Origin of the sequence: Martinezella lusitana (genome assembly GCF_014207095.1) — a bacterium.
Lineage (GTDB): Bacteria > Pseudomonadota > Alphaproteobacteria > Rhizobiales > Rhizobiaceae > Rhizobium > Rhizobium lusitanum_B.
The window spans coordinates 114333-172003 of sequence record NZ_JACHBG010000010.1; the positions used below are offsets into that span (position 1 = coordinate 114333).

52 protein-coding genes and 1 pseudogene (2 of these 53 cut by a window edge) are annotated in these 57671 nt (G+C 58.7%); 19 read left to right on the plus strand and 34 right to left on the minus strand.

What is annotated here, in order from left to right; translation table 11 throughout:
• Positions 1-453 carry the final stretch of an epoxide hydrolase family protein gene (locus tag GGD46_RS20490; protein WP_184707257.1) on the plus strand. It extends 759 nt beyond the left edge of the window, so 453 of the gene's 1212 nt are visible here — the last part of the coding sequence; its start codon lies beyond the left edge, outside the window; the stop codon is at positions 451-453.
• A gap of 26 nt (positions 454-479) precedes the next feature.
• Here GGD46_RS20490 and GGD46_RS20495 read toward each other — a convergent pair whose 3' ends face one another.
• The 3 genes from GGD46_RS20495 to GGD46_RS20505 form a co-directional block, all read right to left on the minus strand.
• A complete protein-coding gene (locus tag GGD46_RS20495) occupies positions 480-1154 on the minus strand; it encodes an AraC family transcriptional regulator (protein ID WP_184707259.1) in 675 nt (224 codons plus the stop codon).
• 77 nt (positions 1155-1231) lie between these two features.
• Positions 1232-1390, minus strand: coding sequence for a hypothetical protein (locus GGD46_RS20500; RefSeq protein ID WP_184707261.1), 159 nt, complete (start codon positions 1388-1390; stop codon positions 1232-1234).
• Between the two features lie 45 nt (positions 1391-1435).
• Positions 1436-2380 (minus strand): GlxA family transcriptional regulator, encoded by a 945-nt coding sequence (locus tag GGD46_RS20505; protein ID WP_184707263.1) that lies wholly within the window; start codon positions 2378-2380, stop codon positions 1436-1438.
• 130 nt (positions 2381-2510) lie between these two features.
• On the opposite strand from GGD46_RS20505, the gene GGD46_RS20510 reads away from it, so the two are divergent.
• Together GGD46_RS20510 and GGD46_RS20515 are read left to right on the plus strand one after the other, a co-directional pair.
• A complete protein-coding gene (locus GGD46_RS20510) occupies positions 2511-3308 on the plus strand; it encodes an SDR family NAD(P)-dependent oxidoreductase (protein WP_184707265.1) in 798 nt (265 codons plus the stop codon).
• Positions 3309-3877: 569 nt separating this feature from the next.
• Positions 3878-4486 carry a DUF2026 family protein gene (locus tag GGD46_RS20515; protein WP_184707267.1) on the plus strand — a complete coding sequence of 203 codons (609 nt, stop codon included), beginning with the start codon at positions 3878-3880 and terminating at the stop codon, positions 4484-4486.
• A 63-nt stretch (positions 4487-4549) separates the two neighbouring features.
• Here the strand turns inward: GGD46_RS20515 and GGD46_RS20520 are convergent, their stop codons facing one another.
• The gene (locus tag GGD46_RS20520) at positions 4550-5020 is read right to left on the minus strand and encodes an Lrp/AsnC family transcriptional regulator (protein ID WP_184707269.1); all 471 of its coding nucleotides are present in this window, start codon (positions 5018-5020) and stop codon (positions 4550-4552) included.
• Positions 5021-5147: 127 nt separating this feature from the next.
• Here GGD46_RS20520 and GGD46_RS20525 point away from each other — a divergent pair, with 127 nt between their 5' ends.
• Complete coding sequence (locus tag GGD46_RS20525; RefSeq protein ID WP_184707271.1) at positions 5148-6377, plus strand: argininosuccinate synthase; 1230 nt, start codon at positions 5148-5150, stop codon at positions 6375-6377.
• Positions 6378-6447: 70 nt separating this feature from the next.
• Here GGD46_RS20525 and GGD46_RS20530 read toward each other — a convergent pair whose 3' ends face one another.
• The 7 genes from GGD46_RS20530 to GGD46_RS20560 form a co-directional block, all read right to left on the minus strand.
• Positions 6448-7593: a C39 family peptidase gene (locus GGD46_RS20530; RefSeq protein WP_184707273.1), complete on the minus strand. Its 1146-nt coding sequence runs from the start codon at positions 7591-7593 to the stop codon at positions 6448-6450.
• 184 nt (positions 7594-7777) lie between these two features.
• The gene (locus tag GGD46_RS20535) at positions 7778-9280 is read right to left on the minus strand and encodes a leucyl aminopeptidase (RefSeq protein WP_184707275.1); all 1503 of its coding nucleotides are present in this window, start codon (positions 9278-9280) and stop codon (positions 7778-7780) included.
• 47 nt (positions 9281-9327) lie between these two features.
• A complete protein-coding gene (locus GGD46_RS20540; RefSeq protein WP_184707277.1) occupies positions 9328-10341 on the minus strand; it encodes an ABC transporter ATP-binding protein in 1014 nt (337 codons plus the stop codon).
• Complete coding sequence (locus tag GGD46_RS20545; RefSeq protein WP_184707279.1) at positions 10338-11354, minus strand: ABC transporter ATP-binding protein; 1017 nt, start codon at positions 11352-11354, stop codon at positions 10338-10340. The genes GGD46_RS20540 and GGD46_RS20545 overlap by 4 nt, the downstream gene beginning before the upstream one ends.
• A 1-nt stretch (position 11355) precedes the next feature.
• The gene (locus GGD46_RS20550; protein WP_184707280.1) at positions 11356-12327 is read right to left on the minus strand and encodes an ABC transporter permease; all 972 of its coding nucleotides are present in this window, start codon (positions 12325-12327) and stop codon (positions 11356-11358) included.
• 7 nt (positions 12328-12334) lie between these two features.
• Positions 12335-13432: an ABC transporter permease gene (locus GGD46_RS20555; protein WP_246806404.1), complete on the minus strand. Its 1098-nt coding sequence runs from the start codon at positions 13430-13432 to the stop codon at positions 12335-12337.
• Between the two features lie 19 nt (positions 13433-13451).
• Positions 13452-15140, minus strand: a complete 1689-nt coding sequence (locus GGD46_RS20560) for an ABC transporter substrate-binding protein (protein WP_246806405.1) — start codon at positions 15138-15140, stop codon at positions 13452-13454.
• A gap of 172 nt (positions 15141-15312) precedes the next feature.
• On the opposite strand from GGD46_RS20560, the gene GGD46_RS20565 reads away from it, so the two are divergent.
• Positions 15313-16224, plus strand: coding sequence for a LysR family transcriptional regulator (locus tag GGD46_RS20565; RefSeq protein ID WP_184707283.1), 912 nt, complete (start codon positions 15313-15315; stop codon positions 16222-16224).
• A 73-nt stretch (positions 16225-16297) separates the two neighbouring features.
• Here GGD46_RS20565 and GGD46_RS20570 read toward each other — a convergent pair whose 3' ends face one another.
• Both GGD46_RS20570 and GGD46_RS20575 read right to left on the minus strand, forming a co-directional pair.
• Positions 16298-16576: a WGR domain-containing protein gene (locus GGD46_RS20570; RefSeq protein ID WP_246806406.1), complete on the minus strand. Its 279-nt coding sequence runs from the start codon at positions 16574-16576 to the stop codon at positions 16298-16300.
• Positions 16577-16835: 259 nt separating this feature from the next.
• On the minus strand, positions 16836-17831 hold the full coding sequence (locus GGD46_RS20575) for a LacI family DNA-binding transcriptional regulator (RefSeq protein ID WP_184707285.1): 996 nt from the start codon (positions 17829-17831) through the stop codon (positions 16836-16838).
• A gap of 179 nt (positions 17832-18010) precedes the next feature.
• Here GGD46_RS20575 and GGD46_RS20580 point away from each other — a divergent pair, with 179 nt between their 5' ends.
• The 5 genes from GGD46_RS20580 (at position 18011) to GGD46_RS20600 (ending at position 25068) form a co-directional block, all read left to right on the plus strand.
• Entirely contained in the window at positions 18011-20752 is a 2742-nt protein-coding gene (locus GGD46_RS20580) for a glycoside hydrolase family 2 protein (protein ID WP_184707287.1), read from the plus strand.
• A gap of 48 nt (positions 20753-20800) precedes the next feature.
• Positions 20801-21895 (plus strand): ABC transporter ATP-binding protein, encoded by a 1095-nt coding sequence (locus tag GGD46_RS20585; RefSeq protein ID WP_184707289.1) that lies wholly within the window; start codon positions 20801-20803, stop codon positions 21893-21895.
• A 76-nt stretch (positions 21896-21971) separates the two neighbouring features.
• Positions 21972-23231: an extracellular solute-binding protein gene (locus tag GGD46_RS20590; protein WP_184707291.1), complete on the plus strand. Its 1260-nt coding sequence runs from the start codon at positions 21972-21974 to the stop codon at positions 23229-23231.
• Positions 23232-23296: 65 nt separating this feature from the next.
• Positions 23297-24190 carry a carbohydrate ABC transporter permease gene (locus tag GGD46_RS20595; protein WP_184707293.1) on the plus strand — a complete coding sequence of 298 codons (894 nt, stop codon included), beginning with the start codon at positions 23297-23299 and terminating at the stop codon, positions 24188-24190.
• Positions 24187-25068, plus strand: a complete 882-nt coding sequence (locus tag GGD46_RS20600) for a carbohydrate ABC transporter permease (protein ID WP_246806407.1) — start codon at positions 24187-24189, stop codon at positions 25066-25068. The genes GGD46_RS20595 and GGD46_RS20600 overlap by 4 nt, the downstream gene beginning before the upstream one ends.
• 117 nt (positions 25069-25185) lie before the next feature.
• Here GGD46_RS20600 and GGD46_RS20605 read toward each other — a convergent pair whose 3' ends face one another.
• On the minus strand, positions 25186-25608 hold the full coding sequence (locus GGD46_RS20605; RefSeq protein ID WP_184707421.1) for a DUF4168 domain-containing protein: 423 nt from the start codon (positions 25606-25608) through the stop codon (positions 25186-25188).
• A gap of 203 nt (positions 25609-25811) precedes the next feature.
• Here GGD46_RS20605 and GGD46_RS34265 point away from each other — a divergent pair, with 203 nt between their 5' ends.
• A complete protein-coding gene (locus GGD46_RS34265) occupies positions 25812-25943 on the plus strand; it encodes a hypothetical protein (RefSeq protein ID WP_281414694.1) in 132 nt (43 codons plus the stop codon).
• 14 nt (positions 25944-25957) lie between these two features.
• Here the strand turns inward: GGD46_RS34265 and GGD46_RS20610 are convergent, their stop codons facing one another.
• The 6 genes from GGD46_RS20610 to GGD46_RS20635 form a co-directional block, all read right to left on the minus strand.
• Positions 25958-26272 carry an EthD family reductase gene (locus tag GGD46_RS20610; protein ID WP_184707295.1) on the minus strand — a complete coding sequence of 105 codons (315 nt, stop codon included), beginning with the start codon at positions 26270-26272 and terminating at the stop codon, positions 25958-25960.
• 489 nt (positions 26273-26761) lie between these two features.
• Complete coding sequence (locus GGD46_RS20615) at positions 26762-28768, minus strand: CocE/NonD family hydrolase (RefSeq protein ID WP_184707297.1); 2007 nt, start codon at positions 28766-28768, stop codon at positions 26762-26764.
• A 62-nt stretch (positions 28769-28830) separates the two neighbouring features.
• Positions 28831-30438: an ABC transporter ATP-binding protein gene (locus tag GGD46_RS20620; RefSeq protein ID WP_184707299.1), complete on the minus strand. Its 1608-nt coding sequence runs from the start codon at positions 30436-30438 to the stop codon at positions 28831-28833.
• Positions 30435-31253 carry an ABC transporter permease gene (locus GGD46_RS20625; RefSeq protein WP_184707302.1) on the minus strand — a complete coding sequence of 273 codons (819 nt, stop codon included), beginning with the start codon at positions 31251-31253 and terminating at the stop codon, positions 30435-30437. The genes GGD46_RS20620 and GGD46_RS20625 overlap by 4 nt, the downstream gene beginning before the upstream one ends.
• A gap of 4 nt (positions 31254-31257) precedes the next feature.
• The gene (locus tag GGD46_RS20630; protein ID WP_184707304.1) at positions 31258-32205 is read right to left on the minus strand and encodes an ABC transporter permease; all 948 of its coding nucleotides are present in this window, start codon (positions 32203-32205) and stop codon (positions 31258-31260) included.
• Complete coding sequence (locus GGD46_RS20635) at positions 32206-33783, minus strand: ABC transporter substrate-binding protein (RefSeq protein ID WP_184707306.1); 1578 nt, start codon at positions 33781-33783, stop codon at positions 32206-32208.
• A gap of 134 nt (positions 33784-33917) precedes the next feature.
• Between GGD46_RS20635 and GGD46_RS20640 the strand changes: the two genes are divergently transcribed.
• Entirely contained in the window at positions 33918-34289 is a 372-nt protein-coding gene (locus GGD46_RS20640) for a CBU_0592 family membrane protein (protein WP_246806408.1), read from the plus strand.
• A gap of 54 nt (positions 34290-34343) precedes the next feature.
• Here GGD46_RS20640 and GGD46_RS20645 read toward each other — a convergent pair whose 3' ends face one another.
• The 6 genes from GGD46_RS20645 to GGD46_RS20670 form a co-directional block, all read right to left on the minus strand.
• Positions 34344-35231 (minus strand): LysR family transcriptional regulator, encoded by an 888-nt coding sequence (locus GGD46_RS20645; RefSeq protein ID WP_184707308.1) that lies wholly within the window; start codon positions 35229-35231, stop codon positions 34344-34346.
• Between the two features lie 245 nt (positions 35232-35476).
• A complete protein-coding gene (locus GGD46_RS20650; protein ID WP_184707310.1) occupies positions 35477-36181 on the minus strand; it encodes an ABC transporter ATP-binding protein in 705 nt (234 codons plus the stop codon).
• On the minus strand, positions 36178-37002 hold the full coding sequence (locus tag GGD46_RS20655) for an ABC transporter ATP-binding protein (protein ID WP_184707313.1): 825 nt from the start codon (positions 37000-37002) through the stop codon (positions 36178-36180). The genes GGD46_RS20650 and GGD46_RS20655 overlap by 4 nt, the downstream gene beginning before the upstream one ends.
• Entirely contained in the window at positions 36995-37852 is an 858-nt protein-coding gene (locus GGD46_RS20660) for an ABC transporter permease (RefSeq protein ID WP_184707315.1), read from the minus strand. Before GGD46_RS20660 ends, GGD46_RS20655 begins: the two co-directional genes overlap by 8 nt.
• The gene (locus tag GGD46_RS20665) at positions 37849-38898 is read right to left on the minus strand and encodes an ABC transporter permease (RefSeq protein ID WP_184707425.1); all 1050 of its coding nucleotides are present in this window, start codon (positions 38896-38898) and stop codon (positions 37849-37851) included. Before GGD46_RS20665 ends, GGD46_RS20660 begins: the two co-directional genes overlap by 4 nt.
• A 33-nt stretch (positions 38899-38931) precedes the next feature.
• Positions 38932-40518, minus strand: coding sequence for an ABC transporter substrate-binding protein (locus tag GGD46_RS20670; RefSeq protein ID WP_184707317.1), 1587 nt, complete (start codon positions 40516-40518; stop codon positions 38932-38934).
• A gap of 689 nt (positions 40519-41207) precedes the next feature.
• Between GGD46_RS20670 and repA (GGD46_RS20675) the strand changes: the two genes are divergently transcribed.
• The 4 genes from repA (GGD46_RS20675) (at position 41208) to GGD46_RS20690 (ending at position 45772) form a co-directional block, all read left to right on the plus strand.
• The gene (repA, locus tag GGD46_RS20675) at positions 41208-42419 is read left to right on the plus strand and encodes a plasmid partitioning protein RepA (RefSeq protein WP_184707319.1); all 1212 of its coding nucleotides are present in this window, start codon (positions 41208-41210) and stop codon (positions 42417-42419) included.
• Entirely contained in the window at positions 42419-43462 is a 1044-nt protein-coding gene (gene repB / locus GGD46_RS20680) for a plasmid partitioning protein RepB (RefSeq protein WP_184707321.1), read from the plus strand. Before repA (GGD46_RS20675) ends, repB (GGD46_RS20680) begins: the two co-directional genes overlap by 1 nt.
• 234 nt (positions 43463-43696) lie before the next feature.
• On the plus strand, positions 43697-44956 hold the full coding sequence (gene repC, locus GGD46_RS20685; RefSeq protein ID WP_184707323.1) for a plasmid replication protein RepC: 1260 nt from the start codon (positions 43697-43699) through the stop codon (positions 44954-44956).
• Between the two features lie 102 nt (positions 44957-45058).
• Entirely contained in the window at positions 45059-45772 is a 714-nt protein-coding gene (locus GGD46_RS20690; RefSeq protein WP_184707325.1) for an HAD hydrolase-like protein, read from the plus strand.
• 1434 nt (positions 45773-47206) lie between these two features.
• Here the strand turns inward: GGD46_RS20690 and GGD46_RS20695 are convergent.
• From GGD46_RS20695 to GGD46_RS20705, 3 genes are all read right to left on the minus strand, one after another.
• Positions 47207-47590 (minus strand): cytochrome c, encoded by a 384-nt coding sequence (locus GGD46_RS20695; protein WP_184707327.1) that lies wholly within the window; start codon positions 47588-47590, stop codon positions 47207-47209.
• A 55-nt stretch (positions 47591-47645) separates the two neighbouring features.
• Positions 47646-48002 carry a hypothetical protein gene (locus GGD46_RS20700; RefSeq protein WP_184707329.1) on the minus strand — a complete coding sequence of 119 codons (357 nt, stop codon included), beginning with the start codon at positions 48000-48002 and terminating at the stop codon, positions 47646-47648.
• A 1174-nt stretch (positions 48003-49176) separates the two neighbouring features.
• Positions 49177-49866 carry a YafY family protein gene (locus GGD46_RS20705; protein ID WP_184707331.1) on the minus strand — a complete coding sequence of 230 codons (690 nt, stop codon included), beginning with the start codon at positions 49864-49866 and terminating at the stop codon, positions 49177-49179.
• A gap of 71 nt (positions 49867-49937) precedes the next feature.
• Between GGD46_RS20705 and GGD46_RS20710 the strand changes: the two genes are divergently transcribed.
• Together GGD46_RS20710 and GGD46_RS20715 are read left to right on the plus strand one after the other, a co-directional pair.
• Positions 49938-50357 (plus strand): VOC family protein, encoded by a 420-nt coding sequence (locus GGD46_RS20710; protein ID WP_184707333.1) that lies wholly within the window; start codon positions 49938-49940, stop codon positions 50355-50357.
• A 207-nt stretch (positions 50358-50564) separates the two neighbouring features.
• Positions 50565-50915, plus strand: coding sequence for a YdeI/OmpD-associated family protein (locus GGD46_RS20715; protein ID WP_184707335.1), 351 nt, complete (start codon positions 50565-50567; stop codon positions 50913-50915).
• 154 nt (positions 50916-51069) lie between these two features.
• Here the strand turns inward: GGD46_RS20715 and GGD46_RS33845 are convergent.
• Positions 51070-51465: pseudogene (locus GGD46_RS33845) on the minus strand (recombinase family protein); the annotation flags it as partial.
• 577 nt (positions 51466-52042) lie between these two features.
• The gene (locus tag GGD46_RS20725; protein ID WP_184707340.1) at positions 52043-53500 is read right to left on the minus strand and encodes a sensor histidine kinase; all 1458 of its coding nucleotides are present in this window, start codon (positions 53498-53500) and stop codon (positions 52043-52045) included.
• 468 nt (positions 53501-53968) lie between these two features.
• Here GGD46_RS20725 and GGD46_RS20730 point away from each other — a divergent pair, with 468 nt between their 5' ends.
• Complete coding sequence (locus GGD46_RS20730) at positions 53969-54469, plus strand: HIT family protein (RefSeq protein ID WP_184707342.1); 501 nt, start codon at positions 53969-53971, stop codon at positions 54467-54469.
• A 248-nt stretch (positions 54470-54717) separates the two neighbouring features.
• On the opposite strand, the gene repC (GGD46_RS20735) is transcribed toward GGD46_RS20730, so the two are convergent.
• From repC (GGD46_RS20735) to repA (GGD46_RS20745), 3 genes are all read right to left on the minus strand, one after another.
• Positions 54718-55953: a plasmid replication protein RepC gene (gene repC, locus GGD46_RS20735; RefSeq protein WP_184707344.1), complete on the minus strand. Its 1236-nt coding sequence runs from the start codon at positions 55951-55953 to the stop codon at positions 54718-54720.
• A 168-nt stretch (positions 55954-56121) separates the two neighbouring features.
• The gene (repB, locus tag GGD46_RS20740) at positions 56122-57129 is read right to left on the minus strand and encodes a plasmid partitioning protein RepB (RefSeq protein ID WP_184707346.1); all 1008 of its coding nucleotides are present in this window, start codon (positions 57127-57129) and stop codon (positions 56122-56124) included.
• Between the two features lie 103 nt (positions 57130-57232).
• Positions 57233-57671 carry the 3' end of a plasmid partitioning protein RepA gene (gene repA, locus GGD46_RS20745; protein WP_184707348.1) on the minus strand. It continues 770 nt past the right edge of the window, so the window shows 439 of its 1209 coding nt (coding positions 771-1209); the start codon falls outside the window, past its right edge; its stop codon occupies positions 57233-57235.

The following is a 57671-nucleotide window of genomic DNA, read 5'->3' on the forward strand; positions in this document are numbered from 1 at the left end:
GCCTTTAACCTGGTGCATGCGACCAAGCCGCAGAGTCTGGCTTTCGCCATGAACGACTCGCCGGTCGGCCTTGCGGCGTGGATCATGAGCTTCATGGCCGGCATGGGCGTCGGCGACGAAGCAGACCAGCGGTTCGGCCATGACGAGCTGATCACCAATATCATGATCTACTGGCTGACCGAGACGGCGGCTTCATCCTTCCGGATCTATGCCGCCAACGCGATGCAGCCGCCGACCATCAAGGGCACGAATACCGGCGTTCCGGTTGCTGTGGCGACGGAAGTGCCGATCCCTGGTGGCGTACGCCTACCGCGCGAATGGGCCGATCGCCAGACTGAGGGCAACGTGATCCAGTTCCACGATATGGAAAAGGCCGGGCACTTCGCGGCATGGGAGGATCCGGAGTTTTTCGCCCGCGACCTGCGCGAGTTCGCCTCGCTTCTAGCGGGCTGATGGCGTCGGGGTCCTCCGCCCGGCGCTTAAAGCTTGTGGACCAGCTCAAGGTTCGACGGCAGGTGACCCATGATCGTTTTGATGGATTTGATCATGTGCGACTGGTCGGTATAGCCGAGTTCGGCGGCCACTCCGGCCGGCGCCTCACCCCGTTTCAGTCGCCGCACTGCTTCCTGCGCGCGCCGGATCATTTGAAAATCCTTCTGGGTGATGCCGGTGGTGCGCTTGAAATGCTGCTGAACCGAGCGCTGGGATGCGGCCTTGGGACTGTCCGAAAATGCCCTCGCGACCAGATCATCCGATTTTAACAGCCCCGCCCGGATCATCTGGTCAACCAGGTCCTCAGCGTCCTCGAAGGTCGGCAGCGGTAGATCTGTCCCGTCGAGCTCAAAGCGCTCGCCGGTGACCGAAAGCCAACGGACTTCCGCGCCGGTCCGCACTTTATCCTCGGTAGCGAGGTATACATGCGCCGCGAAGGAAATCACCACCGAGTGCTCGCCAGCGAGATAGGGCACGTCAACTGGCTCGGTTGCCTGTCCGGTGAGAAAGACAACCGCGTCATCATCAGGCGAAACGCCGAGGATCAGATCCCAAGCCCCATCGGGCGTCGCCTTGTAGACCCCGTCTTCGAGGCAAACGGTCTGCCAGACAGTATCGATCCAAGGGTGGGACGAAGCGCGTCGCGTGTGTTTCTGGGTCATCAGCTCAATCAAGGGAGAATGCAGCAGTAACAAGAGGGAACGGAGTACTAAGGAGAGCCGCGTCCTGACCGCAGCTTCTATTGCAGTTTCGGCCAGTCGATGAGGAGTTGCAAGACTTCGACCGGCGGATTGCGTGCGAGTTTGGCGGTCATAGTGGTCATGTCCATGCCCCCCAGGCCGCATCCGGCAAGGGCAAGCTCTTCATTGGTTTGCCTGGCAAGCTGGATAGCCTGCAACTGCGTTCCAAGATCGGAGTGAGGGGTTACGCGTTGATGGATTCATCACGTCCGTTCCTCCAGCTGCGCCAAACGGCGAATGGCTTGCGGTGGTTGACCGAAGGCGCGCACGAAGGCGCGGCGCATGCGTTCCCGATCAGCAAAACCGGTTTCCCGCGCGACGACATCGATTGGATGGCGGCCCTGCTCCATCATCAGGCGCGCGGCCTCCAGGCGCAGGTTCTCGACCGCTTTGGCCGGCGATTGGCCCGTCTCGGCTCTGAATGCGCGGCTGAACTGGCGTGGACTGAGATGCGCTACATCCGCAAGCTCCTCCACCGACAACGTTGATTTGAGATTGCTGCGCGCATGGGCAAGCGCGCTCTGGATGCGGTCGGATTTCGGCTCTAGTTCCAGCAATGTAGAAAACTGCGACTGCCCTCCGGCGCGCCGGTGATAGACGACGAGTTTGCGGGCAACGGCACGGGCGATCTCTTGCCCATGATCCTTTTCGACCATCGCCAACGCCAGGTCGACGCCGGCCGTCATACCCGCTGATGTCCAGACGGGACCGTCGATAATGTATATGCGATCTTCCTCGGTTTTGACCCGCGGATAGCGGTTGCGAAGCTCGCGGGCGAGATACCAATGGGTCGTAGCGCGCCGACCGTCGAGAATGCCGGCTTCAGCCAGAAGGAAGGCGCCTGTGCAGATCGAGGCGAGACGACGTGTTGCCGGAAGAGCTGCGCGGATGAAATCCGCCTCCCCTTTGGTTGGCAGTTTGATGTCAACTGCCCCTGCGACGATCAGCGTGTCGAAATCGGGCGTGCCGATTATCTCCGTATCGATGATCATCCCGAGCGAGTTGGCGATCGGCCCGCCTGTCTCCGAGAGGAAATGAATGTCGTAGACTTTCTCGTTGAGCTCGAGATTGGCAAACTCAAAGGCCGAGACCGCTGCAAGACTCATGATTTGGAAGCCGGGAAAGAGCAGGAAAGCGACTTGCTGCATCGTGTCGACTCCTTTGAAAGCAATATGTCCTAAAAGGTTGTATATTCGACATTCAGGCCATCCGCAAGCGGGTGTAAAACTCTCTGCAAGCGCAAGGCATCGGGCCGGCGCGCAAATTGGAGAAGCGACCATGACACAGGAACATAAGGGTACGGCGGTGGTAACGGGCGCATCGTCGGGCATAGGCGCGATCTACGCGCACCGGCTGGCAAATGAGGGCTATGACCTAATACTGGTGGCCCGTAATGGCGAGCGGCTGAGGGCTCTGGCGAGCCGGCTCACCGATGAAACCGGCCGTACCGTCGAAACTCTTTCCGCCGATCTGGGCAGCAAGGATGATCTTGCCAGGGTCGAGAAGGTGCTGAGAGAAGACCAGAGCATTACCGTCCTGGTCAACAATGCGGGCTTTGGCGGCACCGCGCCACTCATCGCATCCGACGCAGACAAGATGCAGGATATGATCGATCTCAACGTGACGGCTGTGATGCGGCTCACCTATGCCGCCGTACCGGGCTTCGTTGCCCGCGGGCATGGGACCATCGTCAACATCGCCTCGATCGTGGCGATTGCGCCGGAGCTCTTGAATGGCGTCTACGGAGGAACGAAGGCTTTTGTCCTTGCCTTCAGCCAGTCGCTGAAGCACGAGCTTGCCGACAAGAATATCCGGATTCAGGTGGTGCTGCCGGGAGCGACCGCAACAGAGTTCTGGGGTATTGCCGGCACGCCGGTCGAGCACTTGCCGGGAGAGATCGTGATGTCGGCGGAAAGCATGGTCGATGCTTCGCTGGCAGGCCTCGCCGACGGTGAGTTTGCCACCATCCCGGCGCTTGAGGATGCCGGATTGCTTCAGGCCTATGAGGGAGCCCGCCAGGCGCTGATGCCAAACCTGTCGCGTTCAGTGCCGGCTAGGCGCTACAAACTCGCTTAAGGTTCAAAAAGACGTGAAGTTCTGCGGCAAGTGCATGAAGCTCGGGCTTTGGCCATACGGCCGGCTCGAGCGCATCCGCCTCTACTGAAGCAGCTTCACGATCTGCGCTTTTGCCGGTGCCGGGCTGTCATGGCGCGCGGAGGTAACCCCGGTAACAATCGCAACGGCTGCAACCACTATGTAAATAATGGTCCCTTTCGGCTTTCGGTCCGCTACGCAATGCCTTGTCGACTCCAGCGAGCGCGAATGTTCAGACATCATGATCCTTTGACGTTTAAAGTTGCTTAACTAATCGATCAGCCTTGCCTTAAGAATGCCTAGAATCGCGTATCTCCCCTGCAAAAGGTGAATAGCTGAGTCTTCGGGTCGACGCTACCCTGCTCCATCGCATACGGGAAATTACTCTCAAGAGATACTATCCCTCTGCATGCGCAACCCCGGTTAAACCGTCATTGTTCTGTGAGCGCGATTCGCGGAGCTGATGGTATTACGATGAGATCCGTTGTTTACACGGGCAATGCCATCCCTTACGGAACGCTGCAAAATGACGGGTTTGGGATTGGACCAACATGCTGATCAAGCAAAGCGACTATCACCGGATCTATAAGGTCATCAACAGCCTGCTGATCAACGAGAATGCCGGATCTGATGCGGCTTCCATGTATTTCAGCACATTCGGTGCCTTCATCCTCGAACACCACTTTAAGCTGAAGGCGAAACCCAAAGGCGGCCTTGCCGCCTACAATCTTGAAGGAAAGCACATCCTTTTCGCTGATCATCGCGAGGACGGATACGTGTCCGGCGCCGGAGAAAACTTTCACTGCTGGATCGAAGCCGACGGCTGGGTGCTCGACTTCATGGCTCCGGCATTTCACGAAAATGCTGGGGATCTGCAGCTGCCCTCGAAAATGTTCCAACGCCCGCTCTCGTCGATGGCTTCGTCAATCAATGATCTCGAAAAATCAGGCGACTTCTTCTATCGTCCCGAACCTGAGGCGATGAGCCGGCGATTTGCCGATTGGCGCAGGCGTCCGATGATCGGGGATCTTGCCACCGTTGCCACCAACTGGTTCCGCAAATCTCCCAAGCAAATGCAATCGTCAATCACCCTCCGCGATCAGCACGGAAACAATAAGACAATACCTCTCCTCGGCAATGCGCTCATAGGTGCCTGGTAGAGCTCGAAGTTTCACCCGATCCGGACGGCTGGCGGGTTCGCCAAAGCCGAGACGCAACAAGCGTCAGGATGCCAGGGGTAGCTCGAAGCTGCGCTTCAGCGTTTCCATCGGCACGTCGGTCTTGACGTTCAGCACGCTTGGAATGCGGGTCAGGTGATCCGCCTGGAACCGCCAGTAGCTATGGAGGTCGGCCGTGACGATACGCAGGATCGCATCGCACTCCCCTGTCGTCAGGTAGCACTCCATGACCTCAGGCAAGCGTCTGATGGCCTCGGCAAACTGCAGCGTCACCTCGGCATCCTGCGTCTTGAACCAGACGCGGGCAAAGACCGTGAGGCCCGCACCCACCTTGGCAGGATCGAGGACTGCGACATAACGATCGATGATGCCCGCATCTTCCAGCAATCGCACCCGTCGCAGGCATGGTGAAGGCGACAATCCGACCTCGCTTGCCAGATCGACATTGGAAATGCGTCCGTCGCGCTGAAGCACCTTGAGAATGCGCCGGTCAATCTCGTCCAAAGCCATTGACATAATATATCTCTATATTTCCTAATACTGGCACAATCTGCCAAATTCTCTCCCATTCATGAACTCTTTGCAAGCTCATTGCGCGCTGGTTGGCCTATCGTTTCACTTGATTGATATGGAGACGAAGGTGATGACGAAAAAGATCGGGAAAGTCGTGCTGTCCTATTCCGGCGGCCTGGACACATCTATCATCCTCAAGTGGCTGCAGGAGACCTATCGATGCGAGGTCGTGACCTTCACGGCCGATCTCGGCCAGGACGAGGAGTTGGGCCCGGCGCGCGAAAAGGCCGAGACACTCGGCGTCAAAGACATCCGCATTGTCGACGTCCGCGAGGAATTCGTGCGGGATTTCGTCTTTCCGATGTTCCGGGCCAATGCGCTCTACGAGGGACACTATCTCCTTGGCTCATCCATTGCCCGCCCGCTGATCGCCAAACATCTCGTGAGCATAGCAAGAGAGGTTGGCGCGGATGCCATTGCCCATGGCGCCACCGGCAAAGGAAATGATCAGGTCCGCTTCGAACTTGCGGCCAACGCCCTTGATCCATCGATCGAGATCATTGCGCCCTGGCGGGTGTGGGATATTCAATCGCGCACCCAATTGATCGATTACGCCGAAAAACATCGGATCGCCATCCCCAAAGATAAGCGCGGAGAAGCTCCTTTCTCGATCGACGCGAACCTTCTCCATACCTCGACGGAAGGAAAGGTGCTGGAGGACCCGTCTGAAACTGCTCCTTCCTATGTCTATCAGCGGACCGTCGACCCGCTGCACGCGCCAAACGAGCCGGAAACCATCATCGTCGGCTTTGACAGAGGCGACGCTGTTTCCTTGAACGGCACCGCCCTGACACCTGCAGCGCTTCTGAGCGAACTCAACAGATTGGGCGGTAGGCACGGGATCGGACGGGTCGATCTGGTCGAGAACCGGTTCGTCGGGATGAAGTCGCGCGGGATCTACGAGACGCCGGGCGGCACGATCCTGCTTGCAGCTCATCGTGGCGTCGAGTCCATCACGCTTGACCGTGCTGCCGCACATTTGAAGGACGAGATCATGCCGCGCTACGCCGCACTGATCTATGATGGCTTCTGGTTTTCTCCGGAGCGGGAGATGCTACAGGCCCTGATCGACCAGAGCCAAGCCTATGTCAGCGGCGAGGTGACGCTCCGGCTCTATAAGGGCGCTGTCAGCGTCGTCGCCCGGACGTCCCCCTATTCCCTGTACTCGTTGGACCTCGTGACCTTCGAGGAAGGTTCCGGCGCCTATGACCATCATGATGCAGAGGGCTTCATCCGGCTGAACGGCTTGCGGCTCAAGAGCTGGGCAAGCCGCAATGCTCAGGCGGCCTCCCCTCGATAAGGGCGCGCGAAGGCGATTTCCCCTATTATCAGACGAAGCAAACGGCACATAGACTACGATATCGCCCGGACTATGGGGCGGTATCCGGGACGGCGCGATAGACCGCAATCTGGTCGGACCGGATCTTTTCCTTCACGATGTAGGTCGATCCCGCCTGGATATTGATCGTCCATGTCCTGTCCGCTTTCGCCGCGCTGGCGTTGAAACCCGAGCTGGGGACCGACTGGAAGCTGCTATAGCGATAGAGCTTGTACGAAAGCCCCGGCGTCAGCCCGGAAACCATAACCGTCAAAGTCAGATCCTCAGCCTGCGGACGCGTATTCGATCCCTCGCGCATCGCCGGCTTCTCGAACTTTCGATCAGTGGAGAGACGAACCGGCAACGTTTTGCCGTCGTGGTCGATGATCCCGGTGATCGCCACGCCGTAATTGCTGCCTTCACGCGGCAAGGAATAGATGGGATGGGTTTCCGAATTCGCCTCCTTCCGGTTCGCCTGGAAGGCACCGGAAGCATAGCGATAGACATAGGCCGGCTGGCCTGTCGGAGACCAAAGGCCGTTGTCGCTAAGGGTCATGACATCATCGGCGTCATAGACCGAAGGCTTGCTCAAGGGATGCTTCGATGAGATGCCGGTAACCTGCACGATATGGTCGTATTCGGCATCTCCGGCATTTTCGTCGTTGGATCCATCGAAGGAATGGCGATTCTCAAAGACGCTGATGATGACCGGATAGCCCGACGCGACGTTTTCCTTCACCCAGGCCAGGAAATTCTTCGGGTCCGCCGTCGAGGTGCTTTTCCATTGGACGGCATTCAAATGCATTTGCGATGCTGCATAGGCGTCGTTTACGCCAAGCAGAAGCTGGCTGCCTTCCTTGGACTGGTCGGCATTCTTGCTTGCGATGGAACGGGCATCATATTGGGAGACATATTGGCCATAGTAGAGGCCGGCGCTTATGAACGAGACCTCACCGCAATAACCGAAATTCGCCGTCCATTGCAGCCGCGGCGGGATGTCGTTGGCCTTGTCGAACGTCCCGCCCGTGCTTTTCGGGGCCTTGTCGTCACCGCTTGCGGACCAGACGCTTGAAAGCGGGGCGCACACCACCAGAGTGCTGCTGAGGAGCAAAGCGCCAAGGCGAGCCGTGGCATTGCTGAGGCGCAGACGAGACGCCTCGGAATGTGCGGCCGGCGCTTGCTTGATTATGCTCTGCATGTGTCTGCTGGAACCAACCATACGATGTCCTTTCCTTGGAGATATTCCGCGCCGGGTCGGTTCGGATTACGGCGATTGTCGAGCCGCTTGTCGGGTGACGGAGCGCTGCGGTTCCCCGTGCAGAGAAGGACAACGGCCCTGCCCTTCCCTACAAAGGTTCGAAATCTGTTGGTTCAAGGCTTCGTCAGCGAACCCGACGTTGGGGTTCGAGGTCGCGCGTCAGGCGGTCGAGAAGCCGCACGCCCCAGCCCGTACCCCAACTCGGGCTTATGGCGCTCTTTGGCAGGTCGTAGGCCGGCCCGGCAATGTCGAGGTGAATCCAGGGCACGCCATTGACGAAACGCTGAATAAAGTTCGCCGCCGTGCACGCCCCGCCAGACGGCGAGTCGATATTGCGGACGTCGGCGATTTTGGAATCCATTTCCTCGTCGAAATTCGGTCCCATCGGCATACGCCAGACGAGTTCGCCGGTCGCGGAGGAGGCTTTTTCCAGGGACGCGGCGAGCTCATCATTGTTGGAAAACAGGCCGGCGCGCTCGCGGCCGATGCCTGTGACGATATCGTGAGTAAGTGTTGCCAGATCGATCATGAAACGGGGTTGGAATGTCGACTGCACATGCCACAGCAAATCGGCGAGAACCAGGCGGCCCTCATAGTCGGTGTCGATGATCTCGATGGTCTGGCCGGACAGCGAGCGAACAATGTCTCCCGGGCGTTGCGCCTTGCCGCCAGGCATGTTCTCCACGAGGCCGATGGCACCGAGGGCATTGACGGGAGCCTTGCGACGGGCAAGCCCCAGCATCAGGCCCGTCACGCAGGCGGCACCTGCCATGTCACCCTTCATCTCGGCCAAATCGGTCGCGGATTTGATCGAAATGCCGCCGCTGTCGAAGCAGACACCCTTGCCGATAAAGCCAAGCGGCGGCGCATCGGGGTCGGCGGCGCCCTGCCAACGAAGGATGGCGACATGGCTCTCTTCGCTCGACCCCTGCCCGACGCCGAGAAGGGCGCGGAAACCCATGCGTGCGAGTTCGGCCTCTCCGAGGATTTGCACCTCGACCCCAGCTTTTTCGAGTACGTGCAGGCGCCGTGTAAATTCGGAAGGCGTCAGAATGTTGGCCGGTTCGTTGATGAGCGAACGGGCGAGCTCCACGCCTTCGGCAATCGCGGTTTCGCGCGCATGCGCGACTTGAGCCTCTTCCGGTGAGGAGGTCATTATCAAGACATGCCGCTCGGCGGGGAGCTGCGGCTCGGGCCTGCGGGTCCGGTAGGTGTTGAAGCGATAGCTTGCAAGGCGAAAGCCGAGCGCCAGTTCTGCGGTGGCTTGCGGGGAAAGATCAGCATCTCCCGGTAGATCTCCGGCGATGACGATCTTTGCGGCATAGCCTGCAGCGGCGGCCGCCCGGCCACCGAGATCGATGGGAGCGGCACGACCGGTTCCCATGCCCACGAAGACAATGCGGCGATGGCCTGCAAACAGGGTCATAGTGTCGTCGGTCTTGCCGCGAAAGCCGGCATCGGAAGCGGCACGCGCAAACAGTTGCCAATCCAGACCGGCAAGCAGCTCCGCCGTGCCCGCACCAACCTTCAGATCTTCGCCGACGAAGACGACTACGGTCGCCTCGGGCTGCTTTGCGAGGTCGGACGGCGAGAGGGGAGAGAAGGAGAAGGTGAGCGTTTCGGTCATGATGCCTATCAGTGGTTGGATTTGTGACTGGCGAGCCAAGGCCTCACCTATGAACGAAAGGGAAAGTGGCAGGCGACCTGCCGGCCATCGACCAGCGTTGTCAGTGTCGGGCGTTCGGTCCTGCAACGCGCCTGCACCGCTGGACAACGTGGGTGAAACCTGCAGCCGGATGGTGGGTTGGCGGGGCTTGGTATCTCGCCCTTGAGCAGGATGCGCTCGCGTTTCCTGGCCCCTCCGATGCGGGGCACGGGGATGGCTGACAACAGAGCCTGGGTGTAGGGATGGGCAGGCCTTTGAAACAGAAGATCGGTCGGACCGATCTCCACGATCGAACCGAGATACATCACCGCCGTGCGATCCGAGACCTGGCGCACGACGCTCAGATCATGGGCGATGAAAAGGATGGTCAGTTGCAGCCGTTTGCGCAGATCGGCAAAGAGGTTGACGATCTGCGCTTGCACCGAGACGTCGAGCGCGGAGACGGGTTCGTCGGCGATAATCAGCTTCGGCTCGAGAGCAAGAGCCCGCGCGATGCCGATGCGCTGGCGCTGGCCGCCTGAAAACTCGTGCGGATAGCGATCGAGAAACGAGGCGGGCAGACTGACGATCTCCATCAGCTCCCGCAATCGCTCAGCGATCCCGGCTCGATCGGCAACCTTGTGCACCCGCAAGGGCTCGGCCAGCAGATCGCCGACACGCCGGCGCGGGTTGAGGGACGCCGCCGGGTCCTGGAAAATCATCTGCATATGTTGTCGATAGGGGCGTAATTGCCGCGTCGATAGTGGCGCGATATCGGTTCCTTCAAGCAGGACCCGGCCGGAGCTCACTTCGTAAAGACGGACCAAGCAGCGGCCGAGGGTCGACTTGCCGCAACCGGATTCTCCGACCAGGCCCAGCGTTTCTCCGGGAAAGACGTCAAAGGAAACGGCGTCCACCGCGTGAATGGGTTGTCCGCTACCGGGAATGAAGGTCCTGCCAACGACAAAGGTCTTGGAAAGACGGTCGACGCTGAGAAGCGGTGCAGCTCCTGGGAACGATGAAGAGGCAAATGTTGCCGTCATGCTGGCTGGTCCATATTGCTGGAAATCCGTGATCTCGCCGCCGGCCGGCCGGCTGAATCGACAAAGCACAGTGCTTCGCGCCCATGGGCGATCTGCCGTGGTGGCAAATCGGAGCAGGCCGGCAACCGTGCGCGGCAACGCGGGCCGAAGACACAGCCGGGCGGGCGTCTGTCGGGCTGCGGTGGCGAGCCGGGTATGGAGATAAGCCGCTCCGGACGTGGACCGTCCAGCGGCGGTATGGAATCGAGCAGACCCCAGGTGTAGGGATGCCAGGCATCGTCGAAGATCGCGTCGCATGGACCCTGTTCGACGATGCGCCCCGAATACATCACGAGGACGCGATCGGCCATTTCGGCAACCACGCCCATGTCGTGCGTGATGAGGACGATGGACGATCCGAAGTCGCGCCTCAGGCGCCGAAGCAGATCGAGAACCTGCGCCTGGACGGTCACGTCGAGCGCTGTCGTCGGTTCGTCGGCAACCAAAAGGGATGGGTTGCACGAAAGCGCCATGGCGATGACGGCGCGCTGCCGCATGCCGCCGGACAGCTGGTGTGGATAGCGCTCAGCCGCCATGCGCGGATTGGCGATGCCGACCTCGCCCAGCAGCTCGACGGCGCGGTTCCAGGCGGCCCGGCTCGATATGTCGGTATGGGCGCGTATCTGTTCGACGATCTGCCAGCCAATAGTATGGACCGGCGTCATTGCCGTCATCGGGTCCTGGGAGATGAGGGCGATCCGGCGTCCACGAATGTCCTGCAGGGTCTTTTGCGAGGCGCGCAGAATGTCCTGCCCCTTGAACAGGGCGGAACCCTCTACCTTGGAGGAAAACGGATCGAGCAGTCCGAGCATGCTCAAAAGTGCGACCGACTTGCCCGAGCCGGACTCGCCGACGATGCATAGGGTTTCGTCCTCGTTCACCTGGAAGGACAGGTTGTCGATGACGCCGATCATACCGTTGCGGCCGGCGAAGGAGACCGAAAGGCCGCGTACCTCGAGAAGTGGTGTTGTCATGTCAATGGCTCCTCATGCGAGGGTCGAGCACGACATAGGCCATGTCGACAATTGCATTGGCCAGCACCACGAAAAACGACGCGTACATGACGCTCGCCATGATGACCGGAAGATCGAGGCTCTGCAGGGAATCATAGGTCAATTTGCCGACGCCATTCAGCCCAAAGAGGACCTCGGTCATCAGCGCGCCGCCGCCGACCAGGGCGCCGAAATCAAGCCCGAACATGGTGACGAAAGGCACAAGTGACATGCGCAACGCGTGGCGCAACAGGACGCGCGTCTCCGACAGACCTTTTGCCCGGGCCGTGCGGATAAAGTCTTCCTGATAGATTTCAACGATATTGGCGCGCAAGACGCGGCCATAGATCCCAATGAACCCCAGCGCCAATGTCAGCCAAGGCAATAGCAGCGCCTTGAACCAGCCGATCGGGTCTTCGTGCAATGGAACATAGCCAAGTGGCGGCACCCAGGAGAACAGGATCGTATCGTGCAATCTGTTCTGCGACAGAAGATTGGTCATCTCGCCGAGCCAGAAGACGGGGATAGCGACACCCGTCAGTGACAGGATCATCAAGAGCCGGTCGACGATGCTATGACGACAGGCTGCCGCGACAATGCCGACGGCAAGACCGCCGACCACCCAGAAGAACGCTGCACCGAAGACGAGTGAGAGGGTCACGGGCGTGGCTTCGATAATGGCCGGTACCACCTTCAGCCCGCGATTGACGAAGGAAACGAGATCCTGCTTGACGAAGAGCTTCTTCATCATCACCACATATTGGACCGGTAGCGGTTGATCGAGGCCGAAATCATGACGCACGGCAACCAGCGTTTCCGGGGCGGCATTCTTGCCGGCAATACGGGCGGCCGGATCGGAGCCCGGCGTTGCAAAGAAGATCAGGAAGACAAGCACGCTGATGCCGAACATCACGAACAACATCTGCACGAGGCGCTGGAAGAGAACAATCAACATTGCCGCCTCACGGTCTTAGCTTTGCGCGGGGATCGAAGGCATCGCGCACGCCGTCGCCGAGAATATTGAGCGCGACGATGGTGACGATGATGACGAGGCCTGGAGCCGTCGACACCCATGGCCGGCTGTAAAGCAGGCTCTGGCCGTCTCGGATGATCGTGCCCCAACTGGCGCCGGGTGGCTGGACACCAAGGGAAAGGAACGACAAGGCCGTTTCCGTGGCGATATTCAGTGCCATCATCAGCGGCACGAAGACGATGAGCGTAGTGACGACATTGGGCAGGATGTCCCTGATCAGGATCCGCAATGGCGGCACACCAAGGCCGATGGCGGCCATGACGAACTCGCTTCTGCGCAGAGCCAGAACCTGTCCTCTGATCGGTCGCGCGACGTAAGGTACGTAAATGATGCCGATGATGACGATCGGGATCACGAGACTGCCGGAATCGATGGTCAGCGGCCCGATCTCGATATGCGCGGTAAGCAGAACGATCGAAAGGCAAATCGCAAGAAGGTAGATCGGGAAAGCCCAGAGGATGTCGAGGACGCGCGACAGCAATTGATCGATCCAACCGCCGAAGAAGCCGGCGCAGATGCCAAGGATTGCGGCCAGAACCAGGGTGATCGCCGTCGATAGGCTGCCGATGAACAAGGTGGCACGGCCGCCGTAAAGCAGCCTCGCCATCACGTCCCGTCCCTGCTCGTCAGCGCCGAGGAAATAGGCATTCAACCGCCATGTCGGGCCGATCGGTACGACGCCGATCCCGAGCCCTTCGGTCGAGGGCCCGAGCACCGGCACGCTCTGGCCATCCAGAATGACTTCCGCTTCAAGGCTGGAATTGAAGGGGTCGACGCCGGCGATGCGCTCGGCGTAGGCCGGTGCGAGCAGCGACGCCAGGATGATGACGAAGAGCACGAGCGCCGCCATCATCGCCGATCGATCGCGCCAAAGCTTGGTTAAGGCCTGCCTCCAGGGACCAGGCGTCGGCGCGCCCAGCTGTTCATTATGCTCGGCCATATTCACCCGCGCCGATTGAGAGGTGGCACTCTCAATCGGCGCCATCGGTCCGGGAGGATCCAGCTGTTGGGGATCAGAACTTAGCATGCCCGGCTCCATCATCGCCCTAGTGCACCCAGGCCAGGGTGTAGGCCCAGGCATTGGTGGCCGTGGAATATTTGAAGTTGCCGATGCGCTTGGAGACCAGCGTCACCTGCTTTGGATTGAACAGGGGGATCAGGGGCGCATATTTCATCGCGTCTTGATCGATCGCAGCCCAAAGCTTGGCCGCTCCCGCCTGATCCGTGATCCCGAGCGCCATGGCCTTCTGCATCTGGTCCTGGAGGGTCTGGTTGCAGAAGCCCGATATATTCGGCGAGGAATCCGACCCCTTGCGGAACGAACCGCACCCAAGCAGCACGTTCAGGAAGTCGCTGGCTGCAGGGTAATCCCCGTACCATTGCGTCACCGACAGCTGGACGTTGTTGTTGGAGTTTTGAATGTAGCCGAAGTGAATATTGGCCGATATCGATTTGACGCTGGCGGTGTAGCCGATCTTGTTCAGAACGCTCTGCAGGTATGAGCCGATGTTGCGCGAGATTTCGCCGTCATCAATGACGATGGTGACCGATTGCCCTGCCGTACCGGACTCGCCAACGAGCTGCTTTGCCTTCTCCAGATCCGGTGCCGACCATGCCGCTCCGGGTGACTTGGTGTAGAGGCAGAATGAGCTATAGCCCTCAAGCCCCGGCGGCAGAACCTGACAGGTGGGCGTCGCGAGGTTGCGGCCGCCGAAGAAATTCACCATGGCCTTCAGGTCGACCGCATAGGACAGAGCCTGGCGAGCCTTCACGTTGTCAAACGGCGGCAGATTGACATTGAGGGGCAGGTACCAGAAGGCAAGCTGCGGATCGAGGTGAACCTGGTTTGGATATTTCGTGCCGAGTTCGGCCAGACGCGTGGTTGGCGGCTGATCGAACATGCTGTCTGCCTGGCCGTTGATGACGGCATTGACCTGGGCATCTTCGGTCAGGCCGAAATCGAGCTCGAACTGGTCGACATAGCCATCCGGCTGCGCCTCGGCGCTCCATTCCTTGAAGTGAGGATTGCGTGCCCAGACGAGTGCCTTGTTCGGATCATAGCTCTCAATCGCATAGGGGCCGGTCCCGGGTATGGGCTCGACCCCGGTATCCTGCGGAGCGGTTTCCTTCGGCAGGATCGAAGCATGCGGCATCGACAGCTTGTCGAGGAATTCGGCGTCTGGCGCCGTCAGATTAAACGTGACGGTCGAGTTCGACTTGTCAGCGATAACGCCGCCATCGAGCGTGCAGTCGGCCGGCTTTGCAAGACAGGCGTTGGCGCCGACGATGCCGTTGTACCAGGTTCCCGACGTCGGGCTCGACACCTTGAAAATGCGCTGGAAGGAGGCCACGACATCGTCGGTCGTCAACTCCTTGCCGTTCGAGAATTTGATGCCCTTGCGCAGCTTGAAGACATAAGTCTTGCCATCATTCTCGATGGCAGGCATCGCCTCAGCAAGATCGGCAACCACGACGAGACTGTCGACGCCCCCGGCCTTTCGAAAGGAGACGAGGCCGTCATAGAGACCGGGAAAATAGTTCCAATATTGGGGAGCGTAGTTGATCTGCGGATCGATTGTACCGCCGGCCGACTTGGAGACGAGGCGCACGGTTCCTCCGCGGTGCGCCTTCATCAGCTCGGCACGGTTCTCCTCGGCCAGTGACAGGCTCGGCAAAAGTCCCACCGTCATCAACGAAATCGCCAGTGACGGCAGGACCTTGATTCTTTTCGACATAAATCTCCCCTCCGCTGCCGCCTTCGTGGCGGCTATATGTACCGCCCCGCCAGATCCCGGAGCACGAACAGGAACGCTTCGAATGTTCCTGTGCGCGGAGACTAGGATGGCCGCGCTTCAATGGGAAATTTATTTTCTTGCGTTTTTTAATAGATAAATTTTATCATCAGACATGCTCAAATATGCCGAAAGCTTCTGTGTCCTGGTCGAAGAGCTGCATTTCAGTAAAGCCGCTGCGCGGCTTCATCTGACCCAGCCCGCTCTGTCGCATCAGATCAAGAAACTGGAACAGACGATCGGATGTACCCTGCTGCGACGGTCGCCGCACAAGGTCGTTCTAACCGAGGCCGGCATGATCCTGGCGCGCGAGCTGGGGGCAGCCTTGAGCCATGTTAATCGCGCGGTGCAGGAAGCGCAGGATGCTGCGCGCGGCGATGCCGGTGCCTTGGCCGTCGGCTATTGCGAGCTGCCCCAGGCCGGTCAGATGACAACCATTATCCGCCGCTACAAGGCACTTTATCCCGGCGTGGACGTCACCCTTCGAAATCTGCCGACCAATGATCAGGCCGTCGCGCTAGCTGCCGGGTCGATCGATGTAGCATTTCTTCATCCGCCCTTGCATGGTGCGCAGTTGGTAATGCGGGCCGCGGGTGAGGAGCCGATCGTTGCGGCCCTTCCGGCCGACCATGCGCTGGCGGAAAAGCCTATTCTTAGATTGGGCGACCTCATGTCGGAGCGGCTGATCGTCTGCGCTGAAGCAACAGGGGCTTTCATGTATCATTCGATCCTGGCCGCTTGCGGAAAAGCCGGCTTCCAACCGCAATTGCGCGAGGAAAAGAACAGCTGGCACGCCATGCTTGATCAGGCTGCGTCCGGTCTTGGCGTCGCCTTTGTGCCGGAATCGCTCACCAGAAACACGCATTCTCAGCTGGTTTTCCGACGCATCGAACATTTCGACGTGAGGCTGCAGACGGCGATAGCGACCGCTGGAGAGCCAACGAGGCCGGCGGTGACTCGGTTTCTGGCAACGGCTGCCTTATGTCTGAAGGACCAGGCCGACCACGAAGCCTGTCAGGCAGAGTAGGTTCAATTCGGCAGTCTTTTTTGCGCGCATTCCGAAAGGCTCGTGCCCTTCCCTCTTCCGGCTCGCAAGAGCGTTAGGGACGCGAGAGGATGGGCTTCGGCCGATAGCCGCGCGCTTTCTTTTTCCGGGTGATGTCGAGAAACAGCTTCACGGCCTCATCCTCACGCTCGAAGTGATGGATCATACATTGTCCAAAGGCGCCTATGCGCCCCCAGCGCCTTATCAGGCAGGCCTCGCCGAACAAGGTTTCAGAGATCTCCAAGGCATAGAACCGGGCCATATTTTTCGCCGGTTCGGTTCGTTCGGTGTAGAGATGGTAGGGTTGACGGATCATGGCGATCAGAGTCGCCAATGGATTCCTTATCGTCCAACGAGAGTTCTGAATCGGTTCTGGCCAATCGATTCATTTTCGTGATGAAAGCTGATCGCGATCGGGATGGTGAACAAATCGGCACGGCTGGCTCACGCGTCGACGGGCGCATTTTCCGGCGACCCGGTTGTGAACATTGCGACATCAGAGGAAATTCATGGGTGCCGGAATTCCGGCCGACACAGCGCTCGAGTTTTGACTGTCGGCGCTGGCAGAAACAGGGACGGCTGTTCCTATCTTTTCAGCGCGGCGGCGCGATGGAATCGCGTCGGATCAACCGGCACTCCATCTTCAGCCGCACCGGCGGTTTCTTGGGTTGCGCGATCTTTTCCAGCAGTTCGGCCACTGCCCATTGCCCCATATCCTCGTGCGGCAGTTTTAGCGTGGTGAGCGGCGGCAGAATTTTTCGAGCAAGACTGTCGTCGTCGAAGCCAACCACCGAGATATCGTCTGGGATTTTCAGACCCCGCAGTCTGATCGCATCATAGGCGCCCATCGCCACGCGGTCTGAAAAACAAAACACTGCCGTCGGCGGCGACGGCAGGTCGAGCAGATGCAGCATCTTCTCCCGGCCGAGATCGAGCGACCAGGCGCCTGAGGCGATCAGCTCGGGATCAACGGCGATGTCATAGGTGGTCAGCGCCTGACGGTAGCCGCTCAACCGATCACGGGCTGCCTCAAGCCTATCCTTGCCCGCATCGATCATGGCGATCCGGCGATGCCCTGCCTTGATCAGCGCTTCCGTGGCGGCAAAGCCGCCGGCAAGATCGCCCGGGATGATGGAGGAAAACTCAGCCCGCTGTTGATGGCAGTTCAGAAGCACCGTCGGATAGTTTCCGAGTTTTGCGGGCAGTACCGGGGCCAACTGGGTGATCAGGGTGGCATAAATCACCCCAACGATCTGACGCCTGCCCAGGTAATCGAGAATGGATTCCGCGAATTCGACCTGTCCGCCAGTCACGACGGTGAGTGCCGCAAGCCCCTGCCCTTCGGCGGCTTCACGCACGCCCTCGATCAGCGGTGCGGCGTGATGCGAGGCCATCAGATCGTCGATCAGAAGCACGATGATTCCGCCGATCGGGCCATTGGCCGGCGTGCTCTTGCGATAGCCCAGCTCCTCGGCAACGGTGAGAACGCGCGTGCGCATCTCCTCCGATACGCGCTTGCCGGGCGCCGCATTCAATACCAGTGAAACCGTGGCATGCGAAACGCCGACCTTTGCGGCGATGTCGGACATTGTTGGTCGTTTCGTCGTTTTGTCGTTCACTCGGTTTCTTTCTTGGACAGCTGGCACGCACGTTAGAAAATCTGGCGGACAATGTGAAGCGGCGGCTCTTGCGGATGTTAATTTTTTAAGTTACGAAACCTATATGTAACTTATTTTGTGACTAAATCCAACTGGAAAGCTTGCGGCCCATGACCATCGCCTCTCGCCGTTTCACCGACACCCAATCGGGGCCGCGTTCGCGCCTGTCACTGGATGGGATTTGGGATTTTCAGCTGGAGGGGCGGGAGCGCACGACCATCCCTGTCCCCGGGCCCTGGCAAGCCCATCTTACCGATCTGCGTGCCGCGGCGGGTGTTGCAACCTATTCCCGCCTGGTCACCGTGCCGCAAGACTGGCTCGGTCGCCAGGTCATCGTGCATTTCGGCGCAGTGAACTATTTCGCTGAAGTATCCGTCAATGGTTGCCCGCTGGGGTCGCATGAGGGCGGCTATTTGCCGTTTGAATTCGTCATTCCAGCCGACATGCATGGACAAGAATTGCACCTGGATGTGCGTGTGACGTTGCCGAGCGCCGACGCACAAGCCTTCCCCGATTTTCCCTTTGATGAAATTCCGCATGGCAAGCAGAGTTGGTACGGCATGTTGGGCGGCATCTGGCAGTCTGTCTGGCTTGAATGCCGTTGCGAGGCGCATATCGCGCATCAGGGCATTCGCGCCGATCTCGTGACCGGAGATGTGACCGTTGACGTCGAGCTGGCAGCGGCCTTCACCGGCACAATGCACGTGACGCTTTTCGACCGGAAAGGCACGGTAGCGGCATCCGCCGAGCTTGCAGTTGATGCAGAGACGCACGCATCAGCCGAGCTGAATATTGCCAAGGTCGAGGCCTGGTCGCTCGACGATCCCGCGCTTTATCGTGCCGTCGTCGAACTGCATCAGCGCGACATCGTCATCGACGTCGCCGCAGAGAATTTCGGCTTCCGAACCTTCGAGGCGAGAGACGGAAGATTCTTCCTGAACGGCCAACCATTCTACATGCGCGGTGCGCTCGACCAAGACTACTATCCCGAAGGCATCTACACGCCGCCGTCGCTGGAGTTTCTGGAGGACCAGGCACGCAAATCGAAAGAGCTCGGCCTCAATCTCCTGCGCTGCCATATCAAGGTTCCCGACCCGCGCTATTATGACGTTGCCGATCGCTTTGGCCTGCTTGTCTGGACGGAAATCCCCAATATCCAGACGTTCACCGAGAAGTCGGCACAGCGTTTGCTCGATACGATGGAAGGTATCCTGCGCCGCGATGGCAACCACCCCTCCATCGTGATCTGGACCATCATCAACGAAGATTGGGGGACGCGTCTCGTCGAAAGCACCGATCAGCGCTTGTGGCTTCACAACGCCTATCATTGGCTGAAGAGAAAAGATCCGACGCGACTGGTGGTCGACAATTCCGCCTGCGTTCCGAACTTCCATGTCGTTTCCGACATCGACGATTACCACTACTATGCTTCGGTGCCGGAAATGGCGCGCGAATGGGCCGACTGGGTTTCGGCCTTCGCCAAGCGACCCAACTGGTCCTATTCGCCGAACGGCGATGCGACGCGGCGGGGCGACGAGCCCCTCGTCGTCTCCGAATTCGGTGTCTGGGGGCTACCGCATCCCGAAAAGCTGAAGCGGAATGACGAGGAGCCGTTCTGGTTCATCAACGGTCTCGAATGGGACAGCGAGGGCGCGACCTATCCGCATGGAGTCGAACAGCGCTTCCGCACCTATCAGTTCGACAAGGTCTTTCCGTCTTTCGGCTCCTTTATCGAGGATACGCAGTGGCATCAGTTCAATGCGCTGAAGTTTGAAATCGAAGAGATGCGCCGTCATGCCTCGATCCAGGGCTATGTCATCACCGAGCTCACCGACCTGCACTGGGAGGCGAACGGCCTGATGGACATGGAGCGCAATCCGCGCGCCTATCACAATCGCTTCCATGAGATTAATGGCGACGTGGTCATCGTGCCGCGCATGCAGCGATATGCGGTCTGGGCCGGCAGTATTGCCAGTGTCGAGCTCGAAATCTCGAGTGGCGGCAAGGTGCTGCCGGCGGCGGAATTAACCTGGAGCATCGACGGTGCCGCAGCCGGTAAGATGGCAGTCCCAGCGCAGGATGCGACCACGGTGCATCGCCTGCCGGCACTGGCATTGTCCTTTGCGGCAGACATGACCGGAAAGCGGACGAGCGTCCAGTTCTCACTCGCGGTCGCAGGCAAGGAGATCGCGCGCAACAGCGTCGATATCAGCGTCTACTCCGCCCGGGCTAAGCCAACACTATCCGTCTTCTCGGCAGAGCCGGAAATCGAACGCTATCTGGCGGGTCTTGGCTACCAGCTGGTCAATGCAGACAAAGCGGATGTGCGGGTGGTATCGACGCTCAGCCAGGCCGATATCGACGCCATGGAGCATGGTGCCCGCTACGTGACGCTTGCCGACGCGGCACCCCTGCCCTTTGGCAATCTGCGCAATGATCAACCGAATTGGAACTATCCGACCGGAGGCGATCGAGGGCAGGCCATGCCTCAGATGCGCGTAACAGAGCGCAATGGCACGATCTGGAAAGGCAATTGGGTGACCGGCTTTAGCTGGGTGAAACGCACCGGCGTATTCGATCGCCTGCCCGGCGGCCCGCTCAACGACCTCTCTTTTGTCGGCGTCAATCCCAACCGCGTCATTACCGGATTCAGGCCGATCCATTTCGACGGGCTGGTTCATGCCGGCACGATGGCAGGCTGGATCCACAAGCCCTGCGCAACGATCGCCGAACGCAGGGTCGGCGTCGGTCGCATCGTGGCAACGACCTTCGGTCTGATGCGTGAGGCTCCCGGCGCCGATCCGGTCGCCGCGACCTTGCTCGATTGTGTCATCGAGACTGCGGTCGGATAGGCGGCCCCAGTAAAATCAATCGCCGCGTATGACCGGGAGGAGGTTTAGGTGGCCAACACAGTTGCAGGCGTGAGCATCCGCGGCGTTTCCAAGAGTTTTGGCGCGGTGGAGGTGCTCAACGACATCTCGCTCGGCATAGAGCGCGGCGAGTTCATCGTTTTCCTTGGTGCCTCCGGCTGCGGCAAGTCCACGCTCCTGCGGATGATCGCCGGGCTGGAGACGATTTCCGGCGGCGAGATCTGGATCGGTGGGCGTCGCGTCGATCAGCTGACACCTGGCCAGCGCGGCGTATCCATGGTGTTCCAGTCCTATGCGCTCTATCCGCATATGAGTGTTCGGGAAAACCTTGCCTTCGGGCTGGTCAATATTCGCACGCCGAAAGCCGAGATCGAAACCCGGATTTCGGCTGCGGCCAAAATGCTGGAGATGGAACATCTCCTCGAGCGAAAGCCGGCCCAGCTATCCGGTGGCCAGCGTCAGCGCGTTGCGATCGGTCGCGCTATTGTGCGCGAACCCGATGTCTTTCTTTTCGACGAACCCTTATCGAACCTGGATGCCGGCTTGCGCACACGCACCCGTTTCGAACTGGCCCAGTTACACGAACGTCTTGGCGCCACGATGGTTTTTGTGACCCATGACCAGATCGAGGCAATGACCCTTGCGACCCGGATTGTCCTTCTCAACAAGGGAAGGGTCGAGCAAGTGGGCGCGCCCATGGAGATTTATTCCCGGCCAAGCACGCGCTACGTCGCGCAATTTGTCGGCTCGCCGCCAATGAATTTCTTGCCGGTCGCCAAAATCGAGGACGCTCCGGGCGGCGCGATTGCCGTCACGACCGCCGGCACAAGGCTGCACACCGCCATTCGCTTCGATGGCCTGCCAACCGATAACCTCACACTTGGCGTCCGGCCGGAGAATTTGACGGTCGCTCCTGATGGCCAGGTGAAAGGTCGGGTCGTCACCGTCGAACAGATGGGCGACCGCTCGCTCATCCATGCCGAACTAAGCGATGGCACGCGGATCATCGGCGTCGACGCGCCCGTCACAACGGTGCGCAATGGAGCGGAAATCGCCTTTGCCGCCGAAGGTGCGAAGGCGGCGCTGTTTGACAGCATGGGCAAAGGATACCACGCAGCCAGCTAGGCTGTGGCGCAAGACATGAAGGCCTTCCGTTCGCGGTGGCCCCGGCAGGAAAACCGATCAGCCTGGAGGAGTGAAAATGCGTAATCTATTGAAAGCATCGATCGCGGCGATAGCCGTCATGACTGCCTTTCCGGCATTCGCAGTCGAAAATGTCGTCTGGTGGGACTTTCTGTCGGGAGGCGACGGCGTGCGTATGAAGGCGCTAATCCAGCGCTTCAACGAAGAGCACAAGGACAAGATCGAGATCAAGGGGACCACCCTGGAATGGGGCGTTCCCTATTACACCAAGCTGCAGACATCGGCGGCCGTCGGTCAGGGACCCGACATCGCGACCTACCACCTGTCGCGTCTAGCGGGTGCGGTGACCGCCAAGACCGTCTCGCCAATCGATCCGAAGGAACTAGAAGCTGTCGGCTTGAAGGATAGTGACTATCCGCCGAACGCAATCGCCGCTTCGACGGTCGACAAGGTCCGCTATGCCGTTCCGTTCGACGTGCATGGCGAGGTGCTTTACTACAACAAGAATGTGCTCAAGGAGCTCGGCGTCTTGGGGTCTGACGGCAAACCCACCGGTATCGACACGCTGGATGGCTGGCGTGCGCTGCTCGCCAAGGCCAAGACGGCCGGCAAGAACGGCGTCGTCATCGCCTCGTCCAACGGCGACCTGCGCGATATCTACACGCTGTTTGGCCAGCTCGGCGGCGAGTTGACCGCCAATGGCAAGTTCCTGCAAGGGAACAATCTCGGCAAGATGGAGAAGGCCTACAACGAGGTTGCCGATTGGGTGAAGCAAGGTTGGGCGCAACCCTATATCGATTCCGAAACCATCACCCCTACCTTCCTCGCCGGGCAATCCGCCTTCTTCCTCAACGGCAACTGGGAACTGCCGACCATGGAAACCGAAAAGGCCAAGGGCAACGGTTTCGATTACGGTATGGTCAACATCCCGGCCTGGATGGGCAAGCCCGCCAACTGGTCGGACTCGCATTCCTTCGTGATCCCCAACAATGTCGGGGTGAAGATGACGCCGGAGAAGCGCGCCGCGGTGCTCGAAGTCATCCATTGGATGAATGTGAACTCCCTGGAATGGGCCGCAGCCGGTCATATTCCGGCTTATCTGCCCGTCAGCACGTCTGATGCCTACAAGGCCCTCAAGCCGCAAGCGGACTATGCGGCCATGGCGCTCAACGCCTTCTACATGCCGAAAACGCCGCTCACCGGTGCCGCATCCAAATTCGACGATGACTGGCAGAACATGGCGTCCGGCCCGCTGAACGGCGAGGGAGATGCCAAGGAAACACTTGAGAAGTTCCGCGATCACATGAACTCTCAGTGATATCTCACGTCAACAGTCCCGGGGCTGGAGCAAGCCCCGGGATCGCAAACCGAGGCAGGTAACAGATGGCCGCAGTCAGCAACAGGAAGAAGGACAACATGATCGCAGCGCTGCTGGTTGCGCCTGCGGTCATTACCTTTCTGATCATCTTTGCCTATCCGACATGGCGGATGGTGGCGATGAGCCTGACCAATGCGCCGCTGATCGGTCCCGGCGAATGGGTCGGTCTCGATAATTACGTGCGCCAATTGTCGTCCCCGCAACTGCAAAAAGCGCTTCTGAACACGCTGTATTTCATAGTCCTGACCGTCGTCCCGGGTACGCTCCTCGCGCTTGTCATCGCGATGGGCGTCAGCCGCTTGAGCGGGCGCATACAGATGCTGGTCCTGGCATGCTTTTTTCTTCCGTCGATCCTGCCGGTTTCCGTCGTGACGCAGATCTGGACCTGGATTGCAAACATGCAATATGGCGTGCTCCAGAACCTTATCGGTCTGTTTACCGGTGGCCGGCCGCTACCGGTGCTGCGCGCTCCCTCGTATTTCATGCCCTCGGTCGCTGTCGTCACCATCTGGTGGACAATCGGCTTCAACATCCTGCTGTTTCTTGCCGCGCTGCGCAGCATCTCGCCCGATGTCTATGAGGCTGCTGCACTCGACAATGCCAGCCGCTGGAGGGTGTTTTCGAAAATTACCTGGCCGCTGATCTGGCCGGTGACCGCATTGGTGCTGACGCTGCAGCTGATTGCGCAGTTCAAGATCTTTGCACAGCCCTACCTGCTGGGCTACTTCGCTCATACGCCGGCCGATGCGCAATCCGTGGTCATGACAGTCATCTACGACCTCGCCTTCAAACAGAACAAGGGCGGAGAAGGCGCAGCGGTCGCCACCATCCTGTTCGTCATCATCCTGATTGCCTCCGTCCTGCAATATCAGTTCCTGCGTGCGCGAGGCGAAAAATGAGCGTTTCGATGATTGATCAGCAGGCAGGCCTGACAATAGCGACCAGAAGCGTTGCCTCGGGCAAATGGGTGAGCCGCGGGCTTACAGCGCTGACCCTTCTCGGAGCGCTGATCTGGTTTTTTCCCCTTTACTGGGCGATCGTAACCTCGCTCAAATCCGATACCGAAGTGGTGAGCCGAACCACCTCGCTCCTTCCCTCGGCGCCGACGCTTGAGCCCTATCGCTATGTGATCGCGCATTCGAGCATCGTGCAATGGTATATCAACTCGGTCGGCACATCGGCGATCATCGCGATCGTGGTGCTGGCGATAAGCGTTTGCTGCGCTTATGCGCTCAGCCAGATTCAGTTTCCCGGACGGCGCCTGATCTATGGCGCACTGATCGCCTCGGTGATGGTGCCGGCTGAAGCGCTCATCATCAATCATTTCGTGTTGATGAACACTTTCGGTCTCATCAACAGCTGGGGCGGCATCGTGCTGCCGCAGTTGGTCGTCCCATCCGTGATCATCATTCTCAAACAGTTCTTCGACCAGATCCCGAAGGAGTTTCGCGAGGCGGCGATGCTCGACAATGCCGGGCATTTGACGACGCTTTGGAAGATCTATGTGCCGATGAACTGGGGTGTCATGACCGCACTGGGCATCACGACTTTCATCGCGGCATGGAACAATTTCCTCTGGCCGTTCCTGGTTGCGACGTCGGACGCCACAATCACCATTCCTGTCGGTATCACCCAGGTGAAGGACGTCTTCGGCGTGCGCTTCGCCAAGGACATGGCGGCAGCGGTTCTGGCCGGTCTTCCCGTCGCCATTCTGTACCTTCTCTTCCAAAGGCAGATCACACGCGCCATCATGTTGTCAGCCGGGATCAAGGGTTAGCGGCGCCACTCATCAAACCGACCCACTGGTATTGCAATGAAACTGCGGTTGGCGCTGCGCCAGGATTGCGGGACTTGGCGCAGCTATATGTGACCATTTGTTCGACGGTCGTTCCGCTTACTGCTGTGCGGGCGCAGTTTTCTGAATTTTGTCCTGAACCTTCTTAACGAGCGCCGGATCCTTCTTTGCGGCAGCTAGGATAGCGTTGTATTCGTCTACCGACATGTCCGGTGACGTCTGAACAGCCTGCACCATTTGCTTACTTGCCTCGGCTTGCAGCTGTTGCTTTGCGGTGGGATCGGCTGTTGCTCCTATCTTGGCTGAATAGTCCTGCTTGATCTTGTCCACCTTGAGATAGGCAACTGTAAAAGCATCGATTTTTTGATCGCTGACAGATGCAGCCGTGGCAACGCTACCTGTTTGAACTTGATTTGGTTGCTTGTCTTGCGTTGCTTGCTGTGCAAAAGCCGAGTTGCTGATAAACATCAGGCTCAAGGCCGCAACTGTTAGCGATGCGACGGGGATATAGCGATTGATCATCTCAATTCCTCTTCGATAGTGCTGGTGAAACACCTCTTTAACGGGGTAGAGCAAATGGCGGCATAGGGCGTTGATTTTGCCGTTGGCCAGGGTTGAGGAACGATCTGTCGACAATGCGACCGTCAAATGTTTTCTATGGGGCAATAGCGCGACGATCCGCCGGCCACGAGGCGGCGGTTTTGTGGCTGAAGCGAGTTTCACGAGTGCAAGGTCGCTTTTGCTTCGACAGCAACGACCTGTTCCCGACCGTCGACCGGTCCGACACCGGCTGCGTCACCATGGGTCAGGTGCGCCAGCACCACGCCGATCCCGGAAGGTTCAACGGCTACACCTGACGCGCTGAGGCCCTCTACACTCCAACGATTTCGCTGAACTGCACGATGGGCACGATGTCCGTATAGTTGGCGACATCCGCGACGATCTCCGCGCGGTGGGGGCCGAACGCCGCCTGGAACGTCTCCAGGCTCGGCGAGTAGACGTGGCACGCCGCGACGAACTCCGGCGCGCTTCCAGGTTCGCGACCCACGAGGCCTTTCTCGATCTCGTAGCGCAGGCAGGCATCGCCGAGCCGCTGCTGGATCAGCGGCAGGTGATGGGTGCGGTAGTAGTCGTGATCGAACTTGGAGCCGCCATCGGCCGGATAGTAAACGCTCATCTTAATCATGTCGGGCTCCTGCCTGAACGCCTCTCCGAGCGTCCGCGAAGCCTTTCTAGGTCACCGGCTCATAAAGCACAACCAGATTTTGGCTGAAGCACGTTTGACGGGAGCGATATGGTTTTCGCCGTACTTTCCGAAGCAGGTGGCGAGGAACGGAAATGCTTGAGTTCGCCGAAGAAGCGTTCGCCAAGTTTGCAGTAGGGCGATAGAGGAAGGCGCTGAACGGCGGGCAGCGTTTGCGGCCGGGCATCGGCTCGATGTTGGCTCAAGAGCCGCGCGCGGCGTTGGTCGATAACACCCGCTTGACCACCGACCACTCGAATTCTGTCAACTCGTTGCAGCGCTGACCCGTCCGCAGCTCCCTGCAGAAGCTTGAATCAGAGCCTTGCGCTACCAACAGCAATTTACGAGTGCATAACCTGATGCATCAATCCAAGTCATGATAATGAAAGCCACTCCAGGCTGAGCATTGGAGTGGCTTTCGATGGCTGACGATTAGAGATGATCGCGTGGGATGGTTTGTTTCCATTCGCGGGTCTTGACGACCGCGCCATTCTCCTTCGCGGTCAGCACGCCGGAGATATGAAAATTCTCCGCGTCCGAGCGCATGCTGGTCGTGCTGTCGATATCGACCATCCAGCCTTCGCGTCCCATGCGATACTGCTGGGTCAGAACATAAGAGGCGGAAAGCGGGTCATCGTCGCGCACGCGCAGTTCGCGCTTCAGGCTGTGGCTCAGCTCGGTGCCGATGTCGTCGAAGCGCAGTACGCCTTCGCCAAACAGACCGCCGATGCCTTCCGTCACGTAAAGCGTTTCGCCCGTCACGTGGTCCTGTTCGCTCCAGCGGCGCACACTGCCGGGATCGAGCTGGGTGATCGGCGTCGCTGGGCCATGGGCCGGCCTGTCGAATGCGACTTCATCCTTGTTGCCCGACTGCGGGCGAACAGGCAGATCGAGAGCCGAGGCGCCCGTATCGAGCGTGAACGTGACGCGCTTCGGCGACGGCCAGACCATCGGCCAGTAGCCAGTGGCAACCGAAAGCCGGATGCGGTGGCCCTTCTTGAAGCTGTAGCCGCAATCGTTGAGCTTGATCGCGATCTCATAGGTCTTGCCAGGCACCAGCAATTCCGGCCTGTCGTGGCCATGAATGTGGTTGAGGTTGAAAACCTGATAGCTGACGCGCGTCGCGCGGCCGTCTGGAAGAATATCGCTCAGACGCAGCGACACCTGAGCGACTGGCTGGTCGACGCTGAAGCGCAGCCGCGCGATCGGAGCGCCGAGAATATCGAGATCCTCGGCAAGGACAGCCGTATCGAAGTTGAGCGAACCACCATCGTCGAGACGCTGGTCCGTCGGATGTTCGCCGACGCAGCCCGTACCCATCCATTCACCACCGGCCTTGCCATGGCTGTTGGGGGACGAAATCGCGAGCAAAGCGGAAGCTGCCTCTGACTTGCCCAGGGAATAGTCAGCGCCGAGTGCGAAGGTTTTCGACGCAATCGACTTCGACGGCCATTCCGCCTCACCGACCCAGCGACCGTTCGTGAAGGTGCGTGTACCGGTCGGCTCGATCGTGTCGCAGAGATAGGCGCGCAGCTTCGGCTCGTCCATGACACCGGTGTCCCTGCCCTTCAGCCACTGATCCCACCAGCGGACCGCTTCCTGGAGGAAGCCGATTGCCGGACCCGGTACGCCGTCCTGCGGATAGATGTGGCCCCACGGTCCGATGATGCCGCGGGAGGGAACCTGCAAGCCTTCGAGAAGCCGCGGCACGGCATTCGTGTAGCTGTCGCTCCAGGCGCCGATTGCGAGAATCGGGCACTGGGTCGCCGACCAGTCCTCGCAGATCGAGCCATGCTTCCAGTATTCGTCGTAGTGCTGATGTTCGAGCCACAGCGCCGGGAAGAACGGCAGGCGCTCCAGGCGCTCGATCCAGGCATCGCGCCATCCGGCGCCGACGATCTCAGGATCGAGCGGCCGCGACTGGTAGGCGAGCATGATCGTACCCCACCACAGATTGTCGTTGAGCAGCAGGCCGCCCATGTAGTGGATGTCGTCGGTAAAGCGGTTGTCGGTCGAATAGGCGGTGATGATCGCTTTGAGCGCCGGCGGACGGCATGCGGCGACCTGAAGGCCGTTGAACCCGCCCCAGCTCTTGCCCATCATGCCGACATTGCCGTCGCACCAGGGCTGTTCAGCGATCCAGGCGATGACTTCCAGCGCATCGTCCTGCTCCTGCTGGATATATTCGTCGGCCATGTGTCCGTCGGATTCGCCGGTGCCACGCATGTCGACGCGGATAGCCGCATAGCCGTTCTCGGCGAAATAGCCATGCATCGGCTCGTCGCGACCACGCGTGCCGTCGCGCTTGCGATAAGGGATATATTCAAGCACGGCCGGCAACGGCGTCTTATCGGCACCTTCCGGCAGCCAAAGACGTGCGCCGAGGCGCGTACCGTCCTTCATGGTGATCCACAAATGCTCTGTGACGTTTACGGTCATGGTCGGTTCCAATGGATTTGAATGCAAGAATTATGCTGCGGCATTTGTGCCGCGCCCGCCAGCTAGCCAGCGACGCGCGCTTTCAGAATATCGTCGAGCCAATCGCGGCGCAGCTCCGGAACTGATGTAATGAGCTGTTTCGTATAGGCTTCGTAAGGCGGTTCGAAAATGGCCTTCGTCGTGCCGGTTTCAACCACCCTGCCCTTTTGCATGACCATGGTGCGGTCGGCGAGACGCCGCACGACGCCAAGATCATGGGTGATAAAGAGATAGGAGACGCTGAGCTCGTCCTGCAGCTCGCGCAGAAGCTTCAGGATTTCCTCCGCGACCAGCGGATCGAGCGCCGAGGTGACTTCGTCGCAGATGATGAGGTCGGGCTTGGCGGCCAGCGCACGGGCAATGCAGACACGCTGTTTCTGTCCGCCGGATAGGGCTCCGGGCAGGCGACCGGCAAAATCCGTCGGCAGCCCGATCAGCTCGAGGAGACGGGCGATCTCAGCTTTGCGCTGATCTTCCGTCATCCCGAAATAGAACTTCATCGGACGCCCGATGATTTCTCCGACCGTCTGTCGCGGGTTGAGCGCTACGTCGGGAAGCTGATAGACAAGCTGGATGCGACGAAGCTCTTCGCGCGAGCGTTGCTTGTAGCTGCCGGGCAGGCGTTGACCGCCAAGCGTGATGATTCCGCTCGAATGCGGAGGCAGGCCGGCAATGATGCGGGCAAGCGTCGATTTGCCGGAACCGGACTCGCCGACGATCGCAAGTGTCTCGCCGCGGCGAACATGGCAGTTCACATCGCTCAGCACCAGCTTCTTGCCATAATAGGCCGTCGCATTCTTCACTTCGAGCAGCATATCGCCGGTCTTCAGTTCGGCCTGTTCTCCGGCGATGCTTGCCTCGCGTTCGGCAACGAGGCGGCGGGTATAATCCTGCTTGGGCGCTTCCAATACGTCTTCGGCGGAGCCGAGTTCGACCATCTTGCCGTGACGCAGAACCATGATGCGATCAGCGATTTGGGCGACGACAGCGAGATCATGGGTGATGTAGAGTGCCGCCGTGCGATAGCGCTGGATCAGGCTGCGCAGGAGCGCCAGCACCTCGATCTGCGTCGTCACGTCAAGCGCGGTCGTTGGCTCGTCGAGCACCAGAATGTCGGGACGGCAGGACATGGCCATAGCGACCATCGCACGCTGAAGCTGTCCGCCGGAAACCTGGTGCGGGTAGCGGTTGGCGAAGGTTTCGGGATCGGGAAGCTGCAGCGCATGCAGCAGTTCCAGCATCCAGGCCTTGGCTTCCGCCTTCGACATCAGGCCGTGATAGAGCGGCCCCTCCATGATCTGCTGGCCGATGCGGTGCGCCGGGTTGAAGGAGGCGGCCGCACTTTGCGCGACATAGGCGATACGGGCGCCGCGAATGGCCTCGCGGGTCTCCCGCGTTCCCTCCATCAACGAGATGCCATCGACGACGATGAGCCCCTCGGTAATCTTGCAGCCGCCGCGGCCATAGCCCATTGCCGCAAGCCCGATGGTGGACTTGCCGGCCCCGGACTCGCCGATCAGCCCCAGCACCTGGCCGCGCTGCAGTTCGACATCGACGTGATCGACAAGCGTTGCACCCGTCGGCGCCTTGACCACAAGGCCTGTCATCTTGAGTACGAGATCGTTGCTCATCTATCCGCCCCTTGCGTCGTTGCACGTCCGCCGAGAAGCCAATCGACGACGAGGTTGATGCCGACCGTCAGGATCGCAATGGCGGCAGCCGGATAGAGGGGTGCGTAAAGGCCATAGAGGATCGCCTGCTGGTTATCCTTGACCATGCCGCCCCAGTCGGCAAATGGCGGCTGGATACCGAGGCCCAGAAACGACAGGCCGGCGACGAACAGGAAGGTGAAACAGAAACGCAATCCGAACTCGGCGATCAGCGGCGGCAGGGTGTTCGGCAGGATCTCGCGCCAGATCAGCCAGCCGAGGCCCTCGCCGCGAAGACGGGCGGTTTCGGCATATTCCAGCACATTGACCCCTTGTGCGACGATCCGAGCCAGGCGGAAAACGCGGGTGGAATCGAGCACCGCGATGGTGATGATCAACACCGGCAGCGACGAGCCAAGCGCCTGCAGGACAACGAGTGCCGATATCAGCACCGGAATGCACATGACGGTATCGACGATACGCGACAGGATGGTGTCGACCCAGCCACCGAAAATGGCGGCAAGGAAGCCGAGCGGCACGCCGATGCCGAACGAGAGCAGCGATGCGGCGAGCGACACCCCAATGGACATCTGCGCGCCATAGAGCAGCCGTGAAAGCATGTCGCGACCGTTCTGGTCGAGGCCGAACAGGAAGTCTGCGGACGGAGGATCGAACGGCGCGCCGACGATTTCCTCCTGGCCGTGAGGCGCAATCATCGGTCCGAACAGGAAGAGAAGGATTGCAATGGTAACAATGGCAAGGCCAAGCCAAGCCGTGAAGGGGAGAGATTTCTTCATGGCTCTATCGGGAGTGCCTCAGACGCGGATTAAGCGCGATGGCAGCGACATCCGCGATGATGTTGAGAATGACGTAAGCCGCGCCGAAAACCAGGGCTGCGGCCTGTACCAATGGCAAGTCGCGCTTGGAAACGGCATCGACCATGAAACGGCCAAGGCCGTTGTAGTTGAAGACCGCCTCGACGAGCACGACGCCCGTGATCAGGTAGGCGATGTTGAATGCCACGACATTGACGATCGGCGCGGCCGCATTGGGAAGCGCATGTCTGACCACCACACGTTTGGTCCGCAGGCCCTTCAGATATGCGGTCTCGACGTAGGCCTGATCCATCACCGACAGCACGGCCGTGCGGGTCATGCGCATCATCTGCGCGACGGTGACGAGAAGCAGTGTCAGCGCGGGAAGCGCAGTCGCCTGTATCCACTCGAAGAAGGTCATTCCGTCATAGGTATCCGCCAGGCTCGGAAGCAAATTGAAACGGATCGACAGGAACAGGATCAGCAGCAGGCCGAGGAAATATTCCGGCAGGGACACGAAGGCCAGCGCGATAATGTTGACGGTGCGATCGAATATGCCGCCGCGCCTCACCGCAGTCAGGAGACCAAGCAGAATGGCAAGCGGCACGCTGATGATGCCGGCAAAGGCGGCCAGCGCCATGGTGTTCCAGAAGCGCGGCCACAACAGGTCGGCCACCGGCTGCTGGTTGGCAAGCGACGTGCCGAGATCGCCGGTCAGGAAGCCTGCCAGCCATGAGATGTAACGCGTGAGAAGCGGTTGATTGAGACCGAGGCTTTCGCGCAGCGTCGCGAGTGCCTCAGGTGTCGCATTCTGGCCGAGGATGGCCGATGCCACGTCGCCGGGCAGGATCTGCGTGCCGGCGAAAATCAACGCCGACACCAGGAACAGCGTGAGGAGCCCGAGCCCCACACGCTTCAGGATTAGAACAGTCATTTACGCTTCCAGCCAGACTTTTTCAGCGAGGCGCGCACCCATCAGATTGAACATCGGGTGTGTCGTCACACCCTTCAGCTTCTTGGAGGTGGCGTCGAGATAATCGCCGAACATCGGGATAAGCGCGCCGCCGTCATTGCTGAGGGAAGCCTGCAGTTCGGCATAGATTTCCTTGCGCTTTGCAGGATCAAGCATGGCGCGGGCTTCCAGCAGCTTGGCATCGAAATCGGCGTTCTTCCAATGGGTGTCGTTCTGCGATGCATTGGAGACATAGGCGACGCTCAAGGCCTGATCCGTGGTCGGGCGGCCGCCGCGATAGGACATGCAGAAGGGCGCCTTCATCCAGACATTGTCCCAATAACCGTCTGCCGGTTCGCGCTTGATGCCGATCTCGATCCCGGTCTTGGCGGCAGCCGTGCGGACGATGGCCGCAGCGTCGACGGCGCCGGTAAAGGCTGCATCAGACGCAGAAAGCTGGATCTTGAGGGAGCTCATGCCGGCCTGTTTCAGATAGTACTTGGCCTTTTCCGGATCATAGGCGCGCTGCGGCAGAGCGGCATCGAAGTACGGATCCGTGCTTGGGATCGGATTGTCGTTGCCGAGGCGACCATAGCCGCGCAGAGCCGTTTTCAGGAGCTGCTCGCGATCGATCGCATATTTCAGGGCAAGCCGGATGTTGTTGTCGGTAAACGGCGCCTGCGTGCAATCCATCAGGAAGGAGAAATGCTGGCCGCCGGCCGATTGGACGATGTTGAGGTTCGGATTGCGTTTCAAAAGATCGACGGTCTTGAAGTCGAGCTGGTTGATCGCATGGACCTGGCCGGACATCATCGCATTCGTGCGGGCAGACACATCGTTGATGACGATGACTTCGACCGCATCGACCCATGCCGTATTCGGCTTCCAGTAGCTTTCGTTGCGCTTGAAGCGGGCACGGACGCCCGGCTGGAAGCTTTCATAGACAAAGGGGCCGGTGCCGACAGGCTTGTTGAAATCGGTCCAATCCTTCGGGACGACGAGGAAATGGTAGTCCGAAAGGACATAAGGAAGATCGGCGTTACCGCTCTTGAGCGTGATCCTGATCGTACCGGCATCGACCTTGGCAACGTCGGTGAACTCCGATGCAAGCGACCGTGCACCGGACGAGGTTTCACCGCGATGCAGGTTGATCGAATAGAGGATATCGTCGGCATCGAGCGTCTTGCCATTGTGGAAGGTCACGCCTTGGCGGACCTTGAACGTCCATTCCTTGGCATCTGCCGAAGGTTCCCAGCTTTCGAAGAGCTCAGGCACCGCCTTGTTGTTGGCGTCGATTTCCACAAGGCCGTTCATCAGCATGTAGGCCTGATTGACCGGCACCCAATCCTTCAGAAGACGCGGATCGAAATTATCGGTGGTGCTGCCGCCGCCAATGCCAAGCTTGAGCAAACCGCCTTTCTTCGGTGTCCCCTCGCTTGCGGCGGCGGCGGGCGATGTGATCAGCCCGCTCATGCCGCCGATGCTGGCCAGACCCAATCCGGCTACACCCGACATGAATGTGCGGCGCGTCAATTGAACCTGGTTTTTCTGCTCGAGCATTCGTTACCCCTGTGTTTAATTCATAGCTCATAGGATTTTGCCGGTGGGTATCTTACCGCAGGCCCCATATTCAAGGGCAAATACTCTATTTTCGGGTATGACTTTTGTGCATAGCCCCATGCAAAATGCATGGCTTGGCATTTGCTGGAACAGGATTAAAGGAGCGTCGCAAACGTGATGGCAGGAGGCGCATTTCGCAAGAAAAGCACAACCTGCCTTTTTGGATTTGGATAATCCTGGAGTTCGAAATGAGTATGCCCGACATTGTCGGCCTTTTGGGAGCCGCCTTCTATTTGACGGCTTATGCGTTGCTTCAATTACGCATTTTGACGGTTGACGACTTTTTGGTCACCGTGCTCAACGTCGCAGGCGGCGTTGCGCTCATCTATTCGCTGATGTGGAATTTCAACCTGGGATCGCTGATCTCGCAGGTCGCATGGCTGATTATTACCGTGGTCGGATATGCGCGCTTCCGCATGATTTCACGCAGGCGCGCAGCGCAATAGTGAGATGACGAGACGTATTGGGCCCATTCGCTGGGCCCGATCATTTTCATGTGATCACATGGGCGTGTTACTGGCTATCAGCCAATCGGATACTTCGCGCACGATCTTTCGTTGATGCCGGTCAGCCGGACGCATCAGATAGAAATAGGCACCCGACCGCATAATGTGACTGTGAACGGGAACCAGAGTTCCTGAGGCCAGTTGCTCCCCTATAAGCCAGGTCCAGCCGAGCGTGATGCCGATGCCCTGCGTGGCTGCGGCCACGCACAGGCCATAGTCACCGAGCCGCCATTCCAGCGCACCGGCCGGCGGTGCAAGCTTTGCGTCCTGCCACCATTCCGGCCATCCCTGCCATTCGCGCATCGTATCCTCGATGGCGAGCAGAACGGGCGCGGTCTGCTCCATGATGTGGAGCGAACCCGGCGCCGAGACCGGCACGATCTCCTCCTGGCCGAGAACGGTGAGATTGACGCCGATTGGTCGTTCCTTGCGATAGAAGATTGCAAGGTCGAATTCGTCCAGTCGCAAATGGGCGACATCGTCGGTCACGCGCAGGCGAATTTCGATGCCGGGAATTTCGGCCTTCAGAATGGCGACGCGTGACAGGAACCACTGGTCGGCAATGCCACGCGAGCAGGCAATGGTGATCTGCCGGGGGCCTGTCCATGCCCGCAGCCCGTCGGTAACGGCGCTCAGATCGCCAAGAAGACGGCTGACTTCCGATGCATAGGTCTCGCCGATCGCGGTCAGTTGAACGCCAAGCGGCAGTCGGTTGAACAGCTTCGAACCGATGAAGGCTTCGAGCTTGCCGATCTGGCGGCTGATGGCGCTTTGAGTAAGGCCCAGTTCCAGTCCTGCACGAGAGAAGCTACCAAGCCGGGCCGCACTGTCGAAGACGACGAGTGCATTCAGCGGCGGCATGGATTGGCGTCCACCTTCCATGAATAAACGCTTTCAAGAATTCCAAATGTCGGGGATTGCCCTAATACCGCAATGGGCAAACAGCAAGATCGATATCGTCAGGTTTGTGGCCTGTCATGGTAATATGATAGGCTGATAGCCGGCCTTCACTCGTCTTGCGTTCACTCCGCTCCTGCGGTTTCACGAGCTGGTTTAGGCTTGCCCTCAGGCAAGCATCGCCCGGCGCGTGAGCGGATCGATATCGAACGAACTCGCTCTATCCTACCCTAGCGCATGCTGGAAAGGCCGTCGCGATCGAGGATCTGCTTGATCGACCCCTTCTCCATGATCGCGGCACGGTCGCACATATGAGCCACGACGCCGGGATCGTGGCTGACAAGGACGAATGTCATGGCGTGCAGCTCCTTCAGATCATTGAGCAGATTGAGGATGCCGGCCTGGACGGAAACATCCAGCGCAGAGGTCGGCTCATCAAGAAGCAAGAGCTTCGGCCGCAACAGCAATGCGCGCGCGATGGCCACCCGCTGCCGTTGACCGCCGGAAAGCTGGTGCGGATAGCGGCGGCCTGCCGCTGCCGGGAGACCGACCTGATCAAGCGCCGTCTGCACCTGAGCATCGATATCCTTTGTCCCCCTCAGCGATAATGGCTCGCCGAGAATGCGCATGATGCTGTGCCGCGGATGCAGCGAAGAGTACGGATCCTGAAACACCATCTGGATATTATCACGCAGACTGCCAGCGATCTTTTTGCCAGCCTGAAGCGGCGCGCCAAAAACGGAAATAGCGCCTTGCCAGCTGGTGTTTAGGCCGGCGATGGCGCGCAGCACCGTCGTCTTGCCGCAACCGGACTGACCGATGAGGCCAAAGGTCTCGCCGCTCGCAATGTCGAAGCTGACACTGCGGACCGCAGTAAACGACTGGCGTGCGCCGGAAAAGCTAATAGAGAGATCGGAAACGGAAAGGGCGTTCACGTGCCTACCCCATAGACCGGCAGGCGGGTGCCGTAGGTTTCAGCCGACGGCCGTGCGGCCCAGAGCGCGCGTGTATAGTCGGATTGCGCATTGGCCAGATCCGCTGCGGCCAGTTCCTCGTCGATGCGGCCGCTTCTCAGCACAATCACCCGATCTGCAAAGCGCGATACCTGCTGCAGATCATGGCTGATCAGCAATAACCCCATCCCGAATTGTTCGGTCAGCGAGCGCAGCAGCGCCAATATCTGGTTTTGAAGTTCTCGGTCGAGCGCTGAGGTCGGCTCGTCGGCGATCAGCAGTTTCGGGCGATTGATCAGCATTGCCGCGATCATCACGCGCTGCCCCATGCCACCCGAGAGTGCCGCAGGATAGCTCGAATAGACGCGCGCGGGATCAGGAAGACCGACCATGTCGAGCATATCGAGTGCCCGCTCGCGTCGCTCCGCAGCCGAAAGGCGTGTATGCAACAACAATGTCTCTTCAACCTGGCGACCGACCTTATGCGCTGGATTGAGCGAATATTTCGGATCCTGAAGGACGAGCCCGATATCCTTTCCCCGAAGGGCGTTCCAGCCGGAGGGCGCAAGAGAAAGGAGGTTCCGTTCGTCGAATGACAGACGCTTTGCCTGGACTGTCGCCGTGCGCGGCAGCAGCCCCATGATGGCTCTCCCCGTCATCGACTTTCCGGACCCGGACTCGCCGACGAGCGCGACGATTTCTCGGCCGACCGTAAAATCGATGCCGTCGACGACACGCACCGGACCGGCCCCGGAAGGAAAGGAAACCGACAGGTCCTCAACGGTTAGCAGCGCTTCAGCCATGACGCGGATCCAGTATGTCACGCAGACCGTCAGCCAAGAGATTAAAGGCCAAGGAGGTGATGAGAATGGCAAAGCCGGGCACTGCCGCCACCCACCATTGATCGAAGATGACCTGCGTGCCCTCCGAGACCATGGCGCCCCACTCCGCCGTCGGTGGGCGCACGCCGAGCCCGAGAAAGCCGAGCCCGGCCGCGGCCAGAATGATGCCTGATAGATCAAGGGCCAACCGGATGATCGCCGATGGTAACACCAGCGGCAGCACATGACCGTAAAGCAGCCGGATACCTTTGATGCCAACCATTTCGGCGGCGGCCAGATAGTCGCTGCGGCGAAGCGCTGCCGTCTCGACCCGCGCCTGGCGGGCATAGGCGGGCCAACTCGTCAGCGACAGTGCCAAGGCACCATTGACCAAACCCGGTCCCATGATCGCGACGAAGGCAAAGGCGAGCAACAGGCGCGGGAAGGACATGACGACATCGGTGATGCGCATGAGGATGCGCTCGGTGATGCCGCCGAAATAGCCTGCCAGTATGCCGACGAGGATGCCGAGCGGAGCCATCAGGAGAACGACGAACAAGAGCAGCAGCAGGGTCGGCCGCGCGCCGTAGATCATACGGGATAACAGATCGCGCCCGAACCCATCCGTGCCGAACCAATGCGCCGCACTTGGCGGCATCAGGCGATTGGCCGTCTCCTGCAGATTGGGATCATAAGGCGCGATCCAGGGCGCCAGCAATGCGGCAGCAAGAATGAGGAGGACGACGATGCCGCCGGCCGCGGCCGATGGTGATCGCAGGACACGTCGCAGGAAAGACGGCTCCTCGAAGGGATGCTGGACAATGGCGCTCAACGCTTCTTCCCCACTTCTAGCCGTGCGACGCCGAGATCCGTCAGCGCGTTCAGAAGGACGAAGGACGTGCCGACGACCAACGTTGCGCCAAGGATCGCCGGCATGTCGCCGGAAAACATCGCCGTCGTCAGATAGCGGCCGATGCCGGGCCAGGCGAATACGGTTTCGGTCAGCACAGCCCCTTCAAGCAGGCTGGCATAGGAAAGGGCGATCACGATCAGAAGCGTCCCGGATATGTTCGGCAGGATATGTGTGAAGACGATGCGGGAAAGGCTCGCGCCCTTGGCACGCGCAGTCGTGACATATTCCTGTCCAAGCTCGGTCAGGATCGCAGCCCGCGTCAGCCGCGAAATGGCAGCAAGCGCATGAAAGGCGAGTACCGTTGCCGGCAGGATGAGATGCGCCAGCGCATCGCGAAAGGCGCCCTGTTTGCCCGATAGCCATGCATCGATCAGGGCAAAACCGGTGACGGGTTTAACCGTATATTGAAAGACGACATCGGCACGCCCCGGACCTGGTGCCCAATGCAGCCGCGCATAAAAGAACAGCAGCATCAGCAGACCAAGCCAGAAGATCGGCACCGAATAGCCGAAGAGCGAGACGATCCGCGCAATCCCGTCAAGCCATGTCCCCTGCCGCATCGCAGCCGTGATCCCGAATGCGAGGCCAATAACCGAGCCGAGGATGATCGCCGTGGTCGCAAGCTCTATCGTTGCCGGAAAGGTGCGCGCAATATCCTTGGCAACCGGCTGTCCCGTTGAGGTCGATCGGCCTAGATTCCCCGACGCGGCCGTCTCGACGTAGCGAAGGAATTGCATCGGCAGGGGTTGATCGAGGCCGAGTTCGGCGCGCGCCTGCTCGTATGTCGATTGACTGGCATGATCGCCAACCATCTGCAATGCGGGATCGATCGGCGACAGACGCGTCAAAGCAAAGGTTACCAGCGCGAGCCCGAAAAGGGTCAGCGCAAAAGACCAGACCCACGAGAGAAAAGAGCGCACGAAAGACAACTCCCGCCAGGCTTTCATCTGGCGGGAGTTGGTCATGTCGGCATCGGATTGGCTTGCCGCTTGCGGCACTTACTTCTCCACCTTGTCATAATAGACCTGGTCTGCGTTAAGACCTTGGACATAGTTTTTCACCTTGTCGCTTAGCACGACCTGATCGTTGCCTTGAAGCGTAAAGATGAAGGGAGAGCTCGCCTGGATCTTTTTCTGAATATCCTGATAGAGCGCAACGCGCTTGGCGGCATCCTGCTCCTTGACCGCGGAAAGTGTCTCGTCGGTCAGTTCAGGGATAACCCAGCCGGCATATTTCGCAGCCGTATTGGTCGAATTGTCCCTGTTGATGGCAAAGGCGCTGGCGTTGGAATGCGGATCGAAATAATCCGGGATCCAGTAGCGCAGCGTCATCTCGAATTTGCCCGAGCGGCCGCGTGCGTAGATGTCGCTTGCTACACCCGGCTGGATGTCGAGCGTGATCCCGGCCTGCGCGAAGGTCGCCTGCAGCGACTGCGCGATCGACAGGAACGGCTGATCATTGAAGACGATGAATTCGACTTTGAAGGGCGTCTTGATACCGGCATCGGCCAGGACCTTCTTGGCCTTTTCGACATCGAGCTTGAAAGGCGTGTCGGTCAATGCACCGGGAAAGCCGACCGGCAGGAAAGCCTGATGGACCGAGCTCTGGCCGCGAAGCAGATTCTTGGCGATGCCATCATAATCGACGAGGTAGCGGGCAGCCTCCCAGAAGGCGGGATTACCGAGCGTCGGATTGGCCTTGGTGTTGAGGAGGATATAATCGGTGCGAGCCGACGGCACCGACAGGACCTTGACGCCGGCCTTCGTCTTCAGGGCTTCGATCTGATCGGCCGAAAGACCGCGGGCGATATCGGCATCGCCCTGCTCGACGAGAAGACGGCGCGCACCGACATCGGGAACATTGCGGATGATGACGCTGTCGAGCTTCGGCTTGTCGCTGGAATTGGCGTTCGCCTGCAACACCAGTGCCTCGTGCGGCGTGTAAGTGGCAATCGTGTAAGCGCCGCTGCCGGCCGAATTGGTCTTCAACCATGCATTACCGAAATCACCATCCTTCGCCTGCGGCGCAGCACTCTTCTCGTCGACGATCGAGGCAATCGGCGCGGTCAGAAGCGACAATGCAAACCCGGAACCGACCTCAGCGGGCCAGGTCAGCTTCACATGCTTCTCGTCCACCTTGGTGATGGCGGCATCAACATTGTCGGCCTTCCAACCCAATTCGTTGAGAATGAAGGCAGGCGACTTGTTAAGCTTGACGGCACGCGTCAGCGAAAAGATCACGTCCTCCGGACGGACCGGATTGCCCGAGGAGAATTTGGAATCGGCAAGTTCAAGGGTCAGGCTGCGGCCATCATTGCCGGCGACCCACGATGCGGCAAGCGCCGGCTCGATCTTGGTGCCGTCCTGGCGGTTGGACTGGACCAGCCGCTGGTAGACATTGTTGAAAGACTGTACCGTCGTCAGCTCAAAACCTTCGGCAGGATCGAAGCTGACGGCGTCATCGATCGACTGGGCAACGACGAGGACATTCGACGGCGTTTCGGCATGGGCGACGGGCGCACCGAGCATAAGCGCCAGAGTGAATGCTGTTCCCAAAAGTCGCGAACGAACTGCAGTGATCGACATAGATGAACTCCTGAAATGTCATTTTGCCGGCAACCGCAACAGGTTTGATCTTGCCCGATACGGCTCGGCTATAGTTGAAGCATGTAGCAATCTCTTTGAGAGGACGCAGGCTAAACGAATCCTGATTTTCGCGTTTCATTCGAATAATTTTTCATAAGCATTTCACCGCCCCCTCATGGCTTGCCCACGGCCCAAGGCGCACTGCCCAGTTCCAATCCCTGGTCACGCCGATCAAGGTCGGGGTCGTGACATGCCAATGCATTATTGCGGCGTTAATGATGGGCAATAGGACGGAAGATGGCCCTCTACGCCGGGCGACGGCCAGGAGTTGACGAGGCAATGCCAGGGACGCTTCAACGACAATCCGGGCTGCGAAATCGAGGCAGGCTGCAACGCGTGAGTCGGGCTTTCACGAGTGAGTCGCAACTCAAAGCCCCTCCAACAGCCTCAGGTCGCGGCCAATGGCCGTTTGATTCACAGGAGGCGGCGCAATAGTCGATTCCGGCTAATGATTTCTATAACGCATTGAAATATAACGGGTATATGTCTTGAAATGTGCTCCTGCGTCGCGCAATCGCCTCCCCTTAAGCCTTTGTTTATCACCTATGATTTGACCCAAGCCCGGAATCAGTTAACTGTGAGGCGACGGAAATTTGGCGACGATCGAAAAAAAACCGTCGTGAGGAAAAATGAACGCGAAGCTACAATCGACCGACATGGTGGAATCCTCCGCCGACAAGATCAGCAGGCAGTCGCAATTGCTGTCTGCGCAGCTGCAGTCGATTCGCGAGCGTCTCTACGAGCCTGAATCCGCCAAAACGCTGAAAACCTACACCTCTCGCGAGGTCGCGACGCTGCTCGGCATCGCCGAGTCCACGTTGAGGCAGATGTCGCTCGATGGCGAAAGTGCCATTCCCGATCGGCAGGATAATGGCCGGCGCATCTATACACTTTCGCAGATCAATCAGTTGCGGGAGCATCTCGCGCACAAGCGACCAGCAGAGGCTTTGGAGTTCCTGCCTCGCCGACGCCCTGGCGACAAGCTGCAGGTTATTGCCGTTGCCAATTTCAAAGGCGGCTCGGCCAAGACGACCACGACGGTGCATCTGGCGCACTATCTCGCGATCCACGGATTGCGGGTGCTTGCCATCGATCTCGATCCGCAAGCCTCGCTCTCGGCCATGTTCGGCTATCAGCCGGAATTCGACGTCGACGAGAACGAGACAATCTACGCCGCCATTCGTTATGATGACGCACGCCGCCCCATTCGCGAGGTCATTCGCCAGACCTATTTCGATGGAATAGATCTCGTCCCAGCGAATCTCGAACTCATGGAATATGAGCACGAGACGCCGCAGGCGATTGCCGAGGGATATGGCCGCGGCAACGAGATTTTCTTCAGACGGCTTGCGACTGTGATCGGCGAGGTCGGGGCAGATTATGATGTCGTCCTGATCGACGCGCCTCCGCAGCTTGGCTATCTGACGCTCGGCGCGCTTTGCGCCGCCACGGCACTGATGATTACGATCCATCCGGCGATGATTGACGTCGCAAGCATGAACCAGTTTCTGGCCATGATGAGCGACCTGATGCGGGTCATCGAGGAGCGTGGCGGGGTTCTCAGCCACGATTTCATTCGCTACGTGATTACGCGCCACAATCCCAATGACGGCCCCCAGGTCAACATCGTCACGCTGCTGCGATCACTGTTTAAGGATGATGTCCTTGCGCCCGCCGTCGTTGAAACCACCGCTATCGCAAGCGCCGGTCTCGAAAAGAAAAGTCTCTACGAGATGTCACGCGGCAGCGTCGGGCGTGACACACTCAATCGCGCCCTTGATTCCGTTGATGCGGTCAATCACGAGATCTTAAATCACATCAAGCAGGTGTGGGGGAGATAATGGCGAATCCGCGCGAACGAAACCAGCGTATCAAGAGCCTCTTCGGGAACGTGGATCCGGAAGTTCTGGGTAGGCAGTCCCCTCCTCCGCAGCCTGACGCCGACAAGCGGCGGGTGGGTGCAGGGGCCGTCAAGTCGATGGACCGTGCATTCGTCTCGATCGAAGAAGAGAATAAGCGGCTTCACGATCAGCTCCTCTCGTCTGAAACCATCATCGAGCTCGATCCGAGCCGTGTGGTCCCGTCCTTTGTCAATGATCGGCTCGATATCGAAGGCGACCGCAATTTTCAGGCCTTTGTCGAAGGAATTCGCGAGGCAGGCCAGAAACTTCCCATTCTGGTAAGGCCGCTGCCGGGCAAGCCTGGTCACTATCAGGCTGCCTATGGCCATAGAAGACTGCGAGCCTGCCAGATCCTCAAACGTCCGGTAAAAGCCATCGTCCGCGAGCTCTCAGACGAGGAACTGGTCGTCTCCCAGGGCATCGAAAACTCGGAGCGCCTCAACCTCTCATTCATCGAACAGGCGATCTTTGCGCTCGCCTTGAAGGAGAAGGGCTTCTCCAGAGAGACGATTTCAGAGGCCCTTGGCCGTAACGAGGGCAAGAGGCTCGCCTATATCTCGATCCTTACCAACATCGCCTCCCTGATACCGGAGGATCTGGTTCGTCTTATCGGTGCTGCCCCTTCGACAGGACGGCCGAAATGGGAAAAGCTCGGTTCTCTGATCGAGAACAGGGTGCTGTCCGGCGCTCAGGCGAAAGCGGTTGAGCGCGTCGTTCAGGCTCCGGACTGGGCGGAGAGTGATAGCGACCAGCGGTTCGCCCTTATCTTCGCGGCATTGGGTGAGCGCGAAAAGCAGACAGCCGTAATCACCGAGCTGCGTATCGCCGGCATGGTGATTACCGCGACCCAAACGGACACGAAGACGAACATATCGATCCCGAACAACCGCATTCCCGGCCTCTCGACATGGCTCTTGGAGCGATTGCCGGATTTGGTGGAAGAATTTCAGGCTAAGCGGGGAGAGGATTCCAAGATGGAATAGCCGGAGAAATGAAGAAGGGCCCGCCGACGGCAATCGGCAGACCCTTGGTCCATTAGCCAACGGAACGAAAACGAACCGTAAGCATCAGCGTTTAGCAATCTGATTCTAGGACGGTCACGGCACATAATCAAGCCTCTGTCAGTGCAGGGATGCTTTTTTGTGCCTAGTCTTCTGCTGGCTTCCTCACAAAATATATGTGGGACTGCGGTCGTTTTCGGCTGCAGCAGGAAAGCTATGACCGAAACGGCACCTGTCGCGTCTTTCAGACGCGTGACGCCAGGGATCGTCGCCAGCGCGCGCCTCGCGATGGCCAATGATGTCCCTGATATAGCAAAAGCTGAAATTGCGCTTCTCTTGAAGAAGGCTGCTCCCGTCCTCGGTATCGACGGAACGACCTATCATGTCCTGGATATTCTGCTTGGCCTCTCACGAGCCGATGATTGGAAAGGCACAGGCCGCCCGATCGTTGCCATATCCAATGCGAAGCTTGCCGAGTTTACAATGCGCTCCGAGCGGACAGTCATCCGCTGCATACGCAGATTGGTCGAGGCCGGAATAGCTGCCTATCGAGACAGCTCCACCGGGCGTCGCTTCATCTACCGTGGCGACAATGGCGAAATCAACGCCGGCTATGGAATTGATTTTACCCCGGCGCGCGTAAGAGCCTCAGAGCTCAAGCTTGTCGTTGAACAGTATCACGCCAAGCTGAACCGAGAGCTTGCCGCCAGGAGAGACGTAAAGAGACTGGCACGAGCGCTCGAAGACATCGGCCGAGCCTTCCCGGAAAAGCAGGCAGATCTACGTCTATACGTGAGCTCAATCAACTGCGCAGATGTCGCGATTGAAGAGCGGGCAGAGATGTTCAGAACGCTACATCAATGTGTCCTCGACGAGATCAACTCATCGGCTGAAGAGCTTAATATGTCAGGCGAGGGTGACACTGGTGACGGGCCTTATATAAATAGAACCCAAGAATCTTTATCTGATAGTAGACCATCAGGGACTCGCTCTGACGAGCGAGACATAAATTATGACGGCAGCAATGCTGCCAAGATGGCTTTTGAAAAGGATATCGGGGAAATCGACGCCCAAGAGCAAACACCGGCTTCATCGGTTCGAGTAGATGTCGGTGATTCCGTGCAGGTAGAAGTCCTCGGTTCCGTGTCAATCGGCCTCATTCAGGCAGCTTGCCGCGAAGCGCAGGCCCTACTCGGGATAGAGTTCACTTCCTGGTCGTCTCTGGCGAGATCTGGTGAGGCTCTGAGGCGGGTCGTTGGACTTTCGGAAGCTGGCTGGGCTGACGGCCGTGCCAGGGTTGGCGTCTATACTGCAAGCGCAATTCTGGCGACGGTGCTTGAGAAATACATCCGTGATCCCGAGCTGATCTCGAAGCCTGGCGGATATTTCCGCGCTATGGTCGATCGGGCCACGGACCGAAGGCTCAATCTCGAGCGTACTCTCTTCGGTCTGGCTGACGGGGTTTATGGAAAATGACGAAAGCTGAGAGTAACAGCTGTTACGATAGCGATAGACCAGCTCTGCAGACCTCTCAGGCATCAACTGAATGGAGCGGCGCCTCGAAAGGAGAACCTGGTTGTGGCTGACCTTACTGTCCTTGACGGAACGACCATAGCGTTTGACCTCGACGGAACTTTGGTGGACACCGCGCTAGATGTCATTGGAGCGGTCAATGCCGTTTTGATTGGTGAAAACTCCGCGCCGTTGGACTACGCCAAAAACCGGGCTTTCGTTAGTCGCGGCGCCCGCTGGTTGCTTCAATCGGGCCTTGTCGCTTCGGGCGTAGAGAACCCCGTTGCTCGGACAGCGACCTTGTTTGAGCGCTTCACTCGTTATTATGAAACCCATATCGCTGACGAGAGCCTACCTTTTCCGGGCGCAGTCGCAGCCCTGAAGGAGCTGAGAGCCGCCCGCACTAAGCTAGTGGTGTGCACAAATAAGCCAACTCATCTTGCGCGCCGCCTGTTGGCCGAACTCGAGATGATCGCCTTGTTCGATTGCGTCATGGGTGTCGATGCCGTTTCAGCAAGCAAGCCCGACGCGGCTCATCTGGTTGAAGCAGTAGCGGCCGTGAGTGGTGATATCACGCGTAGCATCATGATCGGGGATGCCGAACCTGATGCCCGAAGTGCGCGTTCGGCTGATGTACCGCTAATTCTGGTCAGCTTCGGTTACAGCGAAACGCCGGTATCGGCGTTCGCTCCCGATATCCTGCTTCATCAGTTTGGGGATCTGACAGAGGCTTGTTGCGAATTGGTCGGTGGAATGCAACCTCGCGAAGCGCTCGGCTAAGTAAGCGCTTTCGTTCAATGGCTGCTCACGCAGCGCCGGGCTTTCGATCAGGCTTGAGTAGGATTGGTTGGGCCGTTGGTGGATAACTTTGCTGGCTAACCATTGAAAGAACGGTCTTGGAATGCGTGGATGACATATCCCTTTGCCAAGCGACTTGCGACGCAAGGCAGGCGGAGTTGAAAAGCGAGACATTGCGGATGGCAGCGAAGACGCTCCTCCGCGACGAAGTGGGTGAGGAATGAACGCAACATATCGACCTCCGGAGGCGGTCACCACGGAGCGCTTTGTCGTAAGCGCGAATTCAGCCTTCCAACGCTGCAGCCATTTTTGCCGGGTGGGCGACGGATCCTGACGTGACGAAATATCTCACCTGGCGTCCGCATGTAGATTTGGCGGAAACAAAGGAGGCCACAGCACAGTTCCATAGCGATTGGGACGGCACCTCTAGTTTTCCGGCGGTGATCTGTCCTCGGGATACGCGCCGTGAGCCGATAGGGAGCATACACGCGCTTTCTCATCCGCAGATATATCGGACCGAGGCAGCATGCGATATCGACAATGTCGCCTCGGCAAGGGTCATGCGGAATGCGGGCATGTCGCTGGATGCTCATGCTTCGCCGATATCTTCAACATCCAAATGTCTCGAGCGAACCGAGAGATGCCTTCCTGTATTCACTGGTTCGCTGACCTCGAAGGGCGGCCGCGCTCCTAGCAGCATCGACGATGGCGGGCGGGTAATGCAGGCAGCAGCTCCTTTATTGGCCCATGAGACGGCAACCGCGAGCCTGCTTGGTGTTGGTCGATCGGAAGATGCGGCTTGCGCGCGATAATGGTTGTTTATGTATGTAGCGTAGTTTAGATTGTAATTCCTGGCATAGATGGCCAAGGATGCGATTTTATAGCCCTGCGGTGCCGTTGGTCATCCCGGTCGCAAGATGTCGCTCTACGGGCCTGTATGTGGGCGGAATTTTCGGATTGCACGATGAATAAATACAATCTGAAGTAGATTTCAGCAAGTTTCAACGCAAATGACTCTCAAGCATGGTACGCGCAGATGCAGCGGATCTGCTGGAGCCGTTCGGAGGAATTTATGAAAGAAGGGTGGAGACAAGAAGGGGTGCCGTAACTGCGTGCTTCGGAGCTCCCGGAGATTGCCGCCTAAAATGGGCTTCATTGTTCCTTTCACGGTCATTGTGGTGCCATCGAAGCACCCGGCACGCCAGCAATTTCAGCTGAGGTTGGAATGACACTCTGAGCTTTCATCACCGTACATATGGTTCTCGACAACTCGGTGCCTGAAAGCGAGCACCATGTCCGGAGACGCCGATCACCGGAGACAACGTTCAACTTCTGCCGGTTAGCTCTTATGAGCTTTTGCAGAAGCCTTTGCCCGGAAATCCGCGATGCGTAACCGGGAATTGCGCAACACCCTGATCATTTGGTCTTGGCGATCTTATCTGTCAGGTACTCATTGAGGTCGCGAAAGTCCTTAACCGTCCATGTGAAAGGAGGTAACTTCACACCATTTTTTTGCAAAGTCTCTCGAATAAGATCGCTGTTGGGGCGGTGTATCACGGATGATACAATGACACCGGGATAATCCCGTAGACGCTTTTTGAACTCGGGCGTTGTGAGATTGGGTGTCGGTGGATTGCTCTTATCAGCCCAGGGACTCATGCCCTTCATGTCTGTCCCGTGGCTGACGGCGCAGCGGCTCAAGAAGATCTGCTCTCCATTTCCGCCGTCCGCAAAAGACGCTGACTGCATGCAAAGCACGATCGCCAATGCTGCAGCTATCAACCCATTTTCAGCCATCATGGTGTCCAGCCTCCGGTCGTGTCGAGCCGTGTCGCGTGAAATGATGTCTAAGTGGTTACGGCGAGTTGCATCCTTCCTGTTCTTGCGCCAGGCTGTGACTATTGATTGAGATCGCTGGCGGGATGATCCAGTCTCCCCAATGGCTGAGATAGGGCCAATAAATTGCCTCCGTTTCGAGGATCTTTATCAGGTCCAAATATTTCGATCTTGCTTCAGGCTCATCCGACACTGCGCTCCTCCACGGCATGAAGTGGGTTGGCCTCAGAAGCCAGTCACCCTCAAAATCGCGAGTTTCGATGCTGGGCAAGGACGTCAGTATCGCGGCGATCACAGGATCTGGCCTATGGCATACGGCGTCCCGTGCCGGACGTTCAACATTGTCGATAGTTTCAACGACCATATCCAGGCTCATCCTTATGTTCTGCTGCCGTCCCTGCAGGATAAGTTGGTTCAAAGTCCGTAGGGAAGATGGCCTTCGTGTCACTGCGAATCCTTAGTCAAGGTCGAGAGGAGCCGATATCACTTGAGCGATTTCTATGGGGGGCTGTCGAGCCGTTCCTACCCTATCTGCCGCAAGATGTGCTGCGCATAAATGATCGCTTCAGGCGGACTATATCTTCCGGGTGTTCGCTCAGGAGCGCTTCGGGGAAATCTACCGGATCGCTTTGGATCACATACCGCCTGCTATAATCACCTCTGGCTTTGGACCATCTCGAGTGTTGGGGACGGCATATTGGAGACGATTGCGGGTCTGCGAACCGGCGGCGTCAAGATGATCTACGGGACAGCGGCCTGAGCGCACCACTCATCCGCAACTGCACAAAGCAGCCAGCCAGGTCGCCGTCTTGTGCCCGGTCGGGGCGGCCTCGCAACTAAAAAACGTGCTCTGGATGATCGGCTTGGGTTACCGGTCAAGATTGCAGTCACACCAAACCACAGCACGATCTCAAGGCGAAGATAGTCGGTGCGGCTACGATTTGCCTCTGACTGTTCACACCCCGAGCGCCATCCCTGGACGCGCCGAACGTAGCTTGATGGTGGCAGCCTCGGCGGGGTGGCTAGGACATGTCCACCAACAAGAGCTGGAAAGAGTAACAGTTGTTACCTCTCTCAGCTGCTTGTTTAGGTATTGCAGACCAGGGAGGAGCGGGGCGCTCGGAGTTTCGATCGGCATAGAAAGAGTAACAACTGTTACTTTGTTCGGCGTGATGATCTCTCATCTCCATCAAATGGGCGAACAGGACCCGCCGTCATTGTGGGCTAGAGAGGTTGCAGCAAGCATCGAGTGCCAGGGGGAGGCTCGTGAGCCCGGAATGCAAGCCGGAAGGCCGGTGCTTACAGCGGCCCATGGACCCGGTGTTGCCTGTGCCCGCCGTTCATCCCGATCTGTTTGATCGAGCGGAACCAACATCACTGCAATGGTGATGCTTCCTGCTTTCCAGGTTCACCAAAATCGCCTTGGTTGGCCGGAGCGCGCCAACAGGAGACGCGCCTCCACGCGTCGGTTCACATCGTGTTTCCCTATTGCAGACAGCCAAACCGGAATTGAAATGACCAAAGAGCGGTGGGCGGCACGAAACATTCCGTCATCGCGCTTGCGCGCTTAGCTGGCTGATATAGGTCCTGAGCAATGGCACTCTTCGGGGCCGAAAGCTGTGTCCCGTCCTTTCGGCTCGTTGAATCCTGTCGAGCCTGAACATGCGAAAATCCTCTCGAACCTGACACCATGCCAACGCGGTGAGCGCGTGGTCTGTATAGACCACGGCCAGGGGTAAAATGGTGCGTTCACTGTTCTCGGCATTCCGATCCGCGTAGACGATGTCGAGCGCGTATTCATCCCAACAAGCCCGACGTACGACATCGACAATGGCCGGCACGTTCATTCGACGATGAGGCTTGAAGACATGCGAGACGGCATGAAGCAATTGCTGCTCACGCCCATCGGGTAGCGTCGCGGCGATCTTTGCTTGCACTGCTTCTGCTGCTACCGTCATAGAAGGGTCGCCGATTGCTCTGATCTCTCTAAGGCCAAGCGCGATGACTTCGATCTCGCTGCGCGTAAAGGTCTGGGGCGGAAGCGCGTAATCCTCGATCAGCCGATATCCGTAGCCGCGCTCACCCTCGATGCGCGCACCGGCCGCGCGCAGGCTGTCGATATCGCGATATAGTGAGCGCAGTGACACCTCCATCTCCTCGGCAAGCCGCGCAGCCCTTATGGGTGGCGGCATCTGTCGCATCAACTGGAGAAGGCGGAACAGGCGATCGGATCGGGCCACTCTTCAACTGCCGGAAAGTGTCAGTTGGCATCTACTATACCTTTGCCATTGGCTCTCACAAGGATGGACAGATGGCAATCAACACAGTCACGCATATCAATTTTCGCGGTAACGCCCGCAAGGCGCTTTCATTCTATCAGGGCGTCTTCGGAGGTAAGATCGACATAATCAGCCACGCACAGGCCTACGGCACGACCAATCCAGACGAGGTGGATCTCGTCGGTTGGGGTCAGGTCGTATCAGAAGACGGTTTTGCGGTGATGGCTCATGACGTCCCCTTCGGCATGGCTTGGAACGCCGGGGAGATCCCTTACTTTGTTTCCGTACGTGGCCAAGACGCAGTCGAGATCTCCGCCTATTGGGTGCGGCTAAGCCAGGAGGCGACGATCATCCAGCCGCTCGAGGCGTCGGCTTGGGCTAAGCTCTATGGCAAGCTCAAAGACCGTTTCGGTGTAACCTGGGTGCTCGATGTTCCCGCCTGGCCGGCATGAGGCGTTTGGCCCAACAGCACTAATCAGAAAAGCGCGAGCCGCGTTTTACGCAAAAATCATGCCGTGACAAAAGATGGAGCGGCAATTTGCGACCGACAGGACGCGTGCCGCTCCCGCTTTGCTGCGAGGCAATGGTCACACGGTCGGCTCGGCATTTGTCAAACTCGCCGGATACATCTCCGGTCACACCAATCAGGAGCATGCCCCATGAGTGGATATCTGGCTTTTGCAGATCGTTTGGAGATCGACCGGTGGTTGGAGGCAAATCACGCCACAGCTGCCGAACTCCAGGTGCGGATCTACAAAAAGGGAACCGGAGTGTCGTCCATAGACTGGAACGGCTGCGTCATCGCCTGCCTCAGCTGGGGCTGGATCGATGGGCATAAGAAGGGTCTCGACGAGCAATCCTATATTCAGCGGGTCACACCGCGCCGTCCCAACTCAAACTGGTCGGTTAGGAATATCAACATCGCAGAGCAGTTGATAGCCACAGGCGGCATGCAGTCGGCTGGCCTCGCCAAAGTGCTCGAAGCGCAGCGTTCAGGACGCTGGCGGTAGGGATATGACGATGGGAGGTGTTCGCCACAATCGCCATCCATACAGAAGCAGCCCATTAGTTCCCCACTCACTTCAGGCATGTTCAGATCAATCCTAGAATGGCCGGTGGACCGCCAGCGCTCCTGCACCGGAAAACACATTCCAAGCGTCGCGTCTTCCGACCGTGTGCGGACTGCTCTCTCATCTGATCCAGTTGGGCGGCAATGTCGCGCAACGACAGGCCGGGATCGGCAATGGCTATCGCCGCTACGAGCTGCATCACCTGACCTGCTGGGGCCTGGCGGGCTATACTCAGCTTCGGCCAGCCTTTCGCCAACCATCTGACGCGCTGTTCAACACAGCCTTTCCACCGTCCAGTCATGGCCTTGGCGATTGAAGACCTTCACGACATTGTCCCATGCCGGGAGCGAGGTTGCCGGACGGTAGGAAACCGGATTTGCGCAGACGAGATCAGCTCGTTGAGATAGAGCTTTCCTTGCGCCTCAGACACTGTCTTGGGCGCTCGGTGACCCGGGGATGCATTCGTTGTTTGGCGCCCTTGGCGTGTCCGCTATCCGCTTTCTTCGTCCAGAGGGCTGCGTCAGAGGATGGGTTTTAACCGACTTAGAGCATGGAAACAGCCGCCAGAGGCGGAGGAATGCTCATCTTCGAAACCATAGTGTCTGTCGATCGCCCGCCGCTGGTTCTGCAGGTCGTTCCGTCGCCAAAATGTCGTACCGATGGCGGAAACTAAGGGCTTTCTTCGTTCCGTAAGGGATATTTCTTCGGTCATTTCAATGAATTATGAGAGGTCTGATATTGCCATGTTAGGGCCCATTGAGAGGAAGGGGGACCGGTATAGACCAACATGGATCAACGATTCGACCCGTCTTAATTTTCTATCATAGTCGGGAGGAGGATGCGAGACGTACCCTGAATCAACATTGTCGGCGGCAGGCAGGCAGGTCGAACTTTCTTACGGGTCTCCGTCAGCTCCGACATCATGCCACGGTCGATCCACCCACCCCGGCTGATTGGGCCTTTGGTGACTTGATGAACCTTATTCGGCTCCATCAGCCGGTGTCCCATTTCTTTGATCCATCGTCACATGGTGCCGCCGTCGCTTTTCGCACTTCAAGCCCACGATGTTAAGATCTGCCCGCTTTTTCCAAGGTTGCTGTATCGCGTGGGTTTTCAAGCCTCGAGTTGTTTGAGACAGTGGAGGCTGGAGCATTGGAAGCAGCGGCGGGGAACAACAGGCGCACGGTCAGCCCTCCCCCACTCGTTTCTGCTAGCAAGACGGTGCCGCCATGCGCATCCATGATCTGTCCGACGATGGCAAGCCCCAGCCCCGTGCCCTCCCCCGTGCTGCGCTTGCCGCGGACAAATGGTTGCAACACGTTCCCACGCTCGTCGGCTGGGATACCCGTGCCATGGTCGATCACGCGGATTTCGGCTGACGGCAATACCTCCACGACGATCAGTTTCGTGCCATTGGCGTGCCGGACGGCATTGAGGATCAGATTCTCGAGCGCCACACGGATTGCGGCCTCCGATCCGAAGGTTGGCACGGGTCCCGCCGGCGCTCTCAATTCAATCTCGATGTCTTGCTTCAGCGCCATCGGCACCTGATCGGACGCAACGACCCTGGCGACCGCGGCAAGATCGGTCTCAGTAAAAGTGAGTGACTGACCGGAAAGGCGCGCCAATTGCAACAAGGTGGTAACGATAGAGCCGAGACGCGTGGTGTCGTGGATCAGCCCGTCTCGCAACTCGCCGTGCGGCACCTGTTCCACCTTCAGGCGCATCTTGGTCAGTGGGGTGCGCAATTCATGCGCGGCGTTGGCGAGGAAGCTGCGTTGCGCCGTGAAGGCGGCGTCGATACGCGTCAACGCTGTGTTGAAGGCTGCCACCATCGGCTTCAGCTCACTTGGCGTATCGGCATCTGATATGCGGCGACCATTGGGCAGCCCGTCGATCTGCGCCGCGGACCGTACAACGCGCTGCACCGGACTTGCGATCGTTCCCCGGACAATCACGATCGCGATCGATGTGGTGGCGACCAGAATGAGGCTGAGCAGAGTGACCAGCCCTGCAGGGGGACCTGGTACAAGCGCGACAAGGACGGTTTCCCAATTTGAGAGCACGATCCCGCCGACGGTAACGATCTTCAAGCCGCCATCCTTGCTGATCGACCTGATGCCCAACATGTCGCGATTGTCTTGCCGGTAGCGAAACTCCGAATATTGCACTTCGCGCGGGGTCTGCTCGAACACACGCCTGGCTTCCGCGGGTTGGCTGCCTCGCGTGAGCACCTGCCGACCGTCTTCGATCACATACCAATATGCCGGTTGCGCCTCAGCCAACTTGACGAGGTTCCGGGTGAGCTTCAGCCGGTTAAGCGTAAGATTGCCATCCGCATCATAGGTGACGGCGGCAGTCAGCGTGCGAGCAAGTTCGCTCGTATTGATCTGTAGGCGATCTTCTCCACCTATGCTCAAAATAACAATGAGCGTGAGCACCGTTCCCAACAGCATCACGGTCGCCATGCAGACGACCAGCAAAGCGGCGACAGGGAAGGCGATCGAGCGACGTGCATTTGTCATTTCAGGGCTTGTCCATAGGTGTCGCGAACGCTCTTGATGACGACCTCCAAATCGTTTGCCGGCGCCAGTCTGCGGTTGCCACATTACCGCAATGTTACGAGGGCACTCAATGAACTCCATCCGGAAGGGCGATATGTGGAATGTTGTCTCGGCACGGACATAGGATATTTGCTCGCCTCGACGGATGGAGTTCAATCGATCTCCGAGGAACATCAAGATCATTGAGGGGCAAGTCGATACTGGCCCCAGATCATGGAGAAGAAGAGCCATCCCAGGCGGTCACCCTTCCCCAGCCAAAGGTAGCACGTGTGTGATATCTCGCCGCGCGGCATCTGATCTCTTCCGACTTGCCGGCTCATCGAGCGTGTGGAGGCAGCATTGCCTCGACGGGTCCAACGACATGATCGAATCCTTGAAATCAGTATCCGCAGGCCATTGTCTCTGATGCCTAGGCTGATAGTTTCGGCCATGGCCACGGTTTATCGCATCCCCGAGCAGTTCCAGATCGCCGAGACTGAGGGGTGGTCGGTGAACCACCGCATCAACTCGGCCCTGCCCGGCTATCTCATGATCAGTTCGAAGACGTTCACCAACGATCTGAGCGAGCTTTCGCCCCAATCCCTCGGCGAACTCGGCCCTCTTCTTGCCAAGCTTCAGAGGCTGCTGAAATCCACCCTTGGCAGCGAGCGTGTGTATATAGGCCGGTATGGCCATACACCGGGATATCCGATCCATTTTCACGTCATCCCGATATATGGCTGGGTCGAGGATTTGTTCTGGAGCGATGCCCGATATCGGCTTCTTGATAGTTTCGCGGCCGGGCCGGGAGAGACGGCAACCGACGGGGCGGAGATGACCTTGTTTGTGTGGCGCGAATTTTGCGAGCGGCCAGATCCGCCGCCAATTATCGGTCCTTCCGTTGCCGACGTCATTGCGCTTCTACGCGAGAAGATGTCGGCAGGTGGGTGACGCAGGGGCACGGGCGGTGTTCTTTCTTAGGATGAACTTGAAAAGACCTTCCGATTTCGATGTGCGGCCAATCCTTGGCCTTCTTGCCCTCTGGTCCCGCGCCGACCCGAAACCTGCATCCAGATATAACCATTTCCAATGGCTTAGCATGTTGTCAGCTGACAACAACGAAGCCTCCCCTCCCCACGGAACCTGGCGATGCCCTGCGACCTGACGGGAAAGAGCGAGAGTTCCATCACGCCGGACCGTCACGAGGGTCGAGGTTGAGCGACTGGTGAAGAAGGCAATCCTCCGCCGCGCTGTCGCAACAGAGCCGTGATCATTGGTCCCAGCGAAAACTCACCCCTCCTGGTTCGTGTCGTCAGGTCGCGCAAATAGGCGCCGGGCGAGTTTATCTGCTCGCTTCGTTCCAGAATGCAGGCAACGATCGTGGCCGCATTTTCCGTGCCCATCGTGTCGCATGCAGATTGATAGGTCGATGCCGTGATGCCGAGCATGGATCGCACGATGATGCTGGCTTCCACGAGTTCGCGCCAGCGCCTGATCCCTTGCCCTGAACCATAACTGATGATCTGAGGGCAGGCTCGCAGCACAAGCTCCAATGGGAATGCCTTGAGTGGCAGCGTAGGCCTCAAGGATGCCCGATCGGGCCGACGGCCCATCTCGCTTCGAGCTGCGTGTTCAGATTCATTCGGAGATTCGGGTTTTGAATCCTGTAAGTGGTGCTCATCATGGGCATCACTGGTGCCCAGATTTTCGGTATTATCCAATTGTTGCAAGCGTTTGAGGATTTCTTCCTGGAGAAGGGTCAGTTCGCGCAGAATTTTCCGGATTTCGTCCAGGCTGGGGGAACGGGTCATGTGGCTGAGAACGGCGACATAGGCCTCCTCAAAGGCAGCCCATTCTCCTGGGGCTCCCTCGCCGATTGCCGCTGAGATCAGTTTTCGAACGTTCCTCCTGCAGATGGTCAGATCTTCTTTGACGTGACGCAACGCTGCACGATCGCTCGCGACCTGTTGCGCCAGCGAAGCCAATTCGTCTGCGCGCGAGAGGAGGGGGGAAAGGTCAAAGCCAAACGCGGTTCCGATTTCACCGGCGTTATCTCTACGGGCATAGCGCTTGCCGTTTGCGCTATCCTTGCGGATGATCAATCCTGTTTCGACAAGCAGCGCGAGATGGCGGCGCAAGGTCGCTCCTGCGATACCGTGTGCGCGCCGCGCCAGGAGCGCATTGGACGGAAAAACGATCAGCTGCCCGCATGGGCGTAGCTCGCTTTCCGGGTGGAAGCTCAATAGGGCATGAAGCACGGCCAGGGTGCGGTCTTGCAGGCCGAGGAGTTCGCGCGCTTCTGAGGCGTCGCGAAACACTTTCCATTTGTCGACGGTTCTTCCCGTTTTGACACGTCCGGCAGCGGTTTGACGTGTAAGCGAGGCAAGCGTCATCGGCCGCCGCCCGAACGGCGTCGTTATATATCCATCTTGCATTGTCTTTCACCTTTTGATCGGCAAAAGAAACCCGCTCACCAAAGCGGCGCCAAAGACTCTTGACTGCGATTCATGGAAATGCGATTCTCAGGCTGCTTAGACCAATGAGAGAGGCTTCCAGGACGGCGACGTTTAGGGGGCCTTTTTCTTTTGCTCAGTTTTCCTTTTCTATTCTTCCTGCAGCGACTTATCCTTCCTGAAGCTCTCATAGAGGGCGGGAAGTTGGCTCATCAAAAAAGCCGCAAACGCTTCGTCACGCTCCCGGCTGATCTGGATGTTGCAGTGCTTGGCGGATAAGGACAGTTTCGCGATCTGCGAGCCGGTTGTGGCTCTGGCGACAAGCGGCGCGACCACTGCCGATTTTGCGCCCTTGTCCGACGTCTTCAGCGCACGGATCACCGCTGCGAAACGATCGTCGGATCCTTTATGGGCAAAGGTCCTGTCGGTCGTTGCCTTGCGAAGCTTTGCTTCGGATTGTTCCGCCTTAAGCAGATCGGCCAATTCTTGCCATCGTCCACGGCCGACCTTCGGAGCGCGCCCGATTGCCACGATGATCCATTCGGGTACGGCTTGTACAACAGCGATTAGCTTTGATACTTCCGCCCTGTCTACGGAGAGGGCGGATTGGATCAGAGGACGCTGGAAGCCGGCTGCCTCGAGCTTATGGGCGAATGCCGCACGCTCGATGAAGCTAAGATCTTCGCGCGCAGAATTCTCTATGCCTTGTGCAACCGCAAGTCGATCATTATCCAGCTCACGAATGTACGCTTTGACTGGCATGCCAAGCTCGGCGGCCGCGCGCAGTCGGCGATGACCATAGGCGACCTGATATCGTCCCGACTCGGACGCATGCGGCCGCACCAGGATCGGCATTTGCTGTCCGTGTTCAACCATGGAGGCCTTGAGGGCCTCGATCGCCGTCGCATCCTGATCCGCAAAACGATCGCTGAAGGGAGACGGATCGATCAAGAGTGGATTCAATTCGACGGGGAGAGCACCTTCCCCGATGCTCTGCTTCAAAGCCTCGTATTCGCGCTCGACCTCCGAGAAGGTGTCCTGCAGCGAGCGGACGGCTCCGGCGGTTACGCGCTGCACGGCTCCACGGTTCTCGCTCTGCTGGGTGTCCTCCGCTCCGGCTGCAAAGAGAGAGCGGATCGATTGTGTGCGCTTGCTCATGGCTCGGACCCTTTCACCGGCTTGCCGGCAAACTCGGCTGCTTTGGGCATGTTGTCTGCAGACAACATGTTAAGCCGTTGATTTTCTTGGATATGGATCATCGCTACCTACCCCATACGCCGTTGATCAGACCAATGGCTTCGCGATTGACGGCACTGATCGACTCCATCGCGCGATCATAAGTCGAGCGGCCGACCGCACCTCGGGAAAGCTCGTAGAGCGACTGCTTGGTCAAGCCGGCATTGGCGATCGCGGTTGATTTCCAGGCTGCAGCAGCCATGACATCGGTTGAGAAAACATCACGCAGCAATGCGACAATCTCCTGCTCTGGAACATCGCGGGGATCATGCCGAGTCACGAGAAACCGCAGAAAGTCATAGTCGAGCCGACCACCTGCCTCTTCGATGACGGATACCAGGTCGGATGTCATCAACAGGAACTGGCTCATGGAGGCGACATCAACCATCTGCGGATGGACGGTGACGATCATGCCCGTTGCGGCATTCAGCGCCCCCATCGTCAGGAAGCCGAGCTGCGGCGGG

What these genes read in the sequence shown, in the direction of transcription:
- GGD46_RS20495 (WP_184707259.1), bottom strand. Translation starts at nt 1,154, where the DNA reads ATGACCCAGAAACACACGCGACGCGCTTCGTCCCACCCTTGGATCGAT.
- GGD46_RS20505 (WP_184707263.1), bottom strand. Translation starts at nt 2,380, where the DNA reads ATGCAGCAAGTCGCTTTCCTGCTCTTTCCCGGCTTCCAAATCATGAGT.
- GGD46_RS20510 (WP_184707265.1), top strand. Translation starts at nt 2,511, where the DNA reads ATGACACAGGAACATAAGGGTACGGCGGTGGTAACGGGCGCATCGTCG.
- GGD46_RS20515 (WP_184707267.1), top strand. Translation starts at nt 3,878, where the DNA reads ATGCTGATCAAGCAAAGCGACTATCACCGGATCTATAAGGTCATCAAC.
- GGD46_RS20520 (WP_184707269.1), bottom strand. Translation starts at nt 5,020, where the DNA reads ATGTCAATGGCTTTGGACGAGATTGACCGGCGCATTCTCAAGGTGCTT.
- GGD46_RS20525 (WP_184707271.1), top strand. Translation starts at nt 5,148, where the DNA reads ATGACGAAAAAGATCGGGAAAGTCGTGCTGTCCTATTCCGGCGGCCTG.
- GGD46_RS20530 (WP_184707273.1), bottom strand. Translation starts at nt 7,593, where the DNA reads ATGCAGAGCATAATCAAGCAAGCGCCGGCCGCACATTCCGAGGCGTCT.
- GGD46_RS20535 (WP_184707275.1), bottom strand. Translation starts at nt 9,280, where the DNA reads ATGACCGAAACGCTCACCTTCTCCTTCTCTCCCCTCTCGCCGTCCGAC.
- GGD46_RS20540 (WP_184707277.1), bottom strand. Translation starts at nt 10,341, where the DNA reads ATGACGGCAACATTTGCCTCTTCATCGTTCCCAGGAGCTGCACCGCTT.
- GGD46_RS20545 (WP_184707279.1), bottom strand. Translation starts at nt 11,354, where the DNA reads ATGACAACACCACTTCTCGAGGTACGCGGCCTTTCGGTCTCCTTCGCC.
- GGD46_RS20550 (WP_184707280.1), bottom strand. Translation starts at nt 12,327, where the DNA reads ATGTTGATTGTTCTCTTCCAGCGCCTCGTGCAGATGTTGTTCGTGATG.
- GGD46_RS20555 (WP_246806404.1), bottom strand. Translation starts at nt 13,432, where the DNA reads ATGCTAAGTTCTGATCCCCAACAGCTGGATCCTCCCGGACCGATGGCG.
- GGD46_RS20560 (WP_246806405.1), bottom strand. Translation starts at nt 15,140, where the DNA reads ATGTCGAAAAGAATCAAGGTCCTGCCGTCACTGGCGATTTCGTTGATG.
- GGD46_RS20565 (WP_184707283.1), top strand. Translation starts at nt 15,313, where the DNA reads ATGCTCAAATATGCCGAAAGCTTCTGTGTCCTGGTCGAAGAGCTGCAT.
- GGD46_RS20575 (WP_184707285.1), bottom strand. Translation starts at nt 17,831, where the DNA reads ATGTCCGACATCGCCGCAAAGGTCGGCGTTTCGCATGCCACGGTTTCA.
- GGD46_RS20580 (WP_184707287.1), top strand. Translation starts at nt 18,011, where the DNA reads ATGACCATCGCCTCTCGCCGTTTCACCGACACCCAATCGGGGCCGCGT.
- GGD46_RS20590 (WP_184707291.1), top strand. Translation starts at nt 21,972, where the DNA reads ATGCGTAATCTATTGAAAGCATCGATCGCGGCGATAGCCGTCATGACT.
- GGD46_RS20595 (WP_184707293.1), top strand. Translation starts at nt 23,297, where the DNA reads ATGGCCGCAGTCAGCAACAGGAAGAAGGACAACATGATCGCAGCGCTG.
- GGD46_RS20600 (WP_246806407.1), top strand. Translation starts at nt 24,187, where the DNA reads ATGAGCGTTTCGATGATTGATCAGCAGGCAGGCCTGACAATAGCGACC.
- GGD46_RS20605 (WP_184707421.1), bottom strand. Translation starts at nt 25,608, where the DNA reads ATGATCAATCGCTATATCCCCGTCGCATCGCTAACAGTTGCGGCCTTG.
- GGD46_RS20610 (WP_184707295.1), bottom strand. Translation starts at nt 26,272, where the DNA reads ATGATTAAGATGAGCGTTTACTATCCGGCCGATGGCGGCTCCAAGTTC.
- GGD46_RS20615 (WP_184707297.1), bottom strand. Translation starts at nt 28,768, where the DNA reads ATGACCGTAAACGTCACAGAGCATTTGTGGATCACCATGAAGGACGGT.
- GGD46_RS20620 (WP_184707299.1), bottom strand. Translation starts at nt 30,438, where the DNA reads ATGAGCAACGATCTCGTACTCAAGATGACAGGCCTTGTGGTCAAGGCG.
- GGD46_RS20625 (WP_184707302.1), bottom strand. Translation starts at nt 31,253, where the DNA reads ATGAAGAAATCTCTCCCCTTCACGGCTTGGCTTGGCCTTGCCATTGTT.
- GGD46_RS20630 (WP_184707304.1), bottom strand. Translation starts at nt 32,205, where the DNA reads ATGACTGTTCTAATCCTGAAGCGTGTGGGGCTCGGGCTCCTCACGCTG.
- GGD46_RS20635 (WP_184707306.1), bottom strand. Translation starts at nt 33,783, where the DNA reads ATGCTCGAGCAGAAAAACCAGGTTCAATTGACGCGCCGCACATTCATG.
- GGD46_RS20645 (WP_184707308.1), bottom strand. Translation starts at nt 35,231, where the DNA reads ATGGAAGGTGGACGCCAATCCATGCCGCCGCTGAATGCACTCGTCGTC.
- GGD46_RS20655 (WP_184707313.1), bottom strand. Translation starts at nt 37,002, where the DNA reads ATGGCTGAAGCGCTGCTAACCGTTGAGGACCTGTCGGTTTCCTTTCCT.
- GGD46_RS20665 (WP_184707425.1), bottom strand. Translation starts at nt 38,898, where the DNA reads ATGACCAACTCCCGCCAGATGAAAGCCTGGCGGGAGTTGTCTTTCGTG.
- GGD46_RS20670 (WP_184707317.1), bottom strand. Translation starts at nt 40,518, where the DNA reads ATGTCGATCACTGCAGTTCGTTCGCGACTTTTGGGAACAGCATTCACT.
- repA (WP_184707319.1), top strand. Translation starts at nt 41,208, where the DNA reads ATGAACGCGAAGCTACAATCGACCGACATGGTGGAATCCTCCGCCGAC.
- repB (WP_184707321.1), top strand. Translation starts at nt 42,419, where the DNA reads ATGGCGAATCCGCGCGAACGAAACCAGCGTATCAAGAGCCTCTTCGGG.
- repC (WP_184707323.1), top strand. Translation starts at nt 43,697, where the DNA reads ATGACCGAAACGGCACCTGTCGCGTCTTTCAGACGCGTGACGCCAGGG.
- GGD46_RS20695 (WP_184707327.1), bottom strand. Translation starts at nt 47,590, where the DNA reads ATGATGGCTGAAAATGGGTTGATAGCTGCAGCATTGGCGATCGTGCTT.
- GGD46_RS20700 (WP_184707329.1), bottom strand. Translation starts at nt 48,002, where the DNA reads ATGAGCCTGGATATGGTCGTTGAAACTATCGACAATGTTGAACGTCCG.
- GGD46_RS20710 (WP_184707333.1), top strand. Translation starts at nt 49,938, where the DNA reads ATGGCAATCAACACAGTCACGCATATCAATTTTCGCGGTAACGCCCGC.
- GGD46_RS20715 (WP_184707335.1), top strand. Translation starts at nt 50,565, where the DNA reads ATGAGTGGATATCTGGCTTTTGCAGATCGTTTGGAGATCGACCGGTGG.
- GGD46_RS20725 (WP_184707340.1), bottom strand. Translation starts at nt 53,500, where the DNA reads ATGACAAATGCACGTCGCTCGATCGCCTTCCCTGTCGCCGCTTTGCTG.
- GGD46_RS20730 (WP_184707342.1), top strand. Translation starts at nt 53,969, where the DNA reads ATGGCCACGGTTTATCGCATCCCCGAGCAGTTCCAGATCGCCGAGACT.
- repC (WP_184707344.1), bottom strand. Translation starts at nt 55,953, where the DNA reads ATGCAAGATGGATATATAACGACGCCGTTCGGGCGGCGGCCGATGACG.
- repB (WP_184707346.1), bottom strand. Translation starts at nt 57,129, where the DNA reads ATGAGCAAGCGCACACAATCGATCCGCTCTCTCTTTGCAGCCGGAGCG.